This window comes from Alloalcanivorax dieselolei B5, assembly GCF_000300005.1.
Lineage (GTDB): Bacteria > Pseudomonadota > Gammaproteobacteria > Pseudomonadales > Alcanivoracaceae > Alloalcanivorax > Alloalcanivorax dieselolei.
In genome coordinates this window covers 3,381,367-3,438,571 of the sequence record NC_018691.1, presented here as the reverse complement: position 1 = coordinate 3,438,571, position 57,205 = coordinate 3,381,367, and the positions used below count along the sequence as shown (strand labels likewise).

Annotated in this window: 50 protein-coding genes and 1 tRNA gene (1 of these 51 cut by a window edge); 29 read left to right on the top strand and 22 right to left on the bottom strand. The window is 61.8% G+C overall.

Annotation, left to right across the window (positions count from 1 at the left end; genetic code table 11):
• Positions 1-751, top strand: the 3' portion of a protein-coding gene (locus B5T_RS15330) for an 8-oxoguanine deaminase (protein ID WP_014995437.1). The gene continues 647 nt to the left of window position 1, outside the view; only the last 751 of its 1,398 coding nucleotides appear in the window; its start codon lies off the left edge, out of view; it ends in the stop codon at positions 749-751.
• Positions 752-780: 29 nt separating this feature from the next.
• Here B5T_RS15330 and B5T_RS15325 read toward each other — a convergent pair whose 3' ends face one another.
• Positions 781-1,017: a DUF5062 family protein gene (locus B5T_RS15325; protein ID WP_014995436.1), complete on the bottom strand. Its 237-nt coding sequence runs from the start codon at positions 1,015-1,017 to the stop codon at positions 781-783.
• Positions 1,018-1,216: 199 nt separating this feature from the next.
• On the opposite strand from B5T_RS15325, the gene B5T_RS15315 reads away from it, so the two are divergent.
• The 3 genes from B5T_RS15315 to B5T_RS15305 all read left to right on the top strand — a co-directional run bounded on the left by B5T_RS15315 (position 1,217) and on the right by B5T_RS15305 (position 3,381).
• On the top strand, positions 1,217-1,696 hold the full coding sequence (locus tag B5T_RS15315) for a CinA family protein (RefSeq protein ID WP_014995434.1): 480 nt from the start codon (positions 1,217-1,219) through the stop codon (positions 1,694-1,696).
• Positions 1,697-1,874: 178 nt separating this feature from the next.
• Positions 1,875-2,912: a recombinase RecA gene (gene recA, locus B5T_RS15310; RefSeq protein ID WP_014995433.1), complete on the top strand. Its 1,038-nt coding sequence runs from the start codon at positions 1,875-1,877 to the stop codon at positions 2,910-2,912.
• Complete coding sequence (locus B5T_RS15305; RefSeq protein ID WP_014995432.1) at positions 2,881-3,381, top strand: regulatory protein RecX; 501 nt, start codon at positions 2,881-2,883, stop codon at positions 3,379-3,381. Before recA ends, B5T_RS15305 begins: the two co-directional genes overlap by 32 nt.
• A gap of 81 nt (positions 3,382-3,462) precedes the next feature.
• Here B5T_RS15305 and B5T_RS15300 read toward each other — a convergent pair whose 3' ends face one another.
• Positions 3,463-4,407, bottom strand: coding sequence for an IS110 family RNA-guided transposase (locus tag B5T_RS15300; protein ID WP_014992481.1), 945 nt, complete (start codon positions 4,405-4,407; stop codon positions 3,463-3,465).
• A 397-nt stretch (positions 4,408-4,804) separates the two neighbouring features.
• On the opposite strand from B5T_RS15300, the gene B5T_RS15295 reads away from it, so the two are divergent.
• The 5 genes from B5T_RS15295 (at position 4,805) to B5T_RS15275 (ending at position 10,156) form a co-directional block, all read left to right on the top strand.
• Positions 4,805-5,572, top strand: coding sequence for a sulfite exporter TauE/SafE family protein (locus tag B5T_RS15295; protein ID WP_014995431.1), 768 nt, complete (start codon positions 4,805-4,807; stop codon positions 5,570-5,572).
• Positions 5,573-5,670: 98 nt separating this feature from the next.
• The gene (alaS, locus tag B5T_RS15290; RefSeq protein ID WP_014995430.1) at positions 5,671-8,268 is read left to right on the top strand and encodes an alanine--tRNA ligase; all 2,598 of its coding nucleotides are present in this window, start codon (positions 5,671-5,673) and stop codon (positions 8,266-8,268) included.
• A 107-nt stretch (positions 8,269-8,375) separates the two neighbouring features.
• Positions 8,376-9,602 carry an aspartate kinase gene (locus B5T_RS15285; protein ID WP_014995429.1) on the top strand — a complete coding sequence of 409 codons (1,227 nt, stop codon included), beginning with the start codon at positions 8,376-8,378 and terminating at the stop codon, positions 9,600-9,602.
• Positions 9,603-9,760: 158 nt separating this feature from the next.
• Positions 9,761-9,949: a carbon storage regulator CsrA gene (gene csrA / locus B5T_RS15280; protein WP_014995428.1), complete on the top strand. Its 189-nt coding sequence runs from the start codon at positions 9,761-9,763 to the stop codon at positions 9,947-9,949.
• A gap of 117 nt (positions 9,950-10,066) precedes the next feature.
• Positions 10,067-10,156: transfer RNA gene (locus B5T_RS15275), tRNA-Ser, on the top strand.
• A gap of 210 nt (positions 10,157-10,366) precedes the next feature.
• On the opposite strand, the gene B5T_RS15270 is transcribed toward B5T_RS15275, so the two are convergent.
• Both B5T_RS15270 and B5T_RS15265 read right to left on the bottom strand, forming a co-directional pair.
• Positions 10,367-11,443 (bottom strand): AbrB family transcriptional regulator, encoded by a 1,077-nt coding sequence (locus B5T_RS15270; protein ID WP_014995427.1) that lies wholly within the window; start codon positions 11,441-11,443, stop codon positions 10,367-10,369.
• Between the two features lie 30 nt (positions 11,444-11,473).
• Positions 11,474-12,685 (bottom strand): lipase family protein, encoded by a 1,212-nt coding sequence (locus tag B5T_RS15265; RefSeq protein WP_014995426.1) that lies wholly within the window; start codon positions 12,683-12,685, stop codon positions 11,474-11,476.
• Between the two features lie 474 nt (positions 12,686-13,159).
• Between B5T_RS15265 and leuC the strand changes: the two genes are divergently transcribed.
• Both leuC and leuD read left to right on the top strand, forming a co-directional pair.
• Positions 13,160-14,602 carry a 3-isopropylmalate dehydratase large subunit gene (leuC, locus tag B5T_RS15260; protein ID WP_041717636.1) on the top strand — a complete coding sequence of 481 codons (1,443 nt, stop codon included), beginning with the start codon at positions 13,160-13,162 and terminating at the stop codon, positions 14,600-14,602.
• Positions 14,602-15,210: a 3-isopropylmalate dehydratase small subunit gene (leuD, locus tag B5T_RS15255; protein WP_014995424.1), complete on the top strand. Its 609-nt coding sequence runs from the start codon at positions 14,602-14,604 to the stop codon at positions 15,208-15,210. The genes leuC and leuD overlap by 1 nt, the downstream gene beginning before the upstream one ends.
• Positions 15,211-15,254: 44 nt before the next feature.
• Here the strand turns inward: leuD and B5T_RS15250 are convergent, their stop codons facing one another.
• The gene (locus B5T_RS15250) at positions 15,255-16,442 is read right to left on the bottom strand and encodes a citrate synthase (protein ID WP_014995423.1); all 1,188 of its coding nucleotides are present in this window, start codon (positions 16,440-16,442) and stop codon (positions 15,255-15,257) included.
• 211 nt (positions 16,443-16,653) lie between these two features.
• Between B5T_RS15250 and B5T_RS15245 the strand changes: the two genes are divergently transcribed.
• The 8 genes from B5T_RS15245 (at position 16,654) to B5T_RS15215 (ending at position 24,802) form a co-directional block, all read left to right on the top strand.
• Positions 16,654-17,946, top strand: a complete 1,293-nt coding sequence (locus B5T_RS15245) for a CitMHS family transporter (RefSeq protein WP_014995422.1) — start codon at positions 16,654-16,656, stop codon at positions 17,944-17,946.
• Positions 17,947-18,039: 93 nt separating this feature from the next.
• Complete coding sequence (locus B5T_RS15240) at positions 18,040-19,431, top strand: OprD family outer membrane porin (RefSeq protein WP_014995421.1); 1,392 nt, start codon at positions 18,040-18,042, stop codon at positions 19,429-19,431.
• 52 nt (positions 19,432-19,483) lie between these two features.
• Positions 19,484-20,488 carry a phosphoglycerate dehydrogenase gene (locus B5T_RS15235; RefSeq protein ID WP_014995420.1) on the top strand — a complete coding sequence of 335 codons (1,005 nt, stop codon included), beginning with the start codon at positions 19,484-19,486 and terminating at the stop codon, positions 20,486-20,488.
• A gap of 84 nt (positions 20,489-20,572) precedes the next feature.
• The gene (locus B5T_RS15230; protein WP_041717059.1) at positions 20,573-21,988 is read left to right on the top strand and encodes an acyclic terpene utilization AtuA family protein; all 1,416 of its coding nucleotides are present in this window, start codon (positions 20,573-20,575) and stop codon (positions 21,986-21,988) included.
• Complete coding sequence (locus tag B5T_RS15225; RefSeq protein ID WP_041717058.1) at positions 21,981-22,289, top strand: DUF4387 domain-containing protein; 309 nt, start codon at positions 21,981-21,983, stop codon at positions 22,287-22,289. Before B5T_RS15230 ends, B5T_RS15225 begins: the two co-directional genes overlap by 8 nt.
• A gap of 108 nt (positions 22,290-22,397) precedes the next feature.
• On the top strand, positions 22,398-23,156 hold the full coding sequence (locus B5T_RS15220) for a sodium:calcium antiporter (RefSeq protein WP_014995417.1): 759 nt from the start codon (positions 22,398-22,400) through the stop codon (positions 23,154-23,156).
• Entirely contained in the window at positions 23,048-23,368 is a 321-nt protein-coding gene (locus B5T_RS23800) for a sodium:calcium antiporter (RefSeq protein WP_308422518.1), read from the top strand. Before B5T_RS15220 ends, B5T_RS23800 begins: the two co-directional genes overlap by 109 nt.
• Before the next feature lie 63 nt (positions 23,369-23,431).
• Positions 23,432-24,802, top strand: a complete 1,371-nt coding sequence (locus tag B5T_RS15215; RefSeq protein ID WP_081586900.1) for an MmgE/PrpD family protein — start codon at positions 23,432-23,434, stop codon at positions 24,800-24,802.
• Between the two features lie 55 nt (positions 24,803-24,857).
• On the opposite strand, the gene B5T_RS15210 is transcribed toward B5T_RS15215, so the two are convergent.
• Genes B5T_RS15210 through B5T_RS15200 form a run of 3 tightly spaced genes read right to left on the bottom strand, consistent with a single transcriptional unit; the run spans position 24,858 to position 26,514 of the window.
• Complete coding sequence (locus B5T_RS15210) at positions 24,858-25,427, bottom strand: hypothetical protein (protein ID WP_014995414.1); 570 nt, start codon at positions 25,425-25,427, stop codon at positions 24,858-24,860.
• Positions 25,420-25,614: an SMI1/KNR4 family protein gene (locus B5T_RS15205; protein WP_014995413.1), complete on the bottom strand. Its 195-nt coding sequence runs from the start codon at positions 25,612-25,614 to the stop codon at positions 25,420-25,422. Before B5T_RS15205 ends, B5T_RS15210 begins: the two co-directional genes overlap by 8 nt.
• Before the next feature lie 12 nt (positions 25,615-25,626).
• Positions 25,627-26,514, bottom strand: a complete 888-nt coding sequence (locus B5T_RS15200) for a helix-turn-helix transcriptional regulator (protein WP_014995412.1) — start codon at positions 26,512-26,514, stop codon at positions 25,627-25,629.
• 457 nt (positions 26,515-26,971) lie between these two features.
• Between B5T_RS15200 and B5T_RS15195 the strand changes: the two genes are divergently transcribed.
• From B5T_RS15195 to B5T_RS15185, 3 genes are all read left to right on the top strand, one after another.
• On the top strand, positions 26,972-28,198 hold the full coding sequence (locus tag B5T_RS15195) for a hypothetical protein (protein ID WP_014995411.1): 1,227 nt from the start codon (positions 26,972-26,974) through the stop codon (positions 28,196-28,198).
• A gap of 117 nt (positions 28,199-28,315) precedes the next feature.
• Positions 28,316-31,285 carry a parallel beta-helix domain-containing protein gene (locus B5T_RS15190; RefSeq protein WP_014995410.1) on the top strand — a complete coding sequence of 990 codons (2,970 nt, stop codon included), beginning with the start codon at positions 28,316-28,318 and terminating at the stop codon, positions 31,283-31,285.
• A 284-nt stretch (positions 31,286-31,569) separates the two neighbouring features.
• A complete protein-coding gene (locus B5T_RS15185) occupies positions 31,570-33,222 on the top strand; it encodes a methyl-accepting chemotaxis protein (RefSeq protein ID WP_014995409.1) in 1,653 nt (550 codons plus the stop codon).
• Here the strand turns inward: B5T_RS15185 and B5T_RS15180 are convergent.
• The 3 genes from B5T_RS15180 to B5T_RS15170 all read right to left on the bottom strand — a co-directional run bounded on the left by B5T_RS15180 (position 33,139) and on the right by B5T_RS15170 (position 38,161).
• Positions 33,139-34,194, bottom strand: a complete 1,056-nt coding sequence (locus B5T_RS15180) for a 3-deoxy-7-phosphoheptulonate synthase (RefSeq protein WP_014995408.1) — start codon at positions 34,192-34,194, stop codon at positions 33,139-33,141. The genes B5T_RS15185 and B5T_RS15180 overlap by 84 nt on opposite strands.
• A 495-nt stretch (positions 34,195-34,689) precedes the next feature.
• Positions 34,690-36,963 (bottom strand): nitric-oxide reductase large subunit, encoded by a 2,274-nt coding sequence (locus tag B5T_RS15175; RefSeq protein WP_014995407.1) that lies wholly within the window; start codon positions 36,961-36,963, stop codon positions 34,690-34,692.
• 97 nt (positions 36,964-37,060) lie between these two features.
• Positions 37,061-38,161: an NnrS family protein gene (locus B5T_RS15170; protein ID WP_041717056.1), complete on the bottom strand. Its 1,101-nt coding sequence runs from the start codon at positions 38,159-38,161 to the stop codon at positions 37,061-37,063.
• Positions 38,162-38,252: 91 nt separating this feature from the next.
• On the opposite strand from B5T_RS15170, the gene B5T_RS15165 reads away from it, so the two are divergent.
• Complete coding sequence (locus tag B5T_RS15165; protein ID WP_014995405.1) at positions 38,253-39,425, top strand: NnrS family protein; 1,173 nt, start codon at positions 38,253-38,255, stop codon at positions 39,423-39,425.
• Positions 39,425-39,865 carry an Rrf2 family transcriptional regulator gene (locus B5T_RS15160; protein ID WP_014995404.1) on the top strand — a complete coding sequence of 147 codons (441 nt, stop codon included), beginning with the start codon at positions 39,425-39,427 and terminating at the stop codon, positions 39,863-39,865. Before B5T_RS15165 ends, B5T_RS15160 begins: the two co-directional genes overlap by 1 nt.
• 9 nt (positions 39,866-39,874) lie before the next feature.
• Here the strand turns inward: B5T_RS15160 and B5T_RS15155 are convergent, their stop codons facing one another.
• On the bottom strand, positions 39,875-40,324 hold the full coding sequence (locus B5T_RS15155) for an Rrf2 family transcriptional regulator (RefSeq protein WP_014995403.1): 450 nt from the start codon (positions 40,322-40,324) through the stop codon (positions 39,875-39,877).
• Positions 40,325-40,381: 57 nt separating this feature from the next.
• Between B5T_RS15155 and B5T_RS15150 the strand changes: the two genes are divergently transcribed.
• The 4 genes from B5T_RS15150 to B5T_RS15135 all read left to right on the top strand — a co-directional run bounded on the left by B5T_RS15150 (position 40,382) and on the right by B5T_RS15135 (position 43,160).
• The gene (locus B5T_RS15150) at positions 40,382-40,771 is read left to right on the top strand and encodes a SirB2 family protein (protein ID WP_014995402.1); all 390 of its coding nucleotides are present in this window, start codon (positions 40,382-40,384) and stop codon (positions 40,769-40,771) included.
• 272 nt (positions 40,772-41,043) lie between these two features.
• Positions 41,044-41,520, top strand: coding sequence for a hypothetical protein (locus tag B5T_RS23420; protein ID WP_014995401.1), 477 nt, complete (start codon positions 41,044-41,046; stop codon positions 41,518-41,520).
• 399 nt (positions 41,521-41,919) lie between these two features.
• A complete protein-coding gene (locus B5T_RS15140) occupies positions 41,920-42,285 on the top strand; it encodes a GreA/GreB family elongation factor (protein ID WP_014995400.1) in 366 nt (121 codons plus the stop codon).
• 122 nt (positions 42,286-42,407) lie between these two features.
• Positions 42,408-43,160, top strand: a complete 753-nt coding sequence (locus tag B5T_RS15135) for a Crp/Fnr family transcriptional regulator (RefSeq protein WP_014995399.1) — start codon at positions 42,408-42,410, stop codon at positions 43,158-43,160.
• Positions 43,161-43,177: 17 nt separating this feature from the next.
• Here B5T_RS15135 and B5T_RS15130 read toward each other — a convergent pair whose 3' ends face one another.
• The 7 genes from B5T_RS15130 to B5T_RS15100 are packed head-to-tail and all read right to left on the bottom strand — an operon-like array spanning position 43,178 to position 53,729.
• On the bottom strand, positions 43,178-43,555 hold the full coding sequence (locus B5T_RS15130; protein ID WP_014995398.1) for a putative zinc-binding protein: 378 nt from the start codon (positions 43,553-43,555) through the stop codon (positions 43,178-43,180).
• Complete coding sequence (locus B5T_RS15125; RefSeq protein WP_014995397.1) at positions 43,552-44,328, bottom strand: peptidylprolyl isomerase; 777 nt, start codon at positions 44,326-44,328, stop codon at positions 43,552-43,554. Before B5T_RS15125 ends, B5T_RS15130 begins: the two co-directional genes overlap by 4 nt.
• 3 nt (positions 44,329-44,331) lie before the next feature.
• Positions 44,332-45,021, bottom strand: a complete 690-nt coding sequence (gene narI, locus B5T_RS15120; RefSeq protein WP_014995396.1) for a respiratory nitrate reductase subunit gamma — start codon at positions 45,019-45,021, stop codon at positions 44,332-44,334.
• A gap of 4 nt (positions 45,022-45,025) precedes the next feature.
• Positions 45,026-45,784: a nitrate reductase molybdenum cofactor assembly chaperone gene (gene narJ, locus B5T_RS15115; RefSeq protein ID WP_014995395.1), complete on the bottom strand. Its 759-nt coding sequence runs from the start codon at positions 45,782-45,784 to the stop codon at positions 45,026-45,028.
• Positions 45,777-47,333 carry a nitrate reductase subunit beta gene (gene narH, locus B5T_RS15110; RefSeq protein ID WP_014995394.1) on the bottom strand — a complete coding sequence of 519 codons (1,557 nt, stop codon included), beginning with the start codon at positions 47,331-47,333 and terminating at the stop codon, positions 45,777-45,779. The genes narJ and narH overlap by 8 nt, the downstream gene beginning before the upstream one ends.
• Positions 47,330-51,076 (bottom strand): nitrate reductase subunit alpha, encoded by a 3,747-nt coding sequence (locus B5T_RS15105; protein ID WP_014995393.1) that lies wholly within the window; start codon positions 51,074-51,076, stop codon positions 47,330-47,332. The genes narH and B5T_RS15105 overlap by 4 nt, the downstream gene beginning before the upstream one ends.
• Before the next feature lie 10 nt (positions 51,077-51,086).
• Entirely contained in the window at positions 51,087-53,729 is a 2,643-nt protein-coding gene (locus tag B5T_RS15100) for a nitrate/nitrite transporter (RefSeq protein WP_014995392.1), read from the bottom strand.
• A gap of 141 nt (positions 53,730-53,870) precedes the next feature.
• On the opposite strand from B5T_RS15100, the gene ubiT reads away from it, so the two are divergent.
• Entirely contained in the window at positions 53,871-54,338 is a 468-nt protein-coding gene (gene ubiT / locus B5T_RS15095; protein WP_014995391.1) for a ubiquinone anaerobic biosynthesis accessory factor UbiT, read from the top strand.
• Positions 54,339-54,489: 151 nt separating this feature from the next.
• Here ubiT and B5T_RS15090 read toward each other — a convergent pair whose 3' ends face one another.
• The 3 genes from B5T_RS15090 to B5T_RS15080 are packed head-to-tail and all read right to left on the bottom strand — an operon-like array spanning position 54,490 to position 57,160.
• A complete protein-coding gene (locus B5T_RS15090; protein ID WP_014995390.1) occupies positions 54,490-55,200 on the bottom strand; it encodes an anaerobic ribonucleoside-triphosphate reductase activating protein in 711 nt (236 codons plus the stop codon).
• Positions 55,193-55,384 (bottom strand): anaerobic ribonucleoside-triphosphate reductase, encoded by a 192-nt coding sequence (nrdD, locus tag B5T_RS15085; RefSeq protein WP_014995389.1) that lies wholly within the window; start codon positions 55,382-55,384, stop codon positions 55,193-55,195. The genes B5T_RS15090 and nrdD overlap by 8 nt, the downstream gene beginning before the upstream one ends.
• Before the next feature lie 45 nt (positions 55,385-55,429).
• The gene (locus tag B5T_RS15080; protein WP_041717055.1) at positions 55,430-57,160 is read right to left on the bottom strand and encodes a ribonucleoside triphosphate reductase; all 1,731 of its coding nucleotides are present in this window, start codon (positions 57,158-57,160) and stop codon (positions 55,430-55,432) included.
• Positions 57,161-57,205 lie beyond the last annotated feature (45 nt).

The following is a 57,205-nucleotide window of genomic DNA, read 5'->3' as shown; positions in this document are numbered from 1 at the left end:
CGCCGCCCGGCTGGCCCGGCGCCACCAGGGCGTGCGTCTGCATTGCCACCTGGCCGAGGAACTGGATGAGGAGGACTACTGCCTAGCGCAATACGGCATGCGTTCGGTGGCGTTCGCGGAGTCAGTGGAATGGCTGGGCGAAGACGTGTGGTTCGCCCACGGTATCTTCCTCGACGACGAGGAGATCGCGCTGCTGGCCCGCACCGGCACCGGTATCGCCCACTGCCCCAGCGCCAACATGCGCTGCGGGCAGGGCATCGCCAAGGTGCGCCAGTTGCTGGACGCCGGGGTGCCGGTGGGGCTGGGGGTGGACGGTTCCGCCTCCAACGATTCCAGCAATCTGTTCCTGGAGGCGCGCATGGCGATGATGCTGCAGCGGGTGGCGCCGGCCCGTTACCGTTCGGAAGCGCCGGGCGGGCGGGGCGGATTCGGCGGTGATCCCGGGGCGCTATCGGCCCGGGAGGCGCTGACCCTGGCCACCCGTGGCGGCGCCCGCTTGCTGGGCCGGGATGACATCGGCCATCTGGCACCGGGGATGAGCGCGGACTGGGTGGCGGTGGATATGAATCACCTGTCCTTCGCCGGCGCGCAGCGGGACCCGCTGGCGGCGCTGGTAATGTGCGGGCCCTTTCTGGCCAGTCAGGTCATGGTCAACGGTCGGATGCGGGTCCGGGATGGGCAACTGCTCGACACGGAACCGGCGGTGCTGATACGGGAACACGCCCGGGTCATGACGCGTCTGTATCAGTGACGCCTCTGTATCGGTAGTGTGAACAGGCCCTAGGGCTGTTTCGACGCCCAGATCGCCAGCTTATGCTGGATCGACTGCTGGGACACCTGATCCTCCGGCAGCGGCTGGATGACCTTGTCATGAACCAGCAGACGATAAATGTATTCCAGCTTCAGTGCCGCGGAATCGGTGGGCTCGAACTCGACCACGCCCCGCTTTTCGCCGTACTCCATGCCGAGCGCGATGGCTTTCTTGACCCATTCCTTCTCATTCTTGAGCTTTTTCATGATGACTCCGAAGGCCAGGGGCTACTTACGGCCCAGAGTAACAAAGCCGATGGAAGGATGCCCTTTGTTTCCCTTCGGTTTCGGGGCGTCAGTCCGTGAACCGGAGGCCGGTTTGCTGGATCAGCGGTGGGCAGGGTCGGCAAAGTCGGCCATCATGGATGGCGATTTTTTTGATCTTCTCTGAACATCAGGAGTCACCATGACCATATCCGAGCAGGTCACTGCATTGGCCGACACCCTGCGCGAACGGGGCCTGCGCGTGGCCACCGCCGAGTCCTGCACCGGCGGCGGCATCGCCCGCGAAATGACGGAGTTGGCCGGATCCTCGGATTGGTTCGAATGCGGCTTCGTCACTTACTCCAATGAGGCCAAGCAGAGCATGCTGGGTGTCTCGGAAGCGATTCTGGCCAGCGCCGGCGCGGTCAGCGAAGAGACCGTCCTGGCCATGGCCCGGGGCGCGTTGGGGCGTTCACGGGCGGATCTGGCGGTGGCGGTGAGCGGCGTGGCGGGGCCCGGCGGCGGCAGCGCCGATAAGCCGGTGGGCACGGTGTGGATCGCCTGGGCGCAGCAGCCGGACTGGGCCCGCGCCGAGCGATTCCTCTTCGACGGTGATCGTGGGCAGGTCCGGCATGCTACCATCGCGGCCGCCCTGGAAGGGCTGCTGGCCCGCCTCGAATAAGGGGGGTTGCAGTGGCGCGGGACAGTGTCCATAATGCTGTCCTTATAGACAGTGCTGATCAAAGGGGCAGGCAACGGGAAGCTCGCCGGCCAACGGTCAGCAGGCTCTCGCCGGGGCACAAGCGAGTCAGCGGCAAGGCCACGGCACTATCAAGGAATAAACGGACAGGGGTCATTCAATGAGCGATAAAGGTAAAGCACTTTCCGCGGCGCTGTCGCAGATCGAGCGACAGTTCGGCAAAGGTTCAGTGATGCGCATGGGCGACCGCAAACGCGAGCGCATGCCCTCCATCTCCACCGGATCCCTGGGCCTGGATATCGCCCTGGGCATTGGTGGTCTGCCCAAGGGCCGGATCGTGGAAATCTACGGTCCGGAATCTTCCGGTAAAACCACGCTGACCCTGAGCGTCATCGCCCAGGCGCAGCGTAAAGGCGCTACTTGTGCCTTCGTCGACGCCGAGCACGCGCTCGACCCGGATTATGCCGAGAAGCTGGGCGTCAACGTGGACGACCTGATCGTGTCCCAGCCGGACACCGGTGAGCAGGCGCTGGAAATCACCGACATGCTGGTGCGCTCCGGCGCGGTGGATGTGGTGGTCGTGGACTCCGTGGCGGCTCTGGTGCCCAAGGCGGAGATCGAAGGCGAAATGGGCGACACCCATGTGGGCCTGCAGGCCCGCCTGATGAGCCAGGCGCTGCGTAAGATCACCGGTAACGTGAAGAACGCCAACTGTCTGGTGGTGTTCATCAACCAGATCCGCATGAAGATCGGGGTGATGTTCGGCAACCCGGAAACCACCACCGGCGGTAACGCGCTCAAGTTCTACTCCTCCGTGCGTCTGGACATCCGCCGTATCGGCGCGGTGAAGCAGGGCGACGAGGTGACCGGTAACGAAACCCGGGTCAAGGTGGTGAAGAACAAGGTATCGCCGCCGTTCAGGCAGGCCGAGTTCCAGATCCTCTACGGCCAGGGCATTAACCAGCTCGGTGAGGTACTGGACCTGGGCGTACAGCAGGGACTGGTGGACAAATCCGGTGCCTGGTACGCCTACCAGGGCAACAAGATCGGTCAGGGCAAGCAGAATGCCTGTGAATACCTGGCGGAGCATCCGGAAGTGGCGGGCGCCATCGAGCGGGAAATCCGGGCACGCCTGCTGGGAACTCCAGCGGAGGAGAGCGCCGAAAATGTGGCCCAGCCAGAGTCCACGGAAGAGTAAAGGCGGCGACCCGACCCCCGCCGATGCCGCCCAGGGGCGCCAGCATGCGGTCAGCTTGCTGGCGCGCCGGGATCACTCCCGCCACGAACTGCGCGCCAAGCTGACGCGCAAGTTTGGCGCGGCGCCTTGGCTGGACGAAGTGCTGGCGTGGTGCGAGGAGCAAGGTTTCCTGGATGACCGGCGTTTCGCCGGTTTTTTTGTCCGTTCAAGAATCGAACGGGGGCAGGGGCCGCTGCGCATTCGCGCCGAGCTGCAACAGAAAGGAGTGGGGGAGGCGCTGGTTACCGAGGCATTGGGCGAGGCCGAGTGCGACTGGTTCGCCCTTGCCTCCGAGGTCCTGGGCCGGCGCTTCCGGCACCCGCCAGCGGACCAGAAGGAAAAAGCCAAACAGCTGCGTTTTCTGCAGGGCCGAGGCTTCGATGCCGAGCAAAGCTTCCACGCCCTGGATCAGCAGCGCGAGCAGGACTGAGCCAAAGCACGGACCTTGAAGGCCCGCATTCACAGTCCGCTACGAAGCCACTGTAGGAGATTCTATGGTGTCCTGCAATGCTTAAAAGAGCTTTGCGGGGCAATATTCTTGTTGCTGCTTCATCAGGGTGAAGGCGGTGCGGGCGATCTTCCGGGCCAGGATCACCAAGGCTTGGGTGGTGTGCAGTCCCCGATCCCGATAGCGCTGATAGAAGGCGCGCCAGACCGGGTGTCGAGAGGCACTCATGGCGGCACAGTGCAGCAGTCGCCTGACCTCGGTATCCCCTTGCTTGGTCAGCTTACGCTTGCCTGTGAGTTTACCAGAGTCACGCACTCGGACATCCAGCCCCAGGAAGGCCACGAAGGCATCGCTGTTCTTGAAGTCCCCTCTCAGGAAGGCCATGACCAAGGCGGTGGCGGTGAGCTCGCCGACCCCATCGATGGCGTCGCAGCGTTGGACCTGGGTCTGTAAGCCTGCGGCCCTCACCGCACTCTTGAGCCGTTTCTGGATCAGAGTGTCAATCCGGTCCATTTCGGCGATCAGGGCCTGTAGCGGGGCCTTGAGCTCCGGTTCTCCGCTCAGGCTCTGGCGTAATGCCGTGCGGGCCTTAACCAAGGCGGCGCGGCGACGCAGCAGGCTCTGCAGCACCCGGTACGCCTTTGGGGGTGGGCTCCATGGGCGTAACTCGTCTTTCTCCCTGCGCAGATAGCGGGCCAGCAACTGGGCATCGGCCAGATCCGTCTTGGCCCGCCCTCCAACGCCTTTGCGGTAGTTGCTGAGGCGGTAGCCGTCCACCACATAGACCCGGTGGCCCTTGGCGTGTGCGCGCTCGGTAATGTCCAGGTGATAGGTGCTGGTCGCCTCAATGGCGATATCGCAGCCCTTGGGGAGGGTGGCCAGCCATTGGCGGATGGCCTGGGGGGTATTGTCGATGGTGACGGTTTGGTTCAGGTCCTGGAGGTGAATCACCAGGTCGTCTTTGGCCACATCAATCCCGATCTCCGGGCGGCTTGCCGGCATTGCCATGGGGCACCCCTGTCAGCTAGGTTAAATGGGCTTGTCGGGGCGCACCGTAACGCTGGCTTGCAGAGTATCGTCGGTCTGAGTGTGCGCTCAGCCGATGGATTCCTTATCGGCGTTTGAAGGTGCGGGGTGGGGCCATATCTCCCACAGTCTGTACCCTAGGGTCAGAAGCTTGCTTGGTCCCTCCACCCCGACAAGTCTTTTCTTTCTAAGACTTGCCGGGAAACCATACAAGCTTGCCCTGCAAGCGAATTGAGGGCACCAAGACCCGAAAAGAATTCGCTTGCAGGGCAAGCTCCTACAGTGGCCTTGTAGCCCTGAGGGAAGAGAGTCTGCAAGCGCCCCGCCGCGTCAACAGGCATAATACCCGCTCCTGTTTTCTGCCCTGGACGTCCGCCCCATGGAATATCTTGGCGACCCCTGGCTGGTGGCGGCCCTGCTTGGCTCGGGGGTGATCGCCGGCTTTATCAATACCCTGGCCGGCGGTGGCGGCCTGCTGATTCTGCCGCTGCTGATGCTCAGCGGCATGGGCCCGGCCCTGGCCAATGGCACCATGCGGGTGGCGGTATTGATGCAAGGCGTGGAAGGGGTGCGCCAGTTCCATCGTCACGGTTCGGTGCCGTTCAACGTCCTGCCCGGCATTCTGATTCCCACCCTGAGCGGTGCTTTGATCGGTGCCGTGGCCGCCTCCTTCCTGCCCCCGACTATTCTCAAACCGGTGTTACTGACCACCCTGGTGGTGATGGCGGTGATCATGGTGGTACGGCCTTCCACGCTGATGCCGGGGGAGCGCGAGACGCCGAAGGCGCTGGCGTCGACGCCCGCCGCTTGGGTGGGTTTGTTCCTCACCGGCGCCTATGGCGGCTTTGCCCAGGCGGGCGTCGGTTTCCTGGCTATCGCCGTGCTCGCCGGTCAGTTGCGCTATGACCTGCGCCGTACCAACGCGCTGAAACTGGCCATGAGCACGAGCTTCACCGTTCTTGCTCTGGGAGTGTTTGTCTGGCGTGATCAGGTGGCCTGGCTGCCAGGACTGGTGGTTGGGGCTGGTTCCTTGCTGGGGGTGCGCCTGGCGGTGGGCTTCGCTCACCGGGTCTCCGGCGGCTGGCTCAAGGGGCTGCTGCTGATCATGGTGCTGGTGACCTGTTCCGCCGCTTTCCTCAAGGGTTGATCGGCCACGTCTATTGGTGTTCGTGACCCATCGCAACCGGTCGATGACGACGCTATACTTGCCGGTCACCCCCAATCCAGCAATGACGTGTTCCTTATATGAAGAGCGCTGAGATTCGCCAGGCCTTTCTTGATTACTTCGCCAGCCAGGGCCATACGGTCGTGCCGTCCTCCTCCCTGGTGCCGGAGAACGATCCCACCCTGCTGTTCACCAACGCCGGGATGAACCAGTTCAAGGACGTGTTCCTGGGCCGTGAAAAGCGGGATTACACCCGTGCCACCAGCTCGCAACGCTGCGTGCGTGCCGGCGGCAAGCACAACGACCTGGAAAACGTGGGCTACACCGCCCGCCACCACACCTTCTTCGAGATGCTGGGGAATTTCAGCTTCGGCGACTACTTCAAGCGCGAGGCGATCCGCTTCGCCTGGGAATTCCTCACCGGCACCCTGGGGCTGCCGGAAGAGCGCCTGTGGGTGACGGTGCATGTCTCTGACGACGAAGCCGCCGACATCTGGCTCAAGGAAATGGGCGTCAGCGCCGAGCGCTTCTCCCGCCTGGACGAGGACAATTTCTGGCAAATGGGGGATACCGGTCCCTGCGGTCCCTGCTCGGAAATCTTCTACGATCACGGCGAGGACGTTCCCGGTGGCCCGCCGGGCTCCGAGAACGATGACCTGGATCGTTACATCGAGATCTGGAATCTGGTGTTCATGCAATACGATCGCCAGCCGGACGGCGAGCTCAAGCCGCTGCCCAAACCCAGCGTGGACACCGGCATGGGGCTGGAGCGCATCGCCGCGGTGATGCAGGGCGTGCACTCCAACTATGAGATCGATCTGTTCCAGGCCCTGCTGAAAGCCGCCGCCGAAGCCACCGGTTGCCAGGATCTGGAAGAGAAGTCTCTGCGGGTAATCGCCGATCACATCCGCTCCGCCAGTTTCCTGATCTGTGACGGCGTGATTCCCTCCAACGAGGGACGCGGTTATGTGCTGCGCCGCATCATCCGCAGGGCACTGCGCCATGGCCACAAGCTGGGGCAGGACAAGCCGTTCTTCTCCACCCTGGTGACGGCGCTGGTGGCACAGATGGGCCAGGCCTACCCGGAGTTGGTCCGCGAGCAGGCACGCATCGAGAAAGCGCTGCTCACCGAGGAAGAACAGTTCGCCCGTACGCTCAACGCGGGCATGAAGGTACTGGAAAGCGCCATCGCCAGTCTGCAGGGCAGCGAGCTGCCCGGCGATGTGGTGTTCGCGCTGTACGACACCCATGGCTTCCCGCCGGACCTGACCGCCGACGTGGCCCGCGAGCGCGGCCTGACCGTGGACATGGCCGGCTTCGAAAAGGAAATGGAAGCGCAACGGGCCCTGGCCCGGGGTACCGGCGCCTTCGCCAACGATTACAGTGACCGCCTCACCATCGAGTCGGTGACCGGTTTTTCCGGTTACGAGAAGCTGGCGGATCAGGACGAGATCGTCGGTCTCTACAAGGACGGCGACGTCGTGGACAGTCTCAATGCCGGCGACGAAGGCATGGTGGTGCTGGCGCGCACGCCGTTTTACGCCGAATCCGGCGGCCAGGTGGGCGACACCGGCCTGCTGGTCAAGGGCGACAACCGCTTCGCCGTGGCGGATACCAAAAAGCGCCAGTCCGCCCATGTGCATCAGGGCACGCTGGAAGCCGGCACTCTGAAGGTGGGGGACAAGGTCGATGCCTACGTGGACGTCGAACGCCGTAACAACATCATGCGCAACCACTCCGCCACTCACCTGATGCACGCCGCGCTGCGTCAGGTGCTGGGCGGGCATGTGCAGCAGAAAGGCTCGCTGGTGGCGCCGGATTACCTGCGCTTCGATTTCTCCCACGGCGAGGCGCTGAGCGCTGAACAGCGCGAGCAGATCGAGACCATCGTCAACCGTCAGATCCTGGCGAACACGGCGGTATCCACGGAGTTGATGGACATCGACGCCGCCCGTGAGGCCGGTGCCATGGCCCTGTTCGGCGAGAAATACGACGACCAGGTGCGGGTGCTGACCATGGGGCGGGATGGCTTCTCCAAGGAGCTTTGCGGCGGCACCCACGTGAGCCGTACCGGCGACATTGGCCTGTTCAAAATCACCCTGGAAACCTCCGCCGCCGCCGGCGTGCGCCGTATCGAGGCGGTCACCGGGGAAGGGGCTCTGGCGCTGGTGCGTCAGCACGAAGCGGCGCTGGCGGAGATTGCCGGCACTCTCAAGAGCAGCCCGGAACTGGTCGCCGAGCGGGTGGGTGCCCAGGCTCGCCGTGTGCGCGAGCTGGAGAAGGAAGTGGAACGCCTGAAGCAGAAACTGGCTTCCGGTGCCGGCGGTGATCTGACCGCCGACGCCCGCGAGGTGGCCGGGGTGAAAGTGCTGGCCACCCAGGTGGACGGCGCCGACGCCAAGACCCTGCGGGTGACCATGGATAAGGTGAAGGACAAGCTCGGCTCGGCGGTGATCCTGCTGGCGGCGGTGGAAGGTGACAAAGTGGCGCTGGTGGCCGGCGTCACCAAGGACCTCACCGACCGCTTCAAGGCCGGCGATCTGATGCGCCAGGTGGCCGGTCAACTGGACGGCCGCGGTGGCGGCCGGCCGGACATGGCTCAGGGCGGCGGCAACGACGTGGCGGCGCTGCCGAAAGCGCTGGCCGGCGTTTACGACTGGGTGGCGGAGCAGGCCTGAGCGCGCCCCGTCAGGGCGGGGCCTGGTGGCCTCACATGCCTCTCACATGATAACCGGGCGCGGAAATGTTACCCTTACGCGCCCTTTTTTGCGGAACAACGTCATATATGGCCCTAATTGTTCAGAAATACGGCGGCACCTCCGTGGGCTCCGTCGAACGCATCCAGGCCGTCGCCGAGCGGGTGGCGCGCTTTCACCAGCAGGGTGATCAGGTGGTGGTGGTGGTTTCCGCCATGAGCGGCGAAACCAACCGTTTGATCGAGCTGGCCAATGGCATCAGCGGCACCCCGTCTCCGCGGGAAATGGACGTGCTGGTGTCCACCGGTGAGCAGGTCACCATCGCGCTGCTGTCCATGGCCCTGCACGGGCGCGGCATCGATGCCCGCTCCTACACCGGCTGGCAGGTGCCGATCCGCACCGATCAAAGCCACTCCAAGGCACGTATCGAGGACATCGACGACCAGAAAATGAGCGCCGACCTGAAAGCCGGGCGCGTGGTCGTGGTGGCCGGGTTCCAGGGGATCAACGACGACGGCCACATCACCACCCTTGGCCGGGGTGGTTCCGACACCACGGCGGTGGCCCTGGCGGCTGCCCTGAAGGCCGATGAGTGTCAGATCTACACCGACGTGGACGGGGTTTACACCACGGATCCCCGGGTGGTGGACAGTGCCCGCCGCCTGGACAGTATCACCTTCGAGGAAATGCTGGAAATGGCCAGCCTCGGCTCCAAGGTGCTACAGATCCGCTCGGTGGAGTTCGCCGGCAAATACAATGTGCCGCTGCGTGTACTGTCCAGTTTTCAGGAGGGTCCGGGCACCCTCATTACCGTCGACGACGAGGTGGATATGGAAAAGCCGGTAATTTCTGGCATTGCTTTTACCCGTGATGAAGCCAAGATCACCGTGCGCGGTGCCCCCGACACCCCGGGTATCGCCGCCAAGATCCTCGGCCCGGTAAGCGACGCCAATATCGAAGTGGACATGATCGTGCAGAACGTGGGGGCCGACGGCGCCACCGACTTCACGTTCACCGTGCACCGCAACGACTTCAACAAGGCCAAGGACGCGCTGCAGAAATCGGCGTCGGAGCTGGGTAGCCCGGAGATCATCGGTGACGACAAGATCGCCAAGATCTCCCTGGTGGGCGTGGGCATGCGCTCCCACGCCGGCGTGGCCAGCAAGATGTTTGAAACCCTGGCCCAGGAAGGGGTTAATATCACTATGATCTCCACTTCGGAAATCAAGATTTCCGTGGTGGTGGCCGAGAAGTACCTGGAGCTGGCGGTACGCGCACTGCACCAGGCCTTCGAGCTGGATCAGCCCGCCGCCTGACGAGACATTCTTATTGGCATGCGGCATACTACCCGCCTCGCACACGGGGCGGGTACCGGCTTCCCGATAGTGGAACGCTCAAGGATGACGGGTGGCTCGTATCCAGTGTGCAAAACCGCGCTCACTGAACAATATATGGATTCGAGGAGGGAACTCCCATGCTTATTCTGACCCGCCGCGTCGGCGAGACGCTCATGGTCGGCGACGATGTCACCGTCACCGTTCTGGGCGTAAAAGGTAACCAGGTACGTATTGGTGTTAACGCGCCTAAAGAGGTGGCTGTGCACCGTGAGGAAATTTATCAGCGTATCCAGCACGAAAAAGGCACTGATGGCGAGTCTGCCTGATTTTTGAGCTGTATTTTCTGCTCAAACTGGTATGATGCGCGGCGATGTCACGGATCGCCGTGAAGAAGTTGCCGTCAAGAAGTGAAGAAGTAAGCAACAAGCGATCGACCGTGTTCCGGAGAGGTGGGTGAGTGGCTGAAACCAGTTCCCTGCTAAGGAACCATATGGGTAACCGTATCGCGGGTTCGAATCCCGCCCTCTCCGCCATACAAACAAAAGCGCCCCGCTCCGCGGGGCGTTTTTGTTTGACACGTCCGCACCTCCTTCGCTGGCAAGCCCGCTCCCACAGACAAAGCTACGTAGCCGCTGTGGGAGCGGGCTTGCCAGCGAATCAGACTGCAGGCGGACCGTCTCAAAGCCGTGGGACTGGCGTGCCGCCACAAAGCTTGATTGCGCCACCGCTCACCGTGAATCCGATTACTGCCGGCTCTGCCAGCCCGCCACCGCTCTGGCGACTCTGGGGCCTATCGACAGCACGATCAACAGGCGCAGGAACTGCGAAGCCAGTATCAGTGGCAGAACCACGTCGGCGTCCCTGGCGATAATAATGATGGTTTCGATGCCGCCCGGGCTCAACGCCAGGTAGGCGGTCAGCAAGTCGATGCCCGGGACCGTGCGCGCCAGCAGTAGCGCCATCAGGCCGCACATGAGAATGACCACCGCCGCCGCCGACAACATGATCGGTAACAGCTTGAGGCAGTGCTTGATCGCGCCACGAGTGAACGTCAGCCCCACGTACCAACCGGTCATGGCGAAAGCGGGAATGAAGATGAATGACGGAACCTCGATCGTGACCAAGCCGGCTCCTTGCAAGGCGGTACCGCCGAAAGCGGGGATTAGCAGTGCCAGAGTGCCGTTGCCGGTCAGTTTGCTGATGGTGTAGCCGCACAGTGCCAGGGCCAGCCCGGCGAGGATGGGCAGATAATCCGTGGGCAGAGACCAGGTCAACCGGAGCGGGCCCGCTGCTGATGCACCGCCATCATGCATCTGGTCAAGCAACGCTGCCATGGCAATGGAGGCGACGGAAACCAGCACGATTCGGGAGTACTGCATCATCGCGACGACGCGCGGATCGGAATGGTGGGTATCGGCGAGAAGGACCATGGCGGAGGCCGCCCCGGGAAAGAGCCCCCAGATGGCGGTGGTGTTGGGCAACCAGCGACGCCGCGCGATGACAACACTGATGACCACGATAATGGCCATGGTGGTGAGGTTGATGGTTGTCAGCAGCAACCAGTGATCCATGTAGACGGCCAGCAGCTTCGGTGTGATGAAGCCGGCGATCAGGCAGCCCATGACACTTTGCGCGCCGAGCGAGAAGTTCCTGTGCAGACGAAGACCGCTGCCGCTCAGGGCGACGACTACCGCGGCGATCATCGGACCAAGCATGAAAGCCGCCGGCAGTTGCAGTTGGCGCATCAAGGTGGCGGCTGCCACCGACAGCAGGATAAGCAGGAGCCATGAGAGACGTTTTCGAGTGTCGCTTGTTGTCATTATCGATTTCCGGTTGCGCTTCGCCCAAGATCAGTCGTCATTGAAAGGCTTGTCTGGATCTCTGCTGCCGGGCGGTCCGGGCGGTTGGATGTCATCGCAGTTCGAAGTGGGGGGCTGTCCATTGAGTCGAGCGCGCGCGAAAGCGAAGGCGTCATTGAGTGAGCCGTGCATCGCGCCGTCATGGCCCAGCCCCTCATAAACCTGCCAGGTGACCTTGTTGCCGGCGGCGCACAGTGCCGCCGCCACGGCATACTGTCTGGCCGGGGGGATGGTCTCATCGGCCTGGCCAGTGGCAATCAGTAACGGGAAGGAAAGCGCCGTCGCAGGCATATCGGTGGTGGGCACGCGCAAAGTGGCGAGCCGCTCGGAAGTGATGGCGAGAAGATCCTCATAGGACGCGACCTTCAGCTCCCGTGCCTTGAGCGCGATATCACGCGTGCAGCCCCGGCGGGCGACCTCAAGCAGCTCAAGCCCTTGAGGGGAGAGAATGTCGTCTATGCCAGGGCCATCCTCTCGCAGACCACCAGTGGCGAACGACAGAAACATGGTCATGGACTGGCGCGGAAGCACCTCGACGGGACCATCGGGGAAGGTACTGTTCGGCCCGGTTACAACCGCGCCCAGGATATGAAGGTCCGGGGCATAAAACGCGGCCAGTGTCGCTGCCCCCAACGCCGCGCCTCCGCCCTGGGACTGGCCCGCCAGGAGGGTGCGGTTTGAAAGTTGGTCCGGTCTGGCCGCGCGGGCGGCGCGGATCGAATCCAGCACGGAGCTGCCTTCCGCCTGCCAGACTGAATAGGGATGGGGGCCGGGGCCACCCAGGCCCTGATAGTCGGTGGCGACGACGGCGAAGCCCCGCTCCAGCCAGCGGTTGAGGTACGCCGCGTCACGATCCCTGAAGCCGGTCCAGGAAGGGGCGCAGACATCGGCGATGCCGAGCGTTCCGTGCGCCCAAGCCAGAATTGGCCAGCCCTGAGCGGGCGCGGGTCCGGCTGGCAGGAACAGGGTTCCGCTGACGGGGATCGCGCCGGAATGCCAACGTTGGTCCGTTGAGCTATAGAGAAGGCGGATGGCTTCCGAGGCCGCCGGCATGGTCTCCTGCGGCCGCAGAGTCTGGCTCCGCAGTACCGCACCGGGAGATTCGGGCATCTCGTTGCGCCAGCGATAAAACGAAGAGAGGTCCATATCCCCCGAAGACGGACCGACCGGCAACTCGCCGGCGCTCAACAGGTTGGATGACATCGCTACGATGGCCCCAAGGCAGATTCGCATAAGGGCTGGTGACGGTTTAAAGGTTTGAAAAATAGGCATTGAGAGTTCGCTTCTCTGAATCGGGGCCGAGGGCACCAGGTCAAACAGCAAGTCGATGGAACATATATCATTGACTGAATCAAATAAATCTGTACGGGTTTTATCAATATAAGGATTGCTGACCTTCCGCCGAGCGTGTCGTCGAGGTTGCTGGCGAAAGTACGGCGTAAAAGCGGTATCTGTTGTTTTCGATGTCGGGTTTGGTCGGTGCTGCCGTGTCTCGATCTGTTATTTAAGTAGAATAAAAGATCATCAATAGTTGATAAAAATAGTACACATTTACACATAAATCGTGCGTGTATATGCTCCCGCTTTCAGTCGTCTTCCCGTGCCCTCTGGTTTGAGATGAAGGGGGTAAGGGTCGAAATAGTGATGGACTTTGGAACCGCTATGTTTGGAGCCGCCATGTTTGAAGACGCCAAAGAGCCGAGAACCCTCTACGACAAGCACATCGACTCACACACCATTCGTGAACTGGATGAGCATGGGCATGTGTTGCTCTACATAGACCGCCAGGTCGCCAATGAGTACACCAGTCCCCAGGCGTTTAGCGGGCTTCGGGAAGCGAGGCGGAAGGTGCGTCGGCCCTCCGCCACCCTGGGGGTGGTGGATCATGTCAATCCCACCTCGCCGTCGCGTACCGCTGAAGTGGCCGACGCCGGTGGTGCTCGTCAAGTGTCGTATTTCGGCCAGAACTGCGCGGAGTTCGGCATTGAACTGTTCGATATCCTCGACGGCCGTCAGGGCATCGAACATGTGGTCGCGCCCGAGCAAGGTTTTATTCTGCCGGGTATGGTGATCGCGGCCGGTGACAGTCACACCACGACTTATGGCGCGCTGGGGGCTTTCGGCTTTGGCATCGGCACGTCGGAGATCGAGCATCTGCTGGCCACCCAGACCCTGGTCTACAAAAAACTCAAGGCCATGCGGGTGGTGGTGGACGGTGCTCTGGCCCCGGCCGTTACGTCCAAGGATGTCATCATGGCGTTGATCGGGCGGATAGGCGCGTCCGGTGCGTCTGGCTACGCCATCGAGTTTTGCGGCTCCGCCATCGACGCCATGTCGGTGGAGGCGCGGATGACCATCTGCAATATGGCCGTCGAGGCCGGGGCCAGAGGGGCCTTCATGGCACCGGACGACAAGGTCTACGCCTATCTGGCGGATAAGCCCCGGGCGCCGAAGGGCGAGATGTGGACGCGGGCTTTGGCCCAATGGCGTGAGCTGTATAGCGATCCCGGCGCCCATTTTGACCGGGTGGTGACCCTGGACGCGGGAGAGCTCGGGCCGATGGTGACCTGGGGAACAAGCCCGGACCAGGTCGTGAGCATAGACGGAAGCGTTCCGGATCCGCAAAAGGAGCCTGACCTTCTCAAGCGCGGGGATATGCAGCGAGCGCTTCGCTATATGGCGCTGGAGCCGGGAACGCGCCTGGACACGGTCCCCATCACGCATGCCTTCATCGGTTCGTGTACCAATTCGCGTATCGAGGATCTGCGTTCCGCCGCCAAGGTGCTGCGAGGCCGTAAGGTGGCCGGTCATGTGCGGGCAATGATCGTTCCGGGTTCGACCCTGGTCAAACGGCAGGCGGAAGAGGAAGGGTTGGCGCAACAGTTTATCGACGCGGGGTTCGAGTGGCGACAATCCGGTTGTTCAATGTGCCTTGCCATGAATGACGATGTGCTCGCGCCTGGCGATCGGTGCGCCTCGAGCACCAACCGCAACTTCGAAGGCAGGCAGGGGGCGGGCGCTCGCACCCATTTGATGAGCCCGGCGATGGTGGCCGCGGCCGCCATCGCCGGGCGGCTCGCCGACGTCAGAGAAGACGATCGCGCGGATCTGGAGGATTAATGGAACCGTTTACCAATGTCAGGGGCGCGGCGGCGCCGATGCTTTCCGCCAACATCGATACCGATGTCATCATGCCAAAGCAGTTTCTGAAGGGGATCGACCGTTCGGGGCTCGACAAAGGGGTGTTTCATGATCTGCGTTTTCTTCCCGACGGACGGAAGAATCCCGATTTCGTATTGAACCAGGCACCGTGGTATGACGCGAAGTTTCTTGTCGTGGGCCCCAATTTCGGCTGCGGTTCGAGTCGTGAGCATGCGGTCTGGGGGCTCAGGCAGCTTGGTATCCGGGCTTTGATAGGAAGCAGTTTCGCCGGCATCTTCTTCGATAACTGCAAGCGCAATGGGGTGTTGCTGATCGAGTTGACGCAAGAACAGGTTGGCGGGGTGGGTAAGAGTGTGTCCGAGGAAGATGCGGCGGTGATTGAGATTGATCTGCCCGCGCAGAAGATATCCCTTGCCGATGGCACCACGCTCGACTTCGCCATTGATGGACTGCGCAAGGACGCTTTGGTGTCGGGGCTTGATGCGATTGGCGGCACGCTCAAACTGAGTGATGAGATCGAGCAGTTCGAGCGGAGGCATTTCGCCGCTCGTCCCTGGCTGTCGTAAGGCGCCGGGCCATGAGGCCCGGCAACGCCGGGACGGCAACAACGTTATAGGGGAAGCTGGCCGACATAGTTCGCGCGCTGCCGGGAGAGGGGTTGTTGACATTGTTCGCTGGCGTGGGCGATCCAGCCAATAGTGCGGGCAATGCCCGCCAGCGCCAATTCCTCGCCCACGAGGTTGCATTTTCGCCCGACGAAACTGGCCAGCAAAACAAACTCCGGCGGTTTGCGGACCAACTCGTTCGCCACCTCGACGGCTTTCTGCAGGTTCCGAAATTCCGGGTCGGATTCAAACATGGCGGTCAGGGCGGTGATCAGATTGTCCACCCGCGGATCCTCGACCTTGTGCGTGGAATGGTTGAAGCCCGGGATTTCCCCACTCTGGCTGAAGTGCTGTAGCAGCGGGGGAGTGGGATCCTTCGCGGTGCATATCTCGGTAAGCAGCCGGTTGGCGGCCTGGTGCCGGCTGTATGCGGTTCTCCTGCCTTGATAGGTGGTCAGTCCCGCGATCGCCGCGTAGTAGGGGGTGACGCCGGTGCGCGCCGCGGCTCTGACACTGTAGGTGCAATGGTCAAACTCGTGGTCGATGAACAGGACCAGAAGGCGCCTGATCAGATCCTGATACGCTGGATCCAGGCCCAGCTCCCTGGTCAGGAACTGGTGCAATGGTGTTGCGTCCGGGGCGCCCCGGCCCGCGATCAGCGAGGCCAGGATGCGTACCACATCGGCGCCGGTCCTGGCGTAAGCATCCGGTGACAGGTCAAAGGATCGGGGGTTCTCCCTTTCAACCAGCGGAAACAGCGCGATCGCTTTTTCCGACACGGTCATATCACGATACAGGTCAAGCAGTGCTTTGGTGTCTTTCGGCATTACCGGGAGAGAATCCGAAAATGCGCCTTCTGATTGCCAGATGAGTTCCGCGGCTTCCTCGACAGAGGCGGAGTCGGCCAGCTCGGTGGCACTGACGCCACGGTAGTAGACGCCGTTGTCGGTTAGCAGGGTGATCGCGCTGCTTTGATTGCCCAGGTCCAGCGCGGGTTGGCCGGCTATCCTGGGCTGGCGCTCGCCGCTGGAGAGTCTTTCGATGTCGGCGGCCCAGTAGAGCCGCTTTCGTGACCCTTCAACCTTCACCGAGCGAATACCTTTTCGGCTTACGTACGCATACAGGGTTGGCAGGCTGACGCCGAGCATGGCAGCGGCCTCCTCGGCGTTCAGGTACAGATGATCGTCACTCACGGGAGTTCGTCCTGGTCGTTCACGGGACATTGCTTTCTCTTTGACGCTCAAGACAAGCGCGGGTTGCGCCCGATTACAACATACATGAATGGTGAATGTAAACATGTATTAGAAAAATCAAGATTTACATGATTTTGATCAATGTGTACGGTTTTGCCCTGATCGCTATGCGGTCGATTCGTGTACTTCAGAAAATAACAAGGAAAGCGGTATGGCTTGGATTGGTTTCGGTATGGTCATCACCTTCATGACACTGATCATGACCAGGCGGTTGTCCGCCGTGGTGGCCCTTATTCTTGTTCCGGTGGCTTTCGGATTGCTCGCCGGTCTGGGCAGCGACATGGGTGGCATGGTCATGGATGGGATGCGGCAAGTCGCGCCCATCGCGATCATGTTGGTGTTCGCGATACTTCTGTTCTCGATCATGTACGACGCAGGTTTGTTTGAGCCTCTGGTCAAATCGATCACGCGTTTTGCCGGCCATGATCCCCTGCGGATAGCGCTGGCCACCGCTTTTCTGGGGGCGGTGACGTCTTTTGATGGCGACGGCACCAGCACCGTTCTGATCGTGGTTACGGCCTTCCTGCCGGTTTACCTTCGTATCGGAATGAATCCGCTGATCATTGCGTTGCTGATCCTGCTGACCAACACCATGATCAATATCATCCCCTGGGGTGGGCCCACCGCCCGGGTGGCCAGCGCTCTGAACCTGGACGTGATGGAGGTTTTCTGGGGCCTGATCCCGGCGGCTTTGATCGGCCTTGTCTACGCCACGGGCATGGCGTGGTGGCTGGGGCTGAGGGAACGCAAACGGCTGGGCTGGGAACCCGGAAAGAACATGCTGATGTCGGAGGCGGGGGGCAAGCTGCCGGAAATTGACCGCAGCCACCAACGTCCGAAACTGGTCTGGGTCAACCTTATTCTGATGCTGGGAATGGCCGCCGCCATGGGGACCGGATTGGCGCCGCTACCGGTGGTTATGGTCGTCACCTTTGCGCTGGCCTTGTTGATCAACTACCCACGGCTGTCGCAACAGAAGGAGCGTATCGCCGCGCACGCGGAAAACGCGGTCACGGTGGCGACGCTCATATTTTCCGCGGGGGTCTTCACTGGAATCCTGACCGGCTCAGGCATGGTGGACGCCATGTCGGAGTCCTTTGTCGGCATCATCCCCGACGCCGCCGGCGAGTATATGGCACTGATTACCGCCTTTGCCTCGCTGCCTTTCACTTTCTTTGTATCCAATGACGCCTACTTCTTCGGCATCGTGCCAATTCTGGCGGCGGCCGGGGCGGAGTATGGCGTGGATCCGATCCATATCGCCCGGGCCTCGATGCTGGGACAACCGGTGCATGCACTGAGCCCGCTGATCGCCGCGATCTACGTGATAGGCGGGCTGCTGAATAAGGAGGTCGGTGAATTGCAGAGATTCTCACTTCTGCCGGCCATTGTGGCGTCACTGATCTTCATCGCCGGAGCGTTTATCACGGGCGCCATTTACTGAATTCGATAAAGAAAGAAATGAGTTCGGCGCCCGCGTAAGCGCGGGCGCGCGGGACCCCTTGCGTCAAAAAATAAATATAAGTGGGTGAATAACATGAAATTTAAACAAGCAATTGTATCGACATTGGTGCTGGGTGTTCCGACCCAGACCCTCGCGGTCAGCATTAATGACTACGACAGAACAGGCAATGAAGGTGAGTTCAACGTTTATATGCGCGCCGTCCACATCGATACCCGGATCGAAAACGATCTCATGGATGACCTGTTCGGCGGGATCCCCATAGGCGACCGGCTGGGTGGCACGGCACTGGGCGTGGTCGCCGACTATAAGTCGGGATACTGGCTGGACAGCATCGGGTTCGATGCCTCTGTTTACGGTGTGGCAAAGCTGGATGCCCGGCCGGAAGACCGGGATCTGTTCGACGATACCTCGGGTGACAACGAAGGCTTCGGCAAGCTGGGCCAAGCGAACCTGAAGTTTCTTCACGGTGGTAACAACTGGGTTGGGGCCTTCCAGGTCGGAAGGGGCCGATTTGATGCCGGCACCGTGGTGACCAAGGACACCAGGGCGGTGCCGAGCAGCTATCAGGGAGCGCGGGGACAAATGCGTATTGAAGGGCTTGATATCGGTCCGCTGCCGGGGGTGCTCAGCTTTGATGCCGCGTACATTAATCGCACCTCGCCGCGTGATCGGAAGGACTTCGAGAAAATCCTCAGCGAGAGCGGGGAAGAGATCAAGGATATCCGGACCTTCGGCGTTGAATATGACGCCAGGTTGTTCGCCTTGAAGTTCGCCAGAGGGGTGGCCGAGGACTTCAACCAGAACACCAGCTATGGCTTGACGCTGCGCGCTCCCATCGGCGAAAGCGGTGGCGCCATCTTCGAAACCCAGTACTACGATTTTCGCAGGGAAGGCGCGGCCTGGGATCGCGACTGGGAAGCCGGCGATGCCGCCTATGACGACAAGGCAAGCTGGCTGAATCTCAATCTGGGACTGGAGATCGGCCGTTGGGGGCTGGGGCTCTCCTACTCCAAGGCAGATGCGGAGCTGAGCAACGGCATGCTGGGCTACGCGTACTTTGATCATGGCCAGAACGCCAGCGGTTTGATGGACGCCTGGACCCGATCCGGCAACGATTTCAATAACGACGGCGAAAAGGCCTGGCAAATCGGCGGCCAGTATAAATTCGACGGCTATTCGATAGCCGGGATGCCGCTTGATGGCTTCAATGCGATGGTCCTTTTCAAGCGCGGCAAGTTTGACGCTACCAACCCTTTGTCCGGAGTGAATGCCGAGGTTCAGGAAAGCCAATTGGAGTATCGGCTGAACTACCGATTCGATGAGCCGGACCATGAGGGGCTCGCCGTCGGCCTTTTGTATACGCGCTACTGGATCGATGAGGACTTTGTCGCGCTGGTGTCGGCGCAGCCGGACAACGTACTGAATGGGGAGGAGGTCAGGGTGTATATCGATTACGCGTTTTAGCGATAGGAAGTGATTGCGGCAATCAAAGGTAAAGTTGAACGGTGGATTCCAAATGGTAAGTGAAAAAAAGTCGGTGGTGGTAACGCAGAAGTTCTTCGACGACGCGACGATCAATTATCTGGAAGAACATGGCTTTTCGGTAACCGTGGCCAGCTTCCCGGAGGGCAAGACGGATGCCACCGCGACGGAGGCGGAGTTGATCTCGATTCTGTCGGAGGCGGATGCCTGGATCGTCGGCCACGCCAAGGTGACTTTGAGCCTCCTTCAGTCACTGCCTCGGCTCAGGATCGTAGCCCGCAGAGGTGTGGGGTACGAGAAGGTGGATCTCGAAGCCGCGTTGGCGACGGGAAAGGTCGTGACTATTGCCGCCGGCGGCAACGAGGAGAGTGTGGCGGATCGCACCCTGGCGCTGATGCTGGCGGCGGCGCACCGGCTGCGGGAGTCCCAGCAACAGCTTATAGATGGCCCCGGCTCCATTCTGCTCGGCAATGATCTTTATGCCAGGACGGTGGGCATCGTCGGGCTCGGCCGCATTGCCCGAAATGTGGTGAGGCGACTGAAGGCATTCGATGCCACCGTTCTGGTGACCACGCCCCGACCTGATCCCGACTATGGGGCGGCCATGGGAGTTGAGTACGTGGATCTGGAGACGCTGTTGCGGCGCAGCGATTTCGTCTCGATCCATGCTCCGTTCAAACCCGAGACAAAACATCTCATCAACGCCAGCCGGCTGGCGATGATGAAAAGCGATTCCTTTTTGATCAACACGGCACGTGGAGGTCTGGTGGATGACCAGGCCCTGCTGGCGGCCCTGAAAAGCGGGCGGATTGCTGGTGCCGGACTGGATGTGTTCGAAAGTGAGGCGGACCCCGATCTGGCCGGGGTCACTCGGGAGCTGGTACGTCTTCCCAACGTCGTCGCTACCCCGCACTCCGGGGCGTCGACGCACGAAGGGCTGCAGCGTACCAATGCCGTGGCCGCCGAGTGTGTGGTCTCCGTGCTTGACGGGAAAGAGCCCCCACCGGGATGTCTGATTGTGGGGAGTGCCGACTTATGACCTGCCAACGGATGTGTGGAACGTCCCTAAGGAGCTTGGCTTCTTGGGCGTCGGAATTTATTAAGAGATGAAGAGGACGTTTTTATGAAACAGGATTTAGAAGAGACCATTAAAATTATCGTACCTTGTCCGACATTGGGAGCAGGAGTGCGTGAGGATGAAGTGACACGTGGACTAATGTTGGGAGGACAAGCCATCGCAACGGACGCGGGATCGACCGATAGCGGAGCGGCTTATCTGGCATTGGGGAAGTCGAAGAATAATCGTGGAGCGGTAAAGCGCGATTTAAAGATAATGATGAAAGCTCAGGCCACCAGCGGCGTGCCCATCATTGTCGGCACCTCCGGGCAGGCCGGCGGCGATCTCAACCTGGCCTGGACCCGCGATATCGTTCTCGAGATTGCGCGGGAATTGGCTGTTTCGCCCAGAATCGCGATGATCCATTGCGAGCAGGACAAGGCGACGATCAAGCGACTGAACGCCGAAGGGCGGATCACTCCACTCGCGCCTTCCAAGGATCTGGATGATGCGACGATCGACTCTTGCGAGCATATCGTTGCGGCCTTGGGGGTGGAGCCTTTCGTCGCCGCGCTGGAAGACGGGGCGGACATTATCCTGGCCGGCCGGGCTACCGATACCGCTGTCATCGCCTCTTTTCCCATCTGGAAAGGCGCGCCCTGGGGGCCCTCATGGCACGCCGGAAAAATTGCCGAATGTGGCGTGCAATGCGCAGAGAATGCCACTGGTGGGTCAGGCGTGCTGCTTTCCGTCGATGCGAATGGCTTCGAGGTCGAGCCGCTTGATCCCAGCAATCGGTGTACGCCAAACAGTGTTTCCGGACATATGCTGTACGAAAACAGTGATCCCTTTCGTCTGACGGAACCCGGTGGCGTTCTTGATGTGTCCGCGGCCGAGTACGTGTCTCTCAACGAACGTACGGTTCGAGTGACCGGGTCTCGCTGGGAACCCAAACCTTACACCATGAAGTTGGAAGGGGCCGTGGCCGGTCCGTACCAGACCATTATGCTGGTGGGTATTCAGGATCCGGATGTACTGGCGGACATTGATGGCTTTCATGACCGTCTGTTGGCGGCACTCTACGAGCGCACCCGTCAGTGTATTCCCGAGGAAGAACTGGGGGAGTTCCATATCTCCCTTCGTATGTACGGCTGGAACGCGGTAACCGGCGTCAAGCCCCTGGCCGGAACCGCCACGCCGCCGGAAGTGGGTGTGTTGTTTGTCGCGACAGCGTCCACCCAGGAGTTGGCCAATACCATCGCCCACGCCTGCAATCCGTATTTCTTCCATTATCCAAGCATCATGGGGGAAGAATTGCCGTCATATGGTTTCGCTTTTTCTCCGGCGGATATACCGCGCGGCCGGATCTACGAGTTCAAGCTGAATCACGTCGTGCGGCTGGATGACCCGTTTGAGCTGGTGACGACTGAGTGGTTGGATCTTTCCCAAGAGAATGGCAGTAAGGAGAAGGAATATGCCTAAGCTAGGCGAAGTGTGTCGTTATATCAGGTCGAAACAGGCGGGGCCATTCTGGATTACCTTCGATATCTTCTTCGACAGCCGCGAGAACTTTGATCGCTATCACGAGAGTCCGGCGCTCTCCGTCGAGGAGTTCGCCCGGCTGTACGGCGCGGATCCGGCGTATGTGAAGCGTATACCGGTCCCGCAACTCAGTATGATCAAAATCTCCTACCCCAGGCCAACGTCTCAAGGTGGAATGGTTGAGCGTGATATGCACGCCGGCCAGCAGTATGTCCGGCTACTGAAGGTCCCAGTCAGTTAGTTCGAACCAGGTGTTTAAGCGCGGAAGCCATGCATCAGGACTTCCGCGCTGCTCCCCAAGGGGCTGACACCAACCTCCATGTTAACTTGGATCTAGGGTTGCGGTTCTATGCTCTTTCCATGGCTGGCTCTTCTTTCCGGTTTGATAGTACTGGTGTGGAGCGCGGATTGTTTTATCGACAGCGCGTCCGTCAGCGCACGTCGCTTCGGTGTTCCCCCTTTGTTTATCGGGATCATCATTGTTGGCTTTGGTACCTCCGCTCCCGAACTGGTGGTCTCCGCCATCGCGGCGCTGGAAGGCAGCCCCGAACTGGCGCTGGGGAACGCTTTGGGCTCGAACATAGCCAATATCGCTCTGGTGCTGGGTATGGCCGCGCTGATACAGCCTGTTCATACGCGATCGCCAGTAGTTCGAGATGAATTGTCGGTTCTGGTTGGCGTCACCGTGCTGGCCGGTGCCTTGCTGTTTAACGGTTATCTGAGCCGTCTGGATTCACTCGTCCTGTTGCTCGCCTTTGCCGTTCTGTTGGGCTGGTCGATCAGGAAAAGCGTTGCCGGCCAGGACACGGCTCTGGCCGCGTCGATGGACGAGGAGGCTGCCGGGACCATGACAGTCACCGCCGCGCTGGCCTGGCTGTCGATCAGTCTGATGTTGCTACTGGCATCGTCCAAACTGCTGGTTTGGGGGGCGGTTGAGATTGCGCTGTCGCTGGGGATCAGCGAGTTGATCATCGGGCTCACGGTGGTCGCACTGGGGACGTGTCTCTTCCGGAGCTTGCCAGCGTTATCGCGGCGGTGCGTAAAGGACATCACGACCTTGCCCTGGGCAATATCGTCGGCTCGGGCCTTTTCAATACGTTGGCGGTGACGGGGCTGGCCGGCGTGATCACTCCATTTCACTTTGAGCCGTGGCTGTTGTCCCGGGATTGGCTGGTGATGTTCGTGTTGGTGCTGATTCTTCAGTTCCATGCCATGGCCGGGTGCGCAACCGGATTTCGCCTGACCCGTCTGGCTGGCGCCGCTTTACTGGTCATCTACTTGGCTTACTTGAGCTGGATCAGCGCCAGTCTGGATTTGTGACAAGGGTGGGTGATCCTGGCCCACTGAATTTTTATCGGTATTTGGGAGAGCAGGATGGCTGCTATGACAATCGCCAGGAGCATCGCGAAGTACGCGTACGAATTTCCGGTCGATGGGATGCCTGATGATCTGAAGACGATTGTGCGCAATCGCTTCCTGGATAGCCTCGCGTGCATATTGGGCGCGTACGGCGCCGCGCCGGTCAAGGCCAGCGTCGCTTACGCTTCGTCGATTCCCGGTGGTGCCGCGAGTATCTTTGGCACGACTTTGAAAACAACACCTGAATGCGCCGCCTTCGCCAACGGCGTGATGGTGCGCTTTCTGGATTATAACGATGGCTACATGGGGCTCGAGCCGGGGCACCCCAGTGACAACATCCCCGCTTGTCTGGCCATTGCCCAGGCCGAAAACGCCGGTGGGGATGAGTTGATCGCCGCCATTGTGTTGGCGTACGAGATTCAGATGCGGTTTCAGGATGCCGCCAGCCTGAACAAGCAGGGCTGGGATCATGTGAATTACGTCAACATCTCGGCGGTGGTGGCGGCCGCCAAGCTGATGAAGCTCAGTGAGGCGCAAATCGAGCAGGCGATCAATATTTCGCTGAGCGGTCATTTGGCGATGCGGCAGGTGCGTTCCGGCACTTTGTCGGACTGGAAGGGCTGCTCCGCGGCAAATGCCGCGCGTAATGCTCTTTTCTCCGCACAGCTGGCCCGGCACGGCATGACCGGCCCTGCGCCGATCTTCGAGGGAAGAATGGGGTTCCAGAACCAGGTCACGGGGGAGTTCTTTCTCGATCCGGCGGATTTCGGGTCGGTGGCTGGCGGAGACCTTGCCATCCGACGCTCTCTGACAAAGACGTTTCCCACCAACGGGGAACTGCACACGGCGGTGTGGGCGGGAATCGAATTGCGTAACCGGATCGGGGAGGTGTCTGATATCCAGTCGATACGAATCGAGACCTCCGCGTTCAACAAGCGTGTATTGGCGGATGGCGCTGACAAATGGCGACCGCGAACGCGGGAGACCGCCGACCACAGTTTGCCCTACAACGTGGCCCGGGCACTGATCGACGGGGACATATCCATTGAGTCTTATTCTCCGGAGAACATCACCGATCCGGTTGCGATCGCGCTTATGGACAAGACCACCGTTGTTGTTGATCCGGAGCTGACGGCACTTTTCCCGAAGCACTTGGCCAACCGGGTCAAGGTGACGTTGAAATCCGGTGAGAGTCTGATCAGTGAGGTGATCAGCGGTCCGGGCTCCGTTGAAACGCCGATGACGCAGGTCCAGTTTGAAGCGAAGTTCCACAAGATGGCCACGCCGCACCTGAGCGAAGGGGCGCAAGAAAGTGTGCTGGACTTTGTCTCGAAGCTTGACCAACAGTCCGGATACGACTCCCTTTTTGCGGCCATGGCGGGAGCGGCTGGCTGACCCTCCATGCGGATTTGCACGGGCTGCCGGTGGCCCGATCCCCCGGGGCAGCTGCTCAGGTCGGGTAGTCGAGCAGGCAGCCAATCCAATGCCCCTCCAGAACAGAAGGGTCGAAGCAGACGATGTTGTTGTCCCGGCGCCAGCCGCAGGGGTAAAAGCCCGCATGGTAGACCCGGAACAGCGCTTCAAGCACCGGTTCGCCGTCCGGGCTCAGGCAATGCCGTGCCGCCGACACCTGCTTGAGTTGTTCCACGGCATCGTAGAGCAGGGTGTTGACGAAGTTTTCGAACTCGGTCTGGGTTTTCCTGAGACGGCGTTTGACCAGTGTCATCCGGATCGGCTCCCACTGTTCCCAGAATGGGGCGACGGCTTCCTCAATATCCGTGCTAATGGTGGCGTAGGCGTCGGTGCAATAGAAAGGGGAAACCGCATTGGCCTGCACGTCCTGCCAGATACGGTACTCCGGCGGTAACTCCTGCGAGTTCTCCAGCAGCATGGCCCGGTCCAGATCGGTGAGGGCCTCCGTGCCGTCGGGCAGGGCTTCCCGGTGGGCGGCGGAGAACAGCCGCTCCGAAAAGGGGAGCCGGACCGGCTCCAGTACCAAGGACAAGTCAGGATCAGACAAGAGGCATCTCCCACGCGTCCAGCAGCACCAGGTTGCCGCCGGTGTACAAGCCGTCACTAAGCCGGAGAAAGACCGCATAGTCCGGATGCAGCGGCCGGCCCAGCACGGTTTCGGCCCGGGCAAGGGCTTCCGGCGAGGCCGGCGATTCCAGCCGGTAGTGTTGTTTCAGGTCCGTTCTGTTCAGCATGGTCGATACCGTTCAGTTGTCGCCGATCAGCCAGGGCCGGCATTCATCCCGATTCAGAAGCACGATCTGTTGCGCCTCCGGCGGGCGGGGGCACGTTGGCTCCAATCGCAGCCACTGTAGCAGGTAGCCGACCAGCGCCGCCCGGGTGGGCAGGGCCAGTTCACCGTTATCCATGCCGTAATCCGCGGCGATCAGCGCTTGCTGCGCTTGATCAAGACGGGGATCCGCTGCCAGCCGCACGGTGATCACCTTCTGCCAGGCCCGATCCTGCCGTGCGTCCCGATCGGCCGGGGTGAGCTGTCTGGCGCCGTCGCCGATGCGGCTCAGTACGAAATCGCGATAGTCGTGGTTTTTCTCACACCAACCGCGAACGTGCCAGCGATAGCCCGAGAACACCACGGTATGAGGTTGGATTACCCGGGGCTCCGGCTCGGGATGAGCCAGCGAGGCGTAGTCGATTTCCAGCCGCAGCCGCTCCCGGCAGGCCTGAATCAGCGCCCGCAGCACCTCCGGGCGGAGCCCCCGGTTCGGCACCGGCAGCACGTCGATATTCAATTCCCTGACTGCCAATTGCTCGAAGGAGCAGGCCAGATCCTCACGGGTCCGTACCATTTGCAAATACTCGTCGGCGGCCCCCAGGGTAAAGCGCGGGGTGAACCCGGGGCCGGGCCGGTAGCCCTTGAGGGAGCGGTCGTAGACCAGATTGCCCGGTGCATACTGCTTCAGGTACAGGTTGATGTCCTTGCTGGCCTGCTGGCGGCCGATGCCGAAGGCGCGCATCAGGTGATTGGTGGTGAGACGGCCCTCCCAGAGTGCGATGATCTCGATCAAACGGTAACGCAGCAGCAAATCCCAGCGTAACGGCCAGTCGCCGGCGCTTTTGCGGGGGGAACGGGACATTTCCCATGGGCTCCAAAAAACGACGTGTTCATGTAGTCAGTGTTGGTATGACCACACTGAATACATATTATGGTCTCCTTGCCGGCGGGGGCTCAGGAGCAGGTCACGAATTTTGCCATTGCCATTGTTGTCCAGCTCCCTGTGCCGCCAGGTCAGGAAAAAGACCCTGAGTAGGCTCTGAGATCGAATAAAGAAAGGAATGTCCGCGCCGCCTTCGGGCTGTGTCGCTGGGGTAACTATCCTATGGGGATGGATAGGGGTGGGCGAGATGGGGATCTTTGCTTCGGGTTCATCGGTGTGGCCGGTGACCGGTGATTGGGGGAACCTTCAGACCATCCGCCTCTGGCGGACGACCTGCCCAGGCCGGGGTGCGCCCGGCGTGTCCGGGGGGCGGGCATTACCTTTCGTGGTTGTGGCATGGCGTCGGCCATGTCCATCGTCGCCCAGAGGTAATGCCATGGCCCAGCGTTTGCGCCACACCCTAGTCCTGGAACCCGGTTTCGGGCCGCCGTCGCCCTATGCCTGGAGCGGGCTGCCCGAATCACCGGAGACCACGGAACGGGTTGCCCACCGTCTTGGCCTGCACGGCGAAGGCGGTTTGCTGGTGCCCGACCGGGGCTATGGCCATCGCCTCAAGTCAGTGTTGAGCCGGCGTTCCCTGGTGCGGCGCGGGCTCCGCCACGGCGAGCTGGAGATCTTGTCGCGGGTAGCGGCGCTGCTGGTCAACGAACATACCGGCAACATCCAGGTGCTGGACCGGGAGCAGCGCCCGTTGGACCCTCAGGCGCTGATGTTGCTGTTACGGGTGGACCCGGACGGGGTTCGTCAGTCGGTGGATGAGCAAATCCAGCAACACCAGCAACGGCTGGAAGGGTTGGTGACCTTGCACCATTGCACCCCTGTCCCCGGGGAGCAGCCGCTGCTTTCTCCAATGGCGCCGGAGGAGCCGGAGCCGGCCACGTTGCCGTTCCGGGCCGGGCTCTGGGAGCGGTTCCTGGCGGCCTGGTCGGCGCGCCGGCGGGCTTGTCTGGCAAGCCGGCGGCGGCAGTGGCAGGAACAGCAACGGCAGGTGCGGCTGGCCTGGTTGCAGCGCCTGCATCGGCATGCCGGCCAGTTCGAGCGGCTCAGGCGGCTGTATCAGGCGGCCCGGCAAGGGCAGCGCGAGGCCCTGGAAGGCGTGCTGGCCCATCGGCTGTCCATGGTGCCCTGGCCGCGGGTGACTCAGGTGGCATTCCAGCTCAGTGACGATCTGCGCAGCCTGACTCTGGAAGTGGATGTGCCGGATCCGGCGCTGTTTCCCTATACCAAATTGCGTCCGCACCCGCAGGGTGCCGGGGTGCTGGTGACCTGGCTGTCCGATGGCGCCCGACGGCGTCTGCACCGCGAGCATGCCCACGCCACTGGGGTGCGTTTGATCGGTGAAGCGCTGGCGGTGATTCCGCAGGTGCATTGGCTGGTGCTCTCCGCCCACGGGCGGGGCCGCCCCGGTGATCCGGTGCGCGGCCACTATCTCTACAGCGTGCGGGTGCCGCGTGGCGGCTGGCGCGGGCTGCTGTTCGAGGAATTTCCCAGCCACTTGCCGGAGCGCATCCTGTCTGGTTTCGAGTATCGGCAAACCCTGGATGGCCAGGGCAACTGGCGGCCGGTACAACCCTTTTCCGCCCAGCCCCCCGACGCGCTTTAACCTCCGTTGACAATATCACTACATTCCTGCACCGGCTGACGTAGTACAACCGTACCAAATGCCCACATAAAAATGAGGGGTAAGGGTCCAGAACAACAATATTCAGGGGATCTGCTTATGTGCGAGCGAGGAATCGGTTGGCTGTCATTGTGTTTGCTGCTGGGCGTGCTGGCGGGCTGCGGTGGTTCCGGCGGCTCGGACTCTGGTGGCGAGAACCCGGGTGGCGAGAACCCGGGCGGTGAAGTGCCGGATCCGGAAGGCCAGGGCCGGGTGTTCACGGTAGCGCCGGGCGAAGACGCCACCCAGGCCATGGTGGACGCCATGATTCAGCTGAAACCGAAGGACGTGCTGAAATTCGAGTGCGGTTTCTTCGAGCTGGATCAGGGGCTGCTGATCCAGGTCACGGAAGACGTCACCATCGAGGGCTGCGGCATGGATAAGACCGTGTTGTCGTTCCGCGACAGTGTCAACGTTACCGGTCTGGAAGCACTCAATGTGCGTGGCATCACGGTGAAGGACCTGACCATCGTCGATTCCCCTGGTGACGCCTTCAAACTCAAGGGCGTGAAGTGGGGCACCCTGAGCAAGGTGCGCGCCATCTGGTCCGGTGGCGGCGAGCCCATCACCGCCACCAATTACAGTGGGCGCCTGCACGTGGCCTGCACCGCGCCGCCGCTTAACGAGGGCGACCCGACGCCGGATTACGAGCCCAGCTCCAGCAGTGGCCGTTACGGCATTTACCCGGTGGAATCGGAATACATTCTGGTGGAGGACTCGGAATCCATTGGCGCCTCCGATGCCGGCATTTACGTGGGACAGACCGACACCACTATTATTCGTAACAGCCGCGCCGCCTATAACGTCATGGGTTTCGAGATCGAGAACGTGCGCGGCGGTGAATACGACAACAACATCGCCGAGTGCAATACCGGCGGCTTCCTCATCTACGATCTGGAGAACATCACTCGCTACGGCGACACTTCGGTGATGGTCAACAACGTGGCCCGCAACAACAACACCTACAACTTTGCCCACAGCGGCCTGGTATCCATGGTGCCGCGCGGGGTCGGGTTCATTACCCTGGGCTATGACAATATCGAGGTCTACGACAACGTCTTCGAGGATCACAGCACCGCGGCTATCCTCTATATCAGTTATGAACTGATCGACGGTCCAGGGCAAACCGCCGACAAGAAACTGGACCCCTATACCGAAGGGCTGCGCATCCACGACAATGTTATCCGCAACTCCGGTTACAGCCTGCCACCGCCGGATCTGGAGGCGGCGCTGAACGGCGACGTGCAAACCCTGCTGCCGATGATGATCGGGCTGAAGAATCTGCCGACCATCAATGATCCTTCCGAACTGCTCGGCAGTCTGGACAATCTGTTTAATCTCGGCCGCGGCGCGCACATCATCTGGGATGGTTTACTTGATGACCTGGACGCGGACTGTCCCTATCCGGTGGACGCCAACGGCGACCCGGTGCCCGCCGATGCAAACGGCAAGCCGATTCACACCAACCAGCATCCCAATCCGGCCTGCCATTACAACGCCTATAAGTTCGATGATCAGGGGCAGCGGAAACTGCCGCAATGGGGTTCGTGCATTCATGACAACCAATTCGATGAAGACAGCGTGCCGTACCTGAATTTCCACGGTACCGATGGACTCGAAGTGGTGATGGCTCTGGCCGAGCAGGACCTGTCCCTGCTTGATCCCGCCGAATTGCTGGAGGTGATCCAGGGCTTGTTGAACCTGCCCAGCGATCGGAAGCTGGAAGATCACGACTGCCAGGCTCGCTTCGGCAAGCTGCTGGCACCGCTGCCGAGAGTGACGATTCCGCCGTTCGAGCCCAGCGGCGAACACGATCCGGCGGTGTCCGAGGAATACGTGAAATTCCTGTGCGAAGCGGAAACCGCCCAGAACGCCATCAATCGTCCGGCCCTGGCGGTGGACTGTCCGCGCCTGGATCAATACAACCTGTTCGCCGATCCGGCAAATCCGCGCAGCCTGCCCCATGAAGGCGGCGTGCCCTTTGCCCTCAATACCAAGCTGTTTTCCGACTATGCCACCAAGTACCGGGTGGCGTTCATTCCGCCCGGAGAGCAGGCGGTGTATCAGGACGGTCAGGGCGGCGCCAATCCCAACGGCGCCATCGAGTTCCCGTTGGGAACGGTGCTGGCGAAAACCTTCGCCTTCACCGACGAGGAGCAGGGCACCGAACAACTGGTGGAGACCCGCCTGCTGATCAAACGGGAAAACAGCAGTGGCAATGCTTACTGGGCCGGCTTGCCGTACATCTGGGATGAGGATGGCGTGGCCCGGCTGGCCATGGGTGGCGGCGCCCGGGCGGTGAGCTGGCACTACCGTGACGTGGATAGCGGCGCGGTGATCAGTGGCGACACCGAGCGCTACAACATTCCCAATGCCAACCAGTGCATCACCTGCCATGGCAATGACGATCAGGCCACCGGCAGTCCGCCCATCGGTCCCAAGCCGCGTAACCTGAATCTGGCCTACCGACCGGAAAGCACCTTCATGGGGGATCAGGGGCAAGGCGGCTTCCCGCGCGTGAACCAATTGCAATACTGGGTGGAGCAGGGCCTGCTGGCCGGCGCGCCGCAATTGCAGATCGACAGCCGTGGCGTGGCCACCAATGTGCCCCGTTTACCGCATTGGAACGTGGCTGGCGACGGCGGCGAAGCGGCCCATTCCCCGGCGGACATCGAGCAGCGGTTGCGGGCCTACATGGAAGTCAATTGCCAGCACTGCCACAACGACAAGGGCGCTGCTTCCAACACGGGTTATTATCTGGATCATTTCCGGGATGTGGATGCCGGCTACGGTATCTGCAAGAAACCCACCGCCACTGGCGGCGGCTCCTGCGGTCGCCAGCACGTGGTGGTGCCCGGCAACAGCGCGGCCTCCATCGTCACCTGTCGAATGGAAGCGGAACACGACCCGCAACGCATGATGCCGCCGATCGCGCGCAGCGTGGCGGATGACGAGGCGGTGGCCCTGCTGCGCCAATGGATCGATACCGTGGTGGACGACAGCTACACCAATGCGGGGGCCTGTCAGTAGAGCATCACTGTTTGCCAGGGGAGGAGAGCCGGCGGGCAGCGTTCCAGGACACGGGAGAAGCACGGTCCTGGAACGCTGCCCGCCGGCTCTCCACGAGTTCTGAAAGGGCCGGTTTCCAATCAAGCCTGGGCTTCGCAGCCCCTTCTGTACCAGCGGTTCTCTCCATGGTCCTCTCCATGATCCTCTCCATACAGAAAGGGGCTGAGGTCGGGTTCAACGGTTACCGTTCCGTCATATTGAGCCTCTATCCTTCCTTCTTCCTGGATTTTAAGTAAGGGGAAAGAATGAAATGGCTCGATGACATGACGGTGAAGCGCAGTTGGGACTGGGTGCTGCTTGGCTTCAGCGTGATGATTCTGGTGCTTGGCGGGGTGAGCCTGTACGCCTCCCATTTCAGCCGCCAGGCATTCGGTACCCTGGAGCAGATTCATGTCCGCCAGACCAGCGCCCTGAACCGCACCTACATCGATCTGCTGCAGGCCCAGGTGGCCATGGACCGGGCGGCGGAGCTGATCCGCGTGCCGTCCTTCGACGAACCGGAGCCGGTGATCGACGAGGCCGAGTCCTTGATGAAGGACGCCCGCCAGGCGTTCCAGCGCTTTCTGGAAATCCCCCCGCAACCGCAACAGCAGGAGGCCATCGACGCGCTGTCCGAGCAGTTGTACGCGTTGCTCAACGTCGGCCTGAGTCTGCAGTTGACGGTACTCAAGGAAGGGGACTTCGCCAGTTACCGCTCCGGCCGCGGCCGGGTCAGCGACATGAATTACGCTTTCGCCACTGGCGCGGACGCTTTCCTGGCCGCTTCGGAGGAGAGCGCCCGGCACCTTACCGAGGGCTTCGAGGGATTGGTGCGGCAAGGCGTGGTGGTGCTGGCGGTGACCGTGGCGGCGGCGTTGTTGCTGGTTTTGCTGGTGCGTTGGGGAGTAACGGTGAACGTGATCCGGCCGCTGCAACGTTTGCTGACCCATTTCGAGCGCATCGCCGAAGGGGATTTGTCCGCCCGTCTGGAGCGTCGTGGCGGCAATGAAATCGGCCAGTTGTACTCCGGCTTGAGCGCGTTGCAATCCGGGCTGGCCAACATCGTGGGGCGGGTGCGCAAAAGCTGCGAGTCCCTGCACCGGGGCAGCGCCGGTATCGCCAATGGCACCGGCAACTTGTCCTCCCGCTTCGAGCAACTGGCCTCGTCCCTGGAAGAGACCGCCTCCAGCATGGAACAGCTTACCGCCACGGTGCAGCGCAATGAGGACCACGCCCGCCAGGGGCATGGCCTGGTTCGCGATGCGCATCGGGTGGCGTCCGAGGGCAGTGAGGTAATGAGCGCGGCGGTGGATCGCATGGAGCGCCTGCGGGCCGCCGCTGGCCAGATTGCGGAAACCACCAGCGCGATTCAGGGGATTGCCTTGCAGACCAGCATTCTGGCGCTCAACGCTTCGGTGGAGGCGGCCCGGGCCGGGGAAGAGGGCAGCGGTTTCGCGGTGGTGGCCAAGGAGGTGCGGGATCTGGCGCGGCGCAGCGCCACGCTGGCCAAGGACATCGAAACCCGTATGGAGCAGGCCCTGGTGGAGGTGGATGACGGCGTGACCCTGGTGGGCAAAGCCGGCGGCACCATGGAGCACATCGTCGAGGCGGTGACCCGGGTCACCACCATCATGGACGATGTGGCCGTGGCCTCCACCGAACAGGCCCGGGGGATCGAGCAGATTGGTGAGGCGGTGGTGCAGATGGACCAGGTCACCCAGCAGAACGTCTCGGTGGTGGCCCGCGCCGCCGACCACGCGGACCATCTGCGCCGCCAGGCGGATGAGCTGATGGCGGCGGTGGCGTCCTTCACCCTGGCGTCCGACGGCCCGGTGTCACCCCCGGGCGAGCTGGAGCAGCTGCGCCTCGGTGTCCGCCCAGCCGAGGCAGGCATCGGTGACGGAAACGCCGTAGCGTAGCGATCCGGAAAGGGGCTGGTTGCCGCCGTTGAGGTGGCTTTCCAGCATCACCCCGACCACCGTGCTGTCACCCTGGCGCCGCTGGCGCAGCACCTCTTCCAGCACCAGCGGCTGCCGGGCCGGGTCCTTGCCGCTGTTGGCATGGCTGCAATCGACCACCAGGCGCGGATTGAGGCCGGCGCTTTCCAGAGCGTCACGGGCGGCCAGCACCTGTTCTTCCTGGTAGTTGGGGCCCTGATGGCCGCCGCGCAGCACCAGGTGTGTGTCGGCATTGCCCGGTGTTTGTACCAGGGCCGGATGACCGTGATCGTCCAGCCCCAGGTGGGTGTGGCCATGGGCGGCGGCGCCGATGGCGTCGCGGGCCACGGTGACGCTGCCGTCGGTACCGTTCTTGAAGCCCACCGGCAGCGGCAGGCCGCTGACCATTTCCCGGTGGATCTGTGATTCGGTGGTACGTGCGCCGATCGCCGCCCAGGCCAGCAGATCGCTCAGGTAGGAGGCGGCCAGCGGGTTCAACAACTCGGTGGCCAGCGGCAGACCGAGTCGCGCCAGGTCGCGCAGCAGCTCCCGGGACAGACGCAGCCCGGTGGCCAGATCGTGGCGGCCATCCAGATGCGGATCGTAGAGCAATCCTTTCCAGCCCACCGTGGTGCGTGGCTTCTCCACGTAAGCGCGCATGACCAGCAGCAACGAATCGCTCACCTGTTCGGCAAGGCCGGCCAGCCGCTGGCCGTATTCGAGGGCGGATTCGGGGTCGTGCAGGGAGCAGGGGCCGGTGATCACCAGCAGGCGATCATCTTCGCCGTTGAGGACGGCGCGGACCGCCTGGCGTTGCTGACGGATGCGAGCCTGCAACCCGGTTTCCAGTGGCAGCGCCTCACGCAGGGCGACGGGGCTGGGCAGGCGTTGATGGCGGGTTTCCTGGTCCTGGGCTTCGCCGGTTTCGGCCAGGGTGGCGATGGAGGCGTTCATAATCCTTTCCTTGAGCAATCAGGCGCCGATCATCGGCGCAAGGGTGTCGATGGTGGTGTCGAGTCGTGGCGGCGGCCGGCGGTCAGGCCGGCACCGCTAAATCGCCAGTAGCAAAACAGCGCGAAGTTACGGTAATAGCGGTTCATGGCGTCTCTCCATCCTGTTTTCAGTGAAAAAAAGTCTGTGAAAAGTGTCGTGCCCAAAATGAAAAACCCCCGGTTGGGAAGCCAACCGGGGGTTCAGGGGTTTGGCAGGCGTCCCGGATCCGGGCGCCTGGGCGGGTGGGCTCAGGCGCTCGAGCGGCTAAACCAATACCCGTAAAAATAACCGGCACACGCCATCGCCACCGGAGTACCGGCGGTGAGTAAAGCGTTGTCAGGGCGTGCGATGGTCATCGGAATCTCCAAAACAATGGACGAAGACTAACCCAGCCTTGGCGGGGTCGCAATCCCCGGAGACGATTCCCCGGGGACCGGCTGCGACTCAGGCATTGATTCAGGCGTTGGCCTCCGCCGGCGCCAGGGCAGAGGCGCGGGAGCCGAACAGCACCCCGGAGACTACCTGCCAGGCCACCGCCAGGGCGCCGATGATGAACACCACATCGCCGAAGGTGCGTACCCAGCGCAGCGTTTGCAGCAGGTCTTGTTGCATGAACGCCTCGCTGCGGGCGTACCACATGCCTTCGCTGACGCTGGCGTGGAACTGGATCAGGCCCACCGGCAGCAGGCTGGTGGTGATCATCAGCACCAGACCGATATTGAGCAGCCAGAAGCCATTGCGCATCAGGCGGTCACTGAACCGCAGGTGCGGCCGGATATAGCGCAGCACCAGCAGTGTGAAGCCCAGAGCCAGGAAGCCGTAAACACCGAACAGGGCGGCGTGGGCGTGCACCGGCGTGGTGTTCAGACCCTGAATGTAGTACAGGGAGATCGGCGGGTTGATCATGAAGCCGAACACCCCGGCGCCGAGCATGTTCCAGAACGCCACCGCCACGAAACAGGCCAATGGCCATTTCATCTGATCCATCCAGGGGGCCCGCTCACGCAGCTTGCTGTGTTCCCAGGCCTCGTAGCCGAGTACCACCAGAGGCACCACTTCCAGCGCACTGAACGTCGCCCCCACCGCCATTACCGGAGTCGTGGTCCCGGAGAAATACAGATGATGGAAAGTGCCGGGCACGCCGCCGAGCAGGAACAGGGACGCGGAAGCCAGGCTGGCGCCGGTGGCGACGGTACGGGATACCAACCCCAGGTTATAGAAAATGAAGGCCAGAGCGGTGGTGGCGAACACCTCGAAGAACCCTTCCACCCACAGATGCACGATCCACCAGCGCCAGTACTCCATGATGGAAAGATGGGTGCGCTCGCCGTAGAAGAAGCCGGCGCCATAAAACAGACCGATGGCGGTCACCGAGGCGGTGAGCAGTACCAGCAGATGTTTGTCGCCGGGCTTGCGTAGCGCCGGGCCGATACCGCGCAACATCAATACCAGCCAGAAGGCGACGCCGGTGAACTTGCCGATCTGCCACAGGCGGCCCAGGTCCACGTATTCATAGCCCTGATGACCGAGCCAGAAGTTCAGGTTCTCCGGCATGATCTGGGCGATGGCGAGGTAGTTGCCGACGAAGGAGCCGACCACCACCACCACCAGCGCCCAGAACAGAATATCGACGCCGAGCTTCTGGAACTTCGGATCCTTGCCGCCGTTGATGATCGGCGCCAGGAACAGACCGGCGGCGAGAAAGCCGGTGGCGATCCAGAACAGTGCACTCTGGATGTGCCAGGTGCGCAGCAGTGAATAGGGGAAATACTGAGACAGTTCGAAGCCATAGAAGTGCTGGCCCTCCACCGTATAGTGGGCAACCGCGCCGCCGACGAACACCTGGAAGACGAACAGTGCCACCACCAGGAACAGGTATTTTCCCAATGCCTTTTGCGACGGCGTCAGGGAGACCAGGCTGAGTGGATCGCGGGCGGGGGCCGGTGGCTCGTCTTCATCGTGGCGACGGAGGAAGGCCCAGCCCAGGATCAGGAAGCCAACGCCGGCGATCAGCAGGATGACGCTGACGATGGACCAGATGATGTTTTCGGCGGTGGGGACATTGTCGATCAACGACTCGTGGGGCCAGTTGTTGGTGTAGGTGGCGTCCCCGTCGGGGCGCTCGGTGGCCGCCGCCCAGGCGGTCCAGAAGAAGAATTGAGTGAGGGCCTGCCGGCGGCTTTCACTGGGCAGAGTGCCTTCCTTCATGGCGTAGCTTTGCCGCGTGCCGCGCAGTTCCGGCGCGTCGCCGAACAGCCGCGAGTAATAGTCCGCGGTCAGCGCCATGGCTTCGGCACGCCGGCTGCTGACCGTCAGCGTTCCGTCACTCTGCTGGAAGGTGTTGGTGCGGTAAGCGTCGCGTAGCGCCCGTTGCAGCATCGCCTGATGTTCGCTGTCCAGGGCGTCATAGGACTGGCCGTAACGTTCCTGGGCGGCCAGCTCCAGCCAATGAATCAATTCCCGGTGCAGCCAGTCAGCGGTCCAGTCCGGCGCCTGATAGGCGCCATGTCCCCAGATCGAGCCCAATTGCATGCCGCCCACGGATTGCCAGGCGGTTTGGCCGTCGAGAATGTCGTCCCGGGTCATCAGTACGGTGCCGTCCTCGGTCACCACCCGATCCGGGATCGGCGGCGCCTTGCGGTAGACCTCGGTACCGAAGTAGCCGAGCAACGCGAACGTGGCCGCCAGAACGGCGATCAGCGTCCACCAGAGTTTGCGGTAGTGGGCCATGGTCGGGTCCTCCTGTTGATCCATGGGCATGGGGTTGGCGAACAAGTCTTAAAGGTGCATATAAAATATATCTTTAAAGATGCATTCACAATACATGTTAAGGAGAATTTTCCGTATTCGATGATCCTGGCCCGCTGCGCAGCAGGAGCAGAAAGAGGATCAGGTAGGCGAGACTCCAGCAGGACGCGGCTACCGGTAGTAGCCACGACGGGGCCATTGCCGCGCCCCAACGAACCAGTGCTGCGACGCTCAGCAATACCATCACCACCGTGACCGGGCAGCGCGGCGGAACCCAGCCGCGATGGCGCGGCCCGGCCTGACGGGCCATTACGCCACAGGAAAGAGAGCCAAGGGCGCCCACGGTGATACCGTGCAGTGGCGTGGTGATGGCATGGCCGCTGATCAGGGCAAGCCCCATTCCACCCAGCCCCAGCCCCAGCCAGCCGTAGCCCTGGCCGAGCAACCACAGATCCGGCCGGGTCAGCGACCACAGGCGCCAGCGCCACAAGCGCACCAGCAATAGAGAACAGAGTGCCATCAGTACTACACCGGTGATCGCGGGGTAGTGCCAGGCACTGGCCCAGGCCAGTGCGAAGGTGATCAGTAACAGGCCTTCCAGACGTGGCTGCACCCGTGCCCGCAACACCTTTCCCTGCTGTTGCCAGGCTGCCGCGGCCAACGGCGCGATGATGCGCCCGCCCATGTAGGCGAGTAGCGCGGCGAGGGTGATCACGGTGGGCAGGCGCGGCCAGGGGGGCTGCAGCCACCACACCAGCAATGGCGTCAGGCACAACCAGGGAACCAGACCCAGGCCAACCCGGTTACGCCATTTCCTGGCGTGACGCAGGCGGGGCAGCAGCAGCGCGGCCAGCAGCACGCCGGTAAGCAAGTCCCAGACGGATAGCACAAACGGCGCGCTGGCAAACAGCCTTTGCCAGCGGCCCAGACCCCATAGCAGCGTAAGACCCCATAGCCGTGCCGGCGTCTGCGGGCCGAGCAGATAGCCGGCGATCAACACCGGCGCCAGCCCGAACAACATTTCCATGCCATGACCGGCACCCAGCAAGCCTGGGGGGCCGCCATCGAGTTGGGCCCAGGTGGAAAGCGGCACCATCACCGCAGCCTCGATACAGGCGAGAGGGAAGAACAGTCGGGAGGAGGGCAGCCTACGCGGTGGGAAAGAGGAAGGAGTGGACATGGACTGGTATTTCCTTTAAAGATGCATTTAAAATACATCTAAAGTCTCATGATCACCCACTGTCATGCCGGTGGTATCGAGGAACCTTGTCATGGATCAAACATTGCGATCACCAAGACGGCCATGGGGGGTGTTGTTCGCTTTCCCGTTTCGTATTTTCTTCGTTTCCACGGGCGTTGCCGCCGTGCTGTTGTTGCCGCTGTGGCTGTGGTGGTTGCTCGGCGGCGGCGGGCCGGCGATGTCGGCGTTGCTATGGCATCAACATGAGATGACGGTGGGGCTGCTTAACGCGGCCATCGCCGGTTTCATGCTCACCGCTGTGTGCAACTGGACCGGCACCGCGCCGGTGGCGGGGCGCGCGTTGCTGGTTTTGTGGGGGCTGTGGCTGTCGGCCCGTCTCGGATTGTTGTTGGGTGACGCTTGGCAACTGCTGGCGGTGTTGCTGGATCTGGCTTTTCTGCCCGTGGTGGCGACGCTCGTCGCAAGGCGCGTATGGTCCGCGCGCCAAGCGCGCCAAGCGCCCCTGATCGGGGTGTTGCTCGCCCTGTGGGGATTGGATGTGGCGTTTCATTGGAGCGGGGATCCCCGTTTTCTGCATGGGTTGGTGCTGTTGGGCGCATTGTTGATCCTGATGGTGGGTGGCCGCATTACACCGGCGTTCACCGCCAACTGGCTGCGTCTGCACGGCGACGATCCGGAGCGGGTCCGGCGTCGTCCGGCGCTGGATATTGCGGGTCTGATCTGCGGGTTGGCCGTGGTGGTGTTGGAATTGACCGCGTGGCGGGGGCTTGCGGTGGCTCTGGTGGGGCTGCTGGCGACACTGGTCGCCGCCGTCCGCCTGGCCGGCTGGGCCGGTTGGCGGGTCCGGCGCGAGCCGCTGCTATGGATTCTGCATCTGGGGCATCTTTGGGTGGTGCTGGGATTCGGGCTCTGGGCCGCGGCCAAGGCCGGCTTGCCGGTGGCGCCCACGGCCTGGGTGCATGCCTTGGGCGCCGGTGCCATCGGCACCATGATTCTGGGCGTGATCACCCGCGTCGCCATGGGGCATACCGGACGCCCCATGCGTCTGTTGCCGGGCATGCGATGGGGATTCCTGGCGATACTGGCGGCCGGTCTGGTCCGGGTGCTGGCCGGACTGGGCATGGTGCCCTGGCTGCCGGGGCTGTGGCTGGCGGCGGGATTGTGGCTGCTGGCTTGGTTGTTGTTCCTGTGGCTTTATACCCCGGTGCTGGCGGCGCCGAGGGCGGATGGGCGGCCGGGCTGATGCGGATTACCCGCTATACCGACTATGCTTTGCGCGTGCTGATTCAACTGGCGTTGCAACCGCGACGGTTGACCATCGCCGACATGGCCAGGGCCTACGGCATTTCCCGCCACCATCTGACCAAAGTGGTGCATCAACTGCAGCGTCTGGGTTATGTGGAGACCCAGCGTGGGCAAACCGGCGGCGTCCGTCTGGCTCGCCCGGCGGCGGATATCCGGGTGGGCAAGGTAGTGCGGGATATGGAGCCGGACCTGGCTCTGGTGGAATGTTTTCATGGCGAGGACCGCTGCGCGATCACGCCATACTGTCAGTTGCGGGTGGTGTTCGAGCAGGGGCTGAGGTTGTTTCTGGAAACGCTGGACGACTATACCCTGGAAGACCTGGTCCGCGGTGAGCGCCGGCAACTGATTCGGATTCTGGAACCGCCGTCCTTTGGTTGACGGGCCGGCTCAGGCGCTCCGCTCGGTGACGGTGGGCAGAAGCCGTTTGTGCAACGCCCGACGCGGTTCGATGAGATCGGCCAGAGTGTAGCCATCAAGAACATGCAGGAACGCGTTCAAAGCTTCGCTGAGGGCACTGCGTAGCACGCAATTGGGGGTAAGGACACAGGCATTCTGGTCCCCGAAGCACTCCACCAGGCTCATGTTGGCCTCGGTGTAGCGAACCACCTCGCCCACATTGATGTCTTCGGGACGATGGGCCAGGCGCAGGCCGCCGTTCTTGCCGCGCAGGGTTTCCACATAGCCCAGTTGTCCGAGCTGATGCACCACCTTGACGATATGGTTGCGGGAAATGCCATAGCTTTCCGAAATGGTGCTGATGGTGCTCAGCGCCTCTCCCCGCAGGCCAAGATAGATCAGTACGCGCAACGAGTAGTCACTGTATTGGGTCAGCTTCATGGTCCCGGTTCCAGACAATGGACAATGGATTAGCCGGCAGTATAACGGAGTCTCACAATGATGTTGGATTACCTGTTGATCAAGCACCTGCACATGACCTTCGCGGCGTTGAGCCTGGGGTTGTTCGTGCTGCGCGCCGGCTGGTCGGTGGTCGGATCGCCGCAGCTGCGGCGGCGCTGGGTTCGCATTACTCCCCATATAGTGGACACGCTGTTGCTGACCTTCGGGGTCACGCTGATGATTCTGCTGCGTGCCTGGCCTCACCAGACGCCCTGGCTGGCGGCCAAGCTGGTGGCCCTGCTGGTTTATATCGGCCTGGGCACCATGGCGATAAAAAGGGGAACCTCGCCGGCGCAAAGGGCAGCGTACGCGCTGGCGGCGGTATTGGTGTTTCTCTATATGGTGGGTGTGGCGGTCCGGCACCACCCCGGATCCTGGTTGATATGAGCCGACGATAAATATAACAACGAGGTTGACCTGGGACGATGGTTTTAAAAGTGTTTTGGTGAAAATAGTTTTACTATGATTGGTCTGAAAGACAGAAAATAAAGCGGTAAAAGCCAATGAGGGAATTTTGATTTTTTGAAGCGGATCCTTTTTTTTATACAAAAATACCGCTTTTACCTTTTGTTACTTGAGCTTCCCGCTGCCTCATTTAATGTGCCTTCATCTGGGACGTGTCGCGTCTCCAGTCCGTTAGATTGCACGAGGAGCGAAATATGAAAAAGCACTGGATGTTGGTACTGGCTTCCACGGCGGCCCTGAGCAGCCAAGTGGCCGTGGCGGATCTGTCCGCCGGCGTGAACGCCGTGGTAAATGCGGAGGCCGCTGGTGTCAATGCGGCGGTGAAAGCGGATGCCGACGCTAAAGCCGCCGAGAAAGCTCTGCGTGACAAGCGCGATGCCGCCAAGGACAAGGCCGAGTCTACCGTCGAAAAGGCCAAAGCCGAGAAGGAGGCTGCTGTAGAAGACGCCAAGGCCAGGAAAGAAGCTGCTGAGAATCGCATGCAAGACACCAAAGCCGAGGCCAACGCCCGAGCCGAAGCCGGCAAAGCCAAGGCCGAAGCCAATCACGAGGAAGCCCTGAAGAAGGCCGAAGCCGCCCGGGAGAACGCCTCCGTGAAGGCGGAAGCCAACGCTAACGCCAGCGTGAAAGCGGAAGAGAAAGGCAAGCCCTGGTACAAATTCTGGGATTGATAGCACCCCTGCCGATAAATCACCCCGGCCGCCGTCCTGGGCGGCCGGGGTTTTTTGTACCCAACGTCCATGGCGGGCACCCTCCGGGCTGTCACTCTGGTGACGTGAAAAATCGCTCCCGGCGATTTTGAGGCTTGCCTTATTACACCAATGGGCTATGGTCATAGCTTCTATTGGTGCTGAATCCTGATTAGCTCAAGGCAATGACCCTCATTCTTCGTTTTACCTCTCTGACCTTTCCGGTCTAAGCCGGGCGGCCACTGGCCTGTCCGGCGTATCTCGTTACCTGGTTTCGATATCTCGATGACTATCCGTCGTTAACCGACGTTTCCATGATGACGTGGAGGCACGCTAATGAAGCCTGTTCGTGGTTCATGGCTGGAAAGGCGATTCGTACCCATGGTTCGCAAATATGCGGTGAGAAATCCTTGTTGCTTCCCTCCCGGGCCCGGCGAGATCAGCGCCGTGCTCGGCAAGCTGGAAGCACTGAATCATGCCGATGGAGAGCCACGCGCTTCCGTTGGCACGATCGTGCGGATGGAGGATCTGCTCAGCGGTGAGCAGGGTTTCTTTCAATTGGTATGGCCGGACGACGCCGCACCCGAGCAAGACCGCCTTTCGATTCTATCGCCATTGGGCGCCGCTCTACTGGGTGCCCGTTGTGGTGATGAAGTGACGGTGACCCTGTTCGGATGCCGCTGTGATTTTCGGGTTCTGGCCCTGCGGGAGGCGCGACCTCCGGAGGATAGTGCCGTGCCATCATGAGCGCCAGCGGGCCGGGAAATTGAGTTACATCATAATCCGCGCAGACACTTCTTGGTTCAATGAAGCCTGGGCCGGACCAGTATGCCGGCGGATCGTCAACCATAATCAAAGAAGAGAGGACGATGTCAGCGATCATTGACGTGTTGGCGAAGGCGACGCTGTTCTCGACCCTGGACGAGGGCGCTCTGGGGACGTTGTGCGAGGAAGGCCGGACGATAAACCTGGACGGTCGCGGGCATCTGTTCGAAGTGGGTGAGAGGGCCAATGCCTACTACCTGATGACGAGCGGTGTCATGCGCTTGTATCGGCCCGGTCTGGACGGCGAAGACAAGGTGTTTCAGGTGGTTGGTGAGGGGGACCTGGTGGCGGAAACCGCCATGTTCGCCGAGCCCAGCATCTATCCCCTGTCGGCCGAGGCGGAAAGCCCTTGTACGTTGATCCGCTTGCCACGCCATGGATTGCTGAGTCTGGTCCGGGTGCAACCGGATTTTGCCCTGCGATTGCTGGGGGAAATGTCCCACCGGCTTTATCAGGCGGTAAATCGATTGGACCAACTCACAGTGACCAATGCCGGCCAAAGGGTGGTGATGTACTTGTTGGAGCTGACCGAGTGGCGGAGGGAGCACTGGGTGGTGTTGCCGGTAAGCGCCAAGGTTCTGGCGCGACAACTGAATGTGACACCGGAAACGCTGTCGCGCCTGCTCACCCGTTTTCGCCAGAGCGGTTTGATCAGCGGGCGCGGACGCAAGTGGGCAATCCTTGATCCTCCGGAGTTGTGCCGGGCCGCCAATTTGCCGTTGCCGGACGCCCAGTGCCATTGCGCCGGCTCGCAGTTCTTTCGCTGTTGTAATTTCAGCGACCGATCCTGTTCATAAGGCGTGCCCGTCGCGTCTTAATGGTCCAGGGTATTGATCAGGGTGACGACCTGATCGACCACCTGCTCAATGTCCTCCTCGCCGTAACGGCGCCCTCGTCTTTTTCGCAGTCCCTTCTCATAAAGGCGAACATGGTGATCCGGTCGCACATCCGCACGTTTGAGGCAGTGTTCGGCGCAGTGCATCTGGCAGCCGTCGATGGCGATGATCACCCGTCCGGAGCGGGCTTTGCGCACCAGGCCGGGCACGCCGCCGCCGACGCCGGCGATACAGGACATTTCGGCGTGCCCGGCGTGGTCCAGGCGTACCGCCACTTCGTTGGCGAGCTGAGCGACGTCGGAGCAGCCGGAACAGGAATACAGCAAAGTCGCCTTGCGTGAGCGCTGGCCGGTCATGAATCCTCCTCGAGGCGGAATCCGCGAACGCCGATATCGTTTTCCAGCGCCAGCAGATACTGATGCAGGGCACGGCGGCTGGCTTGTTCGAGCAGTTCGTGACGCACGCGCTCATTGACCTGCTCGAAGGGCAGGGGGCGCGCCGGCCGCAACGCGTTGATGTGTACCAGATGCCAACCGTACCGACTGGCCAGCGGCCTCCCGTGCAGCCCTGCCGGCAGGCGCGCCAGCACCCGGTCCAGCTCGGCGACGGTCTGTCCCGGCCCCAGCCAGCCCAGTTCGCCGCCCTGGTCCCGGGAGGGGCAATCGGAGTAGCGCTGGGCCAGTTCCGTGAACCGATGCTCTGACGCATCCAATTGGCGCAGCAGTTTCTGTCCCAGACGGTACTGCCGGTCCCGGGCTCGGGCGTCGTCCGGGGCGGCGGCCAGAAGGATGTGTTGTAGATGCCAGCCGGGAGGGGTTTGGAAGCGCTCCGGGTGGCTGTGATAATAACGCTGACAATCGGCCGGGTGCGGCTCCGGGACCTGTAGGTCCTGCTCCAGTAGGGCGCTGATGCAGGCTTCTTCATCGGTCGGATCCAACCCGCATTGCGCCGCTCGTTGCAACAGCAACTGGCGGATCACCAGGGCCCTGGCCGCCTGTCGCCGGGCCCGATCAAGGTCGCCAGCGGGATGGTGCTGGGTTTCCCGGGCGATCTCGCTCTCCTCGATGAGGGCCTCGCCAACCTGAATCACGCCGCCGCCGGGGCGTTCCACCATATCGATGCGTTGCATGGCTCAGGCCCGCCTGCGGACGATTTGATAGCGACGGAACAGATAACCCAGCGGCAGGCTCCAGACGTGCACCAGGCGGCTGAACGGAAACACCAGGAAAATCGTCAGGCCGATGAAAATGTGCACCTTGTAGATCCAGCCCACGCCTTCCAGATAAGCGGCGGCGCCACCCTGGAAGAAAGCGATGGCCTGGGCCCAGTGCGCCAGCTGCAGCATCAGACCGCCGTCCAGATGCCCCAGGGCCGGGCCGATGGTGGCCAGTCCGAGGGTGACCTGTACCACCAGCAGAGCGATGATAAAGGTATCCATGGCGCTGGAGCTGGCCCGCACGCGTGGATTGAACAGGCGTCGCCACAGCAGCATGACGCCGCCGATAAAACAGAGCACGCCGGCGATGCCGCCCACCAGGATCGCCATGATCTGTTTGGCCCCCGCGCTGATAATCCAGGCGTAGGCCCAGTGCGGCGTCAGCAGCCCCACCAGATGGCCGAAGAAAATCACCAGAATACCGATGTGGAAACAGTTGCTGGCCAGCCGCATGTGCCGTGACGACAGTATCTGGCTGGAGCCGGTTTTCCAGGTGTACTGGCCATGATCGAAGCGGATCAGGCTACCCACCAGAAACACGCTGACGGCGATATACGGATAAATGCCGAACAGCAATATGTGCAGATGATGCGACAAGGATGCCATCAGCTCACTCCTTGGCGCGACCGCTGGCGGCCGCCGCTGTGGGTGGGACGAAACGTACCGGTTGCTCCTCGGCCCGTTGCCGTTGCCGGGTCTGGTGACGGCCTTGGGCGGATTGCAACTGACAGTCCTGATCGGATTCGGCGGAGAACCGCACCGCTTCCTCTTCCCACACCGCGTCCAGGGCCTGGGGAGTGTGGTCCGGTGCTTCCCGGGATACCTCGGGCCGATGCGCCTGGATTTCCGATTCCGCGCCGATCAGAGCCAGCAAAGCGGTGACGGCCAGGGCCTGGGGCGCCTCCCGGCTTTCCAACCGTGCCGCCAGCCGGGCGAGAATGGCGCGGACTTCACCGAGCCAGCGGCCGATTTCCGCTTCCCGGCGGGTCGACAGAAACTCCAGAAACAGGGGCAGATAATCGGGTAATTCCCGCGCTTCCAACTGAAAGCCGGCCTGCCGGTAGTGATCAAGCAAATCCACCATGGCCTGGCCCCGGTCCCGGGATTCACCATGGACATGCTCGAACAGCAGCAGTGAAGTAGCGCGGCCACGGTCGAACAGGGCCACGTATTCGGCCTGCAGATCCAGCAAATCGGCGGCGCCAATCCGTTCGCACCATTGGCCAAGCCGGTCTCGCATCGACAGGGTCCAGCGTCGTTCCGCGTTCAGGGCGTCGACCAGCTCCGGTGTCGCCTGTTGCAAAGTAGCTTCGGGATACTCCAGCAGGCGGGCGAGGGCACGCAGGCTCCTTTGAGTGATCTCAGTCATGACGGGTCTCCTGCTGATCCGGTTCGAAACGCTGCGGTTTTACCAGGGTGGCGGTCTGCTTGCGCCCGCCGAACAGACTGGTATCGTCGTCGCCGCCCTGACAACCATTGCCGAAGGTGAAGCCACAGCCGCCGCGTTCCGGAAACGCCTCGCGGGCCAGTTCGCGATGGCTGGTGGGGATGACAAAACGATCTTCGTAGTTGGCGATGGCCAGATAGCGGTACATTTCCATGACCTGGGCTTCGCTGAGACCCACCTGGTCGAGCACGGTGGTATCGGTTTCGCCATCAACCTGCTTGCCGCGCATATACAGGCGCATGGCGAGTAACCGCTTCAACGCCAGCACCACCGGTTCTTCCTCGCCGGCGGTGAGCATATTGGCCAGATACTTAACCGGGATGCGCAGGGATTCGATCTTAGGCAGCACACCGTCGAATTCCAGATCGCCCGCCTCGGCGGCGGACTGGATCGGCGACAGTGGCGGCACATACCAGACCATGGGCAGGGTGCGATACTCCGGATGCAGCGGCAGCGCCAGCTGCCAGTCCACTGCCAGCTTGTACACCGGCGAGGCCTGGGCGGCGGCGATCACGTTATCGGGAATGCCATCGGCTCGGGCCCGTTCGATAACGTCCGGGTCATGGGGATCGAGAAAGATGTCCCGTTGGCGGTGGTACAGATCCCGCTCATCCGGGCTTTCCGCCACTTCCTTGATGCGGTCCGCGTCGTACAGCAGCACGCCCAGATAACGGATCCGTCCGACGCAGGTTTCCGAACACACGGTGGGCTCTCCGGCCTCGATTCGCGGGAAACAGAAAATGCATTTTTCCGATTTGCCGCTTTTCCAGTTGTAATAGATTTTCTTGTACGGGCAGCCGGATACACACATGCGCCAGCCCCGGCATTTGTCCTGGTCGATCAGGACGATACCGTCCTCCTCACGTTTATAGATGGCACCGCTGGGACAGGAAGCCACGCAGGTCGGGTTGAGACAGTGCTCGCACAGACGCGGCAAATACATCATGAAAGTGTTTTCAAACTGCCCGTAGATGTCCGCTTGTATCTGATCGAAGTTGCTGTCCTTGCGGCGCCGGGCGAACTCGGTGCCGAGAATCTCCTCCCAGTTGGGGCCCCATTCGATCTTCTTCATACGCTCGCCGGAAATCAGCGAGCGCGGCCGCGCCACCGGTTGATGCTTGCCAGGCTTGGCCTGGTGGAGATGCTCATAGTCGAAGTCGAAAGGCTCGTAGTAATCGTCGATTTCCGGCAGGTCCGGATTGGCGAACAGATTGGCCAGCACCCGCCACTTGCCTCCGATGCGTGGTTCGATGCGGCCGTCCTTGCGACGCAGCCAGCCACCTTTCCATTTGTTCTGGTTCTCCCATTCCTTGGGGTAGCCAATGCCGGGCTTGGTTTCCACGTTGTTGAACCAGGCGTATTCCACGCCCTCGCGGCTGGTCCAGACGTTCTTGCAGGTCACCGAGCAGGTGTGGCAGCCAATGCACTTGTCCAGATTGAGAACCATGCCGACCTGGGATCGAATAGTCATTTCGCGGCCTCCTGAACGAAGTCCTGGCCTTCACCGTCCAGCCAGTCGATGTGTTTCATGCGCCGGACCATGACGAACTCGTCACGGTTGGAGCCGACGGTGCCGTAGTAGTTGAATCCGTAGGCCAGCTGCGCGTAGCCGCCAATCATGTGGGTGGGTTTGGGGCAGACCCGGGTCACCGAGTTATGGATGCCGCCCCGGGTACCGGTGATTTCCGAGCCGGGTACGTGCACGTTGCGTTCCTGGGCGTGGTACATCATCACCATGCCCTGTTTTACCCGCTGGCTGACCACCGCTCGGGCGGCGATGGCGCCATTGGCGTTGTACAGCTCGATCCAGTCGTTGTCGGCCACGCCCAGATCAGCGGCATCGGATTCCGACAGCCACACCACCGGTCCGCCCCGGTTCAGGGTCAGCATCAGCAGGTTGTCACTGTAGGTGGAATGAATGCCCCATTTCTGGTGTGGCGTCAGGAAGTTCAACGCCTTGCTGGGATAGCCGTTGTCCGCCGGTGGCGTGACGCTGCTGGCGGCGCGGGTGTCGATGGGCGGCCGGTACACCAGCAGGCTTTCGCCGAAGGCGCGCATCCAGGGGTGGTCCTGATAAAGCTGCTGACGACCGCTCACCGTGCGCCAGGGAATCAGTTCGTGCACGTTGGTGTAGCCGGCGTTGTAGGACACATGTTCGTCTTCCAGGCCGGACCAGGTCGGGCTGGAAATGATCTTGCGCGGTTGGGCGACGATATCGCGAAAGCGGATTTTTTCCTCTTCTTTGGGATGGGCAAGGTGGCTGTGATCGCGGCCGGTGAACCGGGACAGCGCCTCCCAGGCCTTGACCGCCACCTGACCGTTGGTTTCCGGTGCCAGGCTGAGGACTACCTCGGCGGCGTCAATGGCGGTTTCGATGCACGGCCGATCCTTGGCCGGCCCCGCGGTCTTGCGACGGTTAAGCTGGCCGAGAAAAGCCACTTCCTTATCCGTGTTCCAACTGATGCCCTTACCGCCATTGCCGAGTTTCTCCAGTGCCGGGCCCAGGGCGGTGAAGCGTTCGTAGGTGGCCGGGTAATCGCGTTGCACCTCGATCAGCGCGGGCATGGTTTCCCCCGGCACCGGCTCGCATTCGTCTTTTTTCCAATCCTTCACCTGCGGCTGCGCCAGCTCCGCCGGAGAGTCGTGCTGCAGCGGCAGGGTGACCAGATCGGTTTCCTCGCCCAGATGGCCCTCGCACACTTGGGAAAAGGCTTTGGCGATGCCTTTATAGATATCCCAGTCGCTGCGTGACTCCCAGGCCGGATCGGTGGCGGCGGTGAGCGGGTGGATGAACGGGTGCATGTCCGAGGTATTGAGATCGTCTTTCTCATACCAGGTGGCGGTGGGCAGCACCACGTCGGAGTACAGGCAGGTGGTGGACATGCGGAAATCCAGCGTCACCAACAGATCGAGTTTGCCCTCCGGTGCGTCGTCGTGCCAGGTCACTTCCCGGGGGCGTTCACCGCCGTCGCCAAGGTCCTTGCCCTGAATGCCATGGCGGGTACCGAGCAGGTACTTGAGCATGTATTCATGACCTTTGCCGGAGCTGCCGAGAAGATTTGAGCGCCACACGAACAGATTGCGAGGGAAGTTTTGCGGATCATCGGGATCCTCGGCGGCGAACTTCAGCGCGCCGGATTTCAATTGCGATACCGCGTAGTCCGCGGTGCTTTGTCCGGCTTGCTTCGCGGCTTGGGCCAGGCGCAGCGGATTGGTGTTCAATTGCGGCGCGGAAGGCAGCCAGCCCATGCGTTCGGCGCGCACATTGAAATCAATCAGGCTGCCGCCGTAATCCTCCACTTTGGCCAGGGGAGAGAGCAGGCTCTTCACGTCCAGTTTTTCGTAACGCCATTGGGAAGAGTGGGCGTAGAAAAAAGAGGTGCCGTTCATGTGGCGCGGCGGCCGGGACCAGTCCAGACCGAAGGCCAGAGGCAGCCAGCCGGTTTGCGGTCGCAGCTTTTCCTGACCCACGTAATGAGCCCAGCCGCCGCCGCTTTGTCCCACGCAGCCGCACATCACCAGCAGGTTGATCAGACCCCGGTAGTTCATGTCCATGTGGTACCAGTGGTTCATGCCGGCACCGACGATGATCATCGAACGACCCCGGGTCCTGTCGGCGTTACTGGCGAACTCCTGGGCGATGCGGATGCACTGGTCCGCCGGCACCCCGGTGATCTTTTCCTGCCAGGCGGGGGTATAGGGTTTGATTTGCTGGTAGTCGGTGGCGCCCTGGTCCTCGCCCAGGCCTCGGTCGATGCCGTAGTTGGCGCACAGCAGATCGAACACGGTCACCGCCAGAATCTCGCCGCCATCAGCGCCGGTGAGCACTTTCACCGGCAGGCTGTGGGTGAGGGTGTCGTCGCCGCCATTCTCCACATGAGGAAAGTGTTCGTGGGGGATGCCGCCGAAATAGGGGAAGGCGACCTTCTCCACCCGGTCGTGATCGCCGGCCAGGCTGAGTCGGGGCCGGATTTCCTGGCCATCGGCGTCAACAGGCTCCAGATTCCATTTGCCCTGTTCGCCCCAGCGGAAGCCGATGGAACCGCGCGGTACCGCCAGCCGCTCTCCGCTCTCATCCCAGACCAGGGTTTTCCAGTCCGGATTATTGTCCTGGCCCAGGTTGTCGGCGAAGTCGCCGGCTCGCAGCTGCCGGCCGGGCACATAGCGGCCATCGTCGCGGCGTTCCAGTTCCACCAGACAGGGCAGGTCGGTATAACGGCGCACGTAGTCGGTGAAGTAGGTGCTGGGGGAAACCAGGTGAAACTCCTTGAGGATCACGTGGCCCATGGCCAAGGCGAGGGCGGCGTCGGTGCCCTGCCTGGCGCTCAGCCACTCATCGGAGAGCTTGGCCACCTCCGCGTAGTCCGGGGTGATAGCCACGGTCTTGGTGCCCTTGTAACGCACTTCGGTGAAGAAGTGGGCATCAGGTGTCCGAGTCTGCGGCACGTTGGAACCCCAGGCGATGATATAGCCGCTGTTGTACCAGTCCGCGGATTCCGGCACGTCGGTTTGCTCGCCCCAGGTCTGCGGCGACGCCGGCGGCAGGTCGCAGTACCAGTCGTAGAAGCTCAGGCAGACACCGCCGATCAGCGACAGGTAACGGGCGCCGGCGGCATAGGACACCATGGACATGGCCGGGATGGGCGAAAAGCCGATGATACGATCCGGCCCGTATTGCTTGGCGGTGTAGACGTTGGCGGCGGCGATCAGTGTATTCAAGTCATCCCAGCCGGCGCGCACAAAACCGCCCATGCCCCGGTTTTTCTTGTACTGGGCGGTCTTGCCCGGATCCTCGACCAGGCTGGCCCAGGCGTCCACCGGGTCGGTGTGCTGGTCCAGGGCGTCTTGCCATAATCGCCACAGGGACTGCCGCACCAGCGGATATTTGAGCCGGTTGGCGCTGTACAGATACCAGGAATAACTGGCGCCGCGGGGGCAGCCCCGGGGCTCGTGGTTGGGCAGGTCCGGGCGGGTACGGGGGTAGTCGGTCTGCTGGGTTTCCCAGGTCACCAGGCCGTTTTTCACGTAGATCTTCCAGCTGCAGGAGCCGGTACAGTTCACTCCGTGGGTGGACCGCACGATCCTGTCGTGTTGCCAGCGGGCCCGATACCCGTCTTCCCAGTCCCGGTTTTCGTCGCGGGTTTCACCATGGTGGTCGGAAAATTCGGTTGGCTTCTTTCCGAGATACCTCAGGCGATCCAGAAAGTGGCTCATGGTGTAGCTCCTAACAGGGAATCACCGCTTTTTTGCGGGTGTAATAGAACCAGGTTAGTCCCAGACACAGGACATAGAACAACAGGAAGCCGTACAGTGCCGGCTCGGCGCCGCCGGTGAGCTCCAGGGCCGTGCCAAAAGCCTTGGGAATAAAGAAGGCACCGTAGGCGGCGATGGCGGAGGTGAAACCGACCACGGCGGCGGCTTCGCGGTCGCTTTCCAGTTGTTGTTCCCGGGCATCCCGGTCCGGCATCAGCCGGGCCACTTCGTGGCGGAAGATGGCGGGCACCATTTGGAAGGTGCTGGAATTGCCCACCCCGGAGACCAGAAACAGCCAGAGGAAACAGACGAAGAAGCCGACGAAGGCGCCGGGTTGATCGCGCTGATCTAGGAACCAGAGCAGGCCGATCACGCCGGCGATCATGCCCGCGAACACCCAGAAGGTGACGCGGCCACCGCCGAGCCGGTCCGACACACCACCGGAGAAGGCGCGGCTCAGCGCACCGAGCAGCGGACCGAGGAACGCCAGCTTGAGAGCGTCCACCTCGGGAAACAAATGGGAACTGAGCAACGGGAAGGCGGCGGCGAAGCCGATGAAGCTGCCGAACGTGCCGGTGTACAGCACGCACATCAGCCAGTTGTGTTTACGCCGGAAAATCACCGCCTGATCCTGGAACGAGGATTTGGCGCTGGCGATGTCGTTCATGCCGAACCAGGCCGCCACGGTGGCGGCAACGATGAAGGGCACCCAGACGAAGCCGGCGTTCTGCAGCCATAGGCGTTCGCCGTCGGCGGTCATCTGCGGATCACCGACCGCAAAGGCGAACACTCCGGTGGTGATCACCAGCGGCACCAGGAACTGCATCAGGCTCACGCCCAGGTTGCCGAGGCCGGCGTTGAGTCCCATGGCGGCGCCCTTTTCCTTTTTCGGAAAGAAAAAGGAAATGTTCGCCATGCTGGAAGCGAAGTTGCCGCCGCCGAAACCGCACAGCAAAGCCAGTACCAGCATCACCAGATAAGGGGTGTCCGGGTTGCGTACCGCGAAGCCGATCCACAGCGCCGGCAGTAACAGTGACGCGGTGGAAAAAGCGGTCCAGCGGCGGCCGCCGAAGATCGGCACCATGAAACTGTAGAACACCCGCAGAGTGGCGCCGGAGAGACCCGGTAATGCCGCCAGCCAGAACAGCTGGTTGGCGCTGTAGTCGAAGCCCACTTGCGGCAGCCGCGCCACCACCACCGACCATACCATCCAGACGGAAAAGGCCAGCACCAGATTGGGAATGGAAATCCACAGGTTGCGGCGGGCGACGGCGCGGCCCTGGTGTTCCCAGAAATCGGTGTCCTCCGGCCGCCAGTCCTGCAGTACCAGTTTGCTTGGGGTGGACAGTTCCGGCAGGTCGCCGGTTTCGCGCTGTTCCGTCCATTCCACCCGGTTGGCCTTGATAATGGCGTAATGCATCCACGCCAGCGCTCCTGCCACCAGCACGAACAGCAGCATGAAACAGCTCTGCCAGATGCCCACCACATCATTGAGCATGCCGAAGGTCAGTGGCAGGAAGAAGCCGCCGAGGCCGCCGACCATACCCACCACGCCGCCCACGGCACCCACGTGTTCGGGATAGTAGGTGGGAATGTGTTTGAATACCGCCGCCTTGCCCAGGGACATAAAAAACCCCAGCACCATGATCAGCAGCACGAAGGGCGGCAGGCCCATATTCAGAGAGAAACGCAGCTCGCCGTCGATGCCCTGGATACGGTATTCGGTGGGGGGGTAACTGAGCAGGAAGGTGCAGATCAGGCAAGCGATGAAGGTCCAGTACATCACCCGGCGCGCACCGTACCGGTCGGACAGCCAGCCACCGAGAATGCGGAACAGGGAGCCGGGCAGGGTGAACAAAAGGGTGATCATGCCGGCGGTGGTGAGACTCACCCCGTAGACCCTCATCAGGTAGTGGGGCAGCCATAGGGCCAGGGCGACGAAGGCGCCGAAGACGAAGAAATAGTAGAGCGAGAAACGCCATACCCGGAGGTCCGCCATGGGCGCCAGACGCTGGCTCAAGGTAAGGGACGGCGTCGGGTGTCGCGGATCCCGCGCGAACACCAGGAAGCCAAGACCCATCAACGCCAGCACCAGTGCGTACACCTGGGTGGTGCCCTGCCAGCCCAGGGCGACCAGCAGTAAAGGCGCGGCGAAGTTGGTCAGCGACGAGCCCATGTTGCCGGCGCCGAAAACGCCCAGGGCGGTGCCCTGACGGTCACCACCAAACCAGCGGGAAACGTAGGCGGTGCCCACGGCGAAGGCGCCGCCGGCCAGACCCAGGCCCAGTGCCGCCAACAACAGCATGGGGTAACTGCGGGCCAGGGTCAGAAGGTAGACGCAGCCCGCGCTCACCAGCAGCAGGATGCCCATTACCGGACGCCCGCCGAAGCGGTCGGTAAGAATGCCGAGAACCGGGCGACTGATCGAGCCGGTGAGCACCGGTGTCGCGATCAGCAAGGCCAGTTCGGTATCCGACAGATTCAGTTCTTTACTGAGAGGGATGCCGATGATGGACAACAGCGTCCATACGGCGAAGCACAGAGTGAACGCCAGGGTGGAAAGGAACAACGCCTGCCCCGAGCCGGGGTGTGAGACCGGTTCCGTTGATGCCACGGTGCCTCCTTGAGGTATGGGCCGTCCGTGTGTGGCAATCTGTCAGAAATAGCTATCAGACGTATTGATCAGGGTCAACGTCTCTCCGATGAATGGCAGGGAGTATGGGTATTCCTGTCATGACAGTCTGGAGACTGCTCAATGCGTTTTCCCTTCACGCCGTCCGGGCCGCCGTCGCCGCTGGCGGTATTTCGCCATATCGATGCTCATGCTCCGTTGCCGCTGAAGCGTCCCTTCCTGGAACCGCTGATGAACCGTCTGTTGGCGGAGCCATTGGCGGCGGGGGAATTCGAACCGTTGCAGGGCCGTCACCTGACCCTTGATCTGGCCGACGGCGCGCCGCGTTTTACCGTGACGCTGCAGGCCAACCGTCTGCGGTTAAGCGAACGCCCCGGCGAGGCGTGCATTCGTGGTGGTTGGCGTGAGTTTTTGCAGCTCCTTGGCAGAGAGCAGGACCCGGACACTTTGTTTTTCCAGCGCCGTCTGCTGGTGGAAGGGGATACCGAATTGGGGTTGTGGGTGAAGAATCTGCTCGATGGCCTGGATCAGAGCCGCTGGCCGGGACCGGTGCGGGAGGGGCTGCGGTTACTGGCGTACGCAACACGCTGATCGCTGCCAAGGCTGATTCCTACGAAAGGATTACAAAGCCACTGTAGGAGCTTGCCCTGCAAGCGAATTCTTTTATGCCAACAACCCATTCGCTTGCAGGGCAAGCTCCTACAGTGCTCTTGTGGCGACCTTTGAATTCACATCCCCATTATCAACGCACGCTGAGTGTCTCGAATAACGGCCGTAGCCGTTTCGCCAGATCGGGCAAAGGATTGGCTATCGGTGACGGCTGTTGATAGGACGGTGACAGGCATTGTTGTGGTCGCGCCCATTGCAGAGCGTAGTGGCGCACTCCTTTAGCGGCCAGCCAGCGTGCCAGCCGTTCCACGGTGGCCTCATCGAAATCCCGCCAGTGCACGGTGGTGCGGCACTCCAATGCCAGATCGGCGGCCAGCAACTGATCCAGACTGTCGCACAACTGTCGCCACTGCCGGCCGCGCCCGGTGATACGATCGATTTGGGCCGCGCCCCCTTTCACGTCCAGGCCCACCCAATCCAAATTCGGTATCAGTGTGCTCAGACGTCGGGGGTAACTGCCGGCGGTGTGCAGACCGATGCCGAACCCTCGCTCACGGGCTCGCTGTATCGCCAGTAACAGGTGCGGATGCCGGGTGGGTTCGCCACCACTGAACACCACCGCCTCCAACAGACCTCGTCGTGTTTCAAGAAAGGATTCGACCTCGCGCCACTCCCGCACCTGGCCTCGCCGGGGCGGGATCATGTGCGGGTTATGGCAATAGCCGCAGCGCAGCGGGCAACCTTGAAGGAAGACCACGCACGCCAACCGGCCCGGATAGTCCAGTGTGGTCAGCGGCGTCAGCCCCGCCACCGGCAGGGCCGGACCGGAACCGACATCAGTCATCCAGCCGAGCCTGTTGCTCACAAAAATGACGGCGCTGGCGATGTTCGGATTTTTTACCCGGATTGAACTGGCTGACCGGCCGGTGATACCCCATCACCCGGGTCCAGACTTCGCAGCGCTGGCGTTGCTCTTCGGGCAGAGTGTCACGGGGATTCAGGGAAGCAGTGGAGAGAGAAGCGTTCATGGTGTGTCTCCTTTTTGGGATTGAATAAAAATCAATGTGAAAGTGTCAGGCCACGTGGGTGTCATTCACCGTTGTTTGTTGGGCCAGCAGCGCGTCGTCGCAGCGCGGGCAGAATTCGTGTTCTCCAGCCAGGTAGCCGTGCACCGGGCAAATGGAAAAGGTCGGCGTCACCGTTATATAAGGCAGTCGGAACCGGGACAGGGCGGTGCGTACCAACTGGCGGCAGGCGCGGGAGCTGGAAAGCCGTTCTCGCATGTACAGATGCAGCACGGTGCCGCCGGTATAGCGGGTTTGCAGCGGGTCTTGATGGATCAGTGCTGCAAACGGATCCTCGGTATGGCCCACCGGCAACTGGCTGGAGTTGGTGTAATAGGGGGCCTCGGGGGTGCCGGCCTGGAGAATGTCGGGGTAACGGCGGGCGTCTTCCTTGGCGAAGCGGTAGGTGGTGCCTTCCGCCGGGGTGGCCTCCAGGTTGTACAGATGGCCGGTCTCTTCCTGGAAACCACGCATGCGTTCGCGCACGTGCTCCAGCAGGCGTAAGGCCAGGTCACGACCCTGCTCGGTGGCGATGTCCAGGCGATCGTGGGTGAAATTACGCACCATCTCGTTGAGACCGTTCACGCCCAGTGTGGAGAAATGATTGCGCAAAGTGCCCAGATAGCGCCGGGTGTACGGATAAAGACCCGCGTCCATCCAGCGTTGGATACGGTCGCGTTTGATTTCCAGACTGTCGCGGCCCAGTTCCAGCAGACGGTCCAACTCCCGGTAGAGACCGCTTTCGTCGCCGGCGAAGCGGTGCCCCAGGCGCGCGCAATTGATGGTCACCACGCCCACGGAGCCGGTCTGCTCGGCACTGCCGAACAGGCCGTTACCACGTTTGAGCAGCTCGCGGACATCCAACTGCAAGCGGCAACACATGGAACGCACCATATGCGGCTGCAGATCGGAATTGAGGAAGTTCTGGAAGTAGGGCAGGCCATACTTGGCGGTCAGCGCGAACAGCCGCTCCGTGTTGGGCGCGTCCCAATCGAAATCCTCGGTGATGTTGTAAGTGGGAATCGGGAAAGTGAAAACCCGGCCACGTTGGTCGCCGGCTTCCATCACTTCCAGATAGGCGCGGTTGATCAGATCCATCTCCGCCTGCAGCTCGCCGTAGGTGAACGGCTGCTCCTCGCCGGCGATCACCGGTACCTGTTCACGCAGATCCTCCGGGCAGGTCCAATCAAAGGTCAGGTTTGTGAAGGGCGTTTGGCTGCCCCAACGGGACGGCACATTGAGGTTGTAGATGAATTCCTGGATGGCTTGCCGTATCGCCGGGTAGTCCAGGTTGTCACGGCGTACATAGGGTGCCAGATAGGTGTCGAAGGAACTGAAGGCCTGGGCGCCAGCCCATTCGTTTTGCAGTGTGCCAAGGAAATTGACCATCTGGCCAAGCGCGCTGGAGAGATGTTTGGGCGGGCCGCTTTCGGCGCGGTCGGTGACGCCGTTGAACCCTTCCATCAACAGGCTGCGCAGGGACCAGCCGGCACAGTAGCCGCTCAGCATATCCAGATCATGCAGGTGCAGATCGCCTTCCCGATGGGCGCTGCCGACCTCAGGCGGGTAAACCTGATCGAGCCAGTAATTGGCGATCAGCTTGCCGGAGATGTTGAGAATCAGCCCGCCCAGGGAATAGCCCTGATTGGCGTTGGCGTGGACGCGCCAGTCGGCGCGACTGAGGTACTCCTCGACGGTGGTGCTCACCGTCACCGTGCTGTCCGGGCGGGGTGTGGTCATGGCGATTTCCATATTTAGTGAGTTTTGTTTGTGTTGGCACAATAT

Bases quoted from the DNA above. Each gene is read 5' to 3' on its own strand.
- B5T_RS15150 (WP_014995402.1), top strand. From the start codon at position 40,382: ATGATGTTGGATTACCTGTTGATCAAGCACCTGCACATGACCTTCGCG.
- B5T_RS15105 (WP_014995393.1), bottom strand. From the start codon at position 51,076: ATGAGCCACTTTCTGGATCGCCTGAGGTATCTCGGAAAGAAGCCAACC.
- B5T_RS15140 (WP_014995400.1), top strand. From the start codon at position 41,920: ATGGTTCGCAAATATGCGGTGAGAAATCCTTGTTGCTTCCCTCCCGGG.
- B5T_RS15190 (WP_014995410.1), top strand. From the start codon at position 28,316: ATGTGCGAGCGAGGAATCGGTTGGCTGTCATTGTGTTTGCTGCTGGGC.
- B5T_RS15230 (WP_041717059.1), top strand. From the start codon at position 20,573: ATGAAACAGGATTTAGAAGAGACCATTAAAATTATCGTACCTTGTCCG.
- B5T_RS15265 (WP_014995426.1), bottom strand. From the start codon at position 12,685: ATGTCATCCAACCTGTTGAGCGCCGGCGAGTTGCCGGTCGGTCCGTCT.
- B5T_RS15135 (WP_014995399.1), top strand. From the start codon at position 42,408: ATGTCAGCGATCATTGACGTGTTGGCGAAGGCGACGCTGTTCTCGACC.
- narJ (WP_014995395.1), bottom strand. From the start codon at position 45,784: ATGACTGAGATCACTCAAAGGAGCCTGCGTGCCCTCGCCCGCCTGCTG.
- B5T_RS15240 (WP_014995421.1), top strand. From the start codon at position 18,040: ATGAAATTTAAACAAGCAATTGTATCGACATTGGTGCTGGGTGTTCCG.
- nrdD (WP_014995389.1), bottom strand. From the start codon at position 55,384: ATGAACGCTTCTCTCTCCACTGCTTCCCTGAATCCCCGTGACACTCTG.
- B5T_RS15155 (WP_014995403.1), bottom strand. From the start codon at position 40,324: ATGAAGCTGACCCAATACAGTGACTACTCGTTGCGCGTACTGATCTAT.
- recA (WP_014995433.1), top strand. From the start codon at position 1,875: ATGAGCGATAAAGGTAAAGCACTTTCCGCGGCGCTGTCGCAGATCGAG.
- narH (WP_014995394.1), bottom strand. From the start codon at position 47,333: ATGACTATTCGATCCCAGGTCGGCATGGTTCTCAATCTGGACAAGTGC.
- B5T_RS15305 (WP_014995432.1), top strand. From the start codon at position 2,881: ATGTGGCCCAGCCAGAGTCCACGGAAGAGTAAAGGCGGCGACCCGACC.
- B5T_RS15130 (WP_014995398.1), bottom strand. From the start codon at position 43,555: ATGACCGGCCAGCGCTCACGCAAGGCGACTTTGCTGTATTCCTGTTCC.
- B5T_RS15295 (WP_014995431.1), top strand. From the start codon at position 4,805: ATGGAATATCTTGGCGACCCCTGGCTGGTGGCGGCCCTGCTTGGCTCG.
- B5T_RS15235 (WP_014995420.1), top strand. From the start codon at position 19,484: ATGGTAAGTGAAAAAAAGTCGGTGGTGGTAACGCAGAAGTTCTTCGAC.
- B5T_RS15080 (WP_041717055.1), bottom strand. From the start codon at position 57,160: ATGACCACACCCCGCCCGGACAGCACGGTGACGGTGAGCACCACCGTC.
- B5T_RS15165 (WP_014995405.1), top strand. From the start codon at position 38,253: ATGGATCAAACATTGCGATCACCAAGACGGCCATGGGGGGTGTTGTTC.
- leuC (WP_041717636.1), top strand. From the start codon at position 13,160: ATGTTTGAAGACGCCAAAGAGCCGAGAACCCTCTACGACAAGCACATC.
- B5T_RS15220 (WP_014995417.1), top strand. From the start codon at position 22,398: ATGCTCTTTCCATGGCTGGCTCTTCTTTCCGGTTTGATAGTACTGGTG.
- ubiT (WP_014995391.1), top strand. From the start codon at position 53,871: ATGCGTTTTCCCTTCACGCCGTCCGGGCCGCCGTCGCCGCTGGCGGTA.
- B5T_RS15195 (WP_014995411.1), top strand. From the start codon at position 26,972: ATGGCCCAGCGTTTGCGCCACACCCTAGTCCTGGAACCCGGTTTCGGG.
- B5T_RS15315 (WP_014995434.1), top strand. From the start codon at position 1,217: ATGACCATATCCGAGCAGGTCACTGCATTGGCCGACACCCTGCGCGAA.
- csrA (WP_014995428.1), top strand. From the start codon at position 9,761: ATGCTTATTCTGACCCGCCGCGTCGGCGAGACGCTCATGGTCGGCGAC.
- narI (WP_014995396.1), bottom strand. From the start codon at position 45,021: ATGGCATCCTTGTCGCATCATCTGCACATATTGCTGTTCGGCATTTAT.
- B5T_RS15125 (WP_014995397.1), bottom strand. From the start codon at position 44,328: ATGCAACGCATCGATATGGTGGAACGCCCCGGCGGCGGCGTGATTCAG.
- B5T_RS15270 (WP_014995427.1), bottom strand. From the start codon at position 11,443: ATGACAACAAGCGACACTCGAAAACGTCTCTCATGGCTCCTGCTTATC.
- B5T_RS15175 (WP_014995407.1), bottom strand. From the start codon at position 36,963: ATGGCCCACTACCGCAAACTCTGGTGGACGCTGATCGCCGTTCTGGCG.
- B5T_RS15245 (WP_014995422.1), top strand. From the start codon at position 16,654: ATGGCTTGGATTGGTTTCGGTATGGTCATCACCTTCATGACACTGATC.
- B5T_RS15325 (WP_014995436.1), bottom strand. From the start codon at position 1,017: ATGAAAAAGCTCAAGAATGAGAAGGAATGGGTCAAGAAAGCCATCGCG.
- B5T_RS15300 (WP_014992481.1), bottom strand. From the start codon at position 4,407: ATGGCAATGCCGGCAAGCCGCCCGGAGATCGGGATTGATGTGGCCAAA.
- B5T_RS15225 (WP_041717058.1), top strand. From the start codon at position 21,981: ATGCCTAAGCTAGGCGAAGTGTGTCGTTATATCAGGTCGAAACAGGCG.
- B5T_RS15090 (WP_014995390.1), bottom strand. From the start codon at position 55,200: ATGACTGATGTCGGTTCCGGTCCGGCCCTGCCGGTGGCGGGGCTGACG.
- alaS (WP_014995430.1), top strand. From the start codon at position 5,671: ATGAAGAGCGCTGAGATTCGCCAGGCCTTTCTTGATTACTTCGCCAGC.
- B5T_RS15160 (WP_014995404.1), top strand. From the start codon at position 39,425: ATGCGGATTACCCGCTATACCGACTATGCTTTGCGCGTGCTGATTCAA.
- B5T_RS15200 (WP_014995412.1), bottom strand. From the start codon at position 26,514: ATGTCCCGTTCCCCCCGCAAAAGCGCCGGCGACTGGCCGTTACGCTGG.
- B5T_RS23420 (WP_014995401.1), top strand. From the start codon at position 41,044: ATGAAAAAGCACTGGATGTTGGTACTGGCTTCCACGGCGGCCCTGAGC.
- B5T_RS15185 (WP_014995409.1), top strand. From the start codon at position 31,570: ATGAAATGGCTCGATGACATGACGGTGAAGCGCAGTTGGGACTGGGTG.
- B5T_RS15205 (WP_014995413.1), bottom strand. From the start codon at position 25,614: ATGCTGAACAGAACGGACCTGAAACAACACTACCGGCTGGAATCGCCG.
- B5T_RS15285 (WP_014995429.1), top strand. From the start codon at position 8,376: ATGGCCCTAATTGTTCAGAAATACGGCGGCACCTCCGTGGGCTCCGTC.
- B5T_RS15215 (WP_081586900.1), top strand. From the start codon at position 23,432: ATGACAATCGCCAGGAGCATCGCGAAGTACGCGTACGAATTTCCGGTC.
- leuD (WP_014995424.1), top strand. From the start codon at position 14,602: ATGGAACCGTTTACCAATGTCAGGGGCGCGGCGGCGCCGATGCTTTCC.
- B5T_RS15170 (WP_041717056.1), bottom strand. From the start codon at position 38,161: ATGTCCACTCCTTCCTCTTTCCCACCGCGTAGGCTGCCCTCCTCCCGA.
- B5T_RS15180 (WP_014995408.1), bottom strand. From the start codon at position 34,194: ATGAACGCCTCCATCGCCACCCTGGCCGAAACCGGCGAAGCCCAGGAC.